The sequence below is a fragment of the Escherichia sp. TW09308 genome (assembly GCF_000208565.1).
GTDB lineage: Bacteria > Pseudomonadota > Gammaproteobacteria > Enterobacterales > Enterobacteriaceae > Escherichia > Escherichia marmotae.
In genome coordinates, this window is the sequence record NZ_AEME01000001.1 from 4,367,690 (window position 1) to 4,425,360 (window position 57,671).

Here is a 57,671-nt window from a genome sequence, read left to right on the forward strand (position 1 = left end):
GGGTATCGGTGAATTCATGCATAGCCTGTGAAATAGGCTCATAGGGCTGAAGGCCGAGCTGGCGGACAAGAATTTTATCCTGATACAAAACGGCATCTCCGTGGAGAATGAGTAAAAGAGGAGAAAAAGTATATCACAGCGGGGGGAGGGGAGTTACCCGACCAGGGCCGGGTAACGGAGAAACGAATTACAGTACCATGCGGACAATATCGATTTTGCCCAGCTCTTCATACAGAGTTTCAACCTGCTCGATATGAGTGGCGTTGATAGTGATAGATACCGAGTGGTAGTTGCCTTTGCTGCTTGGTTTTACCGTTGGGGTGTAGTCACCTGGCGCATGGCGCTGTACCACTTCAACCACCTGATCAACCAGCTCAGGTAACGCCTGCCCCATTACTTTGTAGGTAAACGGAGTAGGGAATTCAAGCAGTTCGTTAAGTTTGGTTTTCATGTCAGCTCCGGCGTAACGTAATTAAATAGCAACTCCCGCCAGAAGGCGGGAGTTTTTACTGATGTTTAGTATATGGGGGCGGAAATTACACTTTCAAGTGTTCAATTTTTAGCCAAACCAGTGATGGAACATTAATTTAATGTAATCAATGATTTTACCGAAGAAGTTACCTTCCGGAATTTCCTGTAACACTACCAGCGGACGCTGTTCAATGGTTTTGCCGTCAAGCTGGAAGTTAATTGTGCCGACCACCTGATTCTTCTGCAGCGGCGCATGCAGTTCGCTGTTGTTCAGCACGTAACTGGCTTTCAGATCTTTCATGCGGCCACGCGGAATAGTCAGGTAAACATCTTTATCGACACCTAACGAAGCGCGGTCAGTATTACCAAACCATACCGGTTCAGAGGCAAATTCTTTGCCGACTTTCAGCGGGTTAACGGTTTCGAAGAAACGGAATCCCCAGGTCAGCAGTTTTTTACTTTCGGCTTCACGGCCTTTGAAAGTGCGCCCGCCCATGACTGCGGAGATCAGACGCATCTGACCTTCTGTCGCGGAAGCGACAAGATTGTAACCTGCTTTGTCAGTGTGACCGGTTTTGATACCGTCAACATTCAGGCTGTTATCCCACAGCAGGCCGTTACGGTTGAGCTGACGAATACCGTTAAAGGTGAACTCTTTCTCTTTATAGATAGAGTATTCATTTGGCACATCACGAATCAACGCCTGTCCGATCAGCGCCATATCACGTGCGGAGCTGTACTGACCGTCAGCGTCCAGACCATGTACAGTCTGGAAGTGGGTATTTTTCAGACCCAGCGCGTTAACGTAGCTGTTCATCAGGCCAACAAAAGCATCCTGGCTACCGGCGGCAAAGTCTGCCATCGCCACACAAGCATCGTTACCGGATTGCAGGTTGATACCGCGGATCAGCTGTGAAACCGGCACCTGCATACCAGGTTTGAGGAACATCAGTGAAGAACCTTTGAACACCGGGTTACCGGTAGCCCAGGCGTCGTTACCGATGGTCACTAAATCCGTTTCTTTAAATTTACCTGCTTTCATCGCCTGACCGATAACGTAGCTGGTCATCATTTTTGTCAGGCTGGCAGGGTCGCGGCGGACATCTGCATTTTGCTCAGCGAGCACTTTGCCAGAGTTATAGTCGATCAGGATGTAGGACTCCGCGTCGATCTGCGGTACACCCGGGATCATAGTTTTGATATTCAGGTCATCGGCATGTGCAGCAGAGATAAAGGCTGTGCAAAGAGCCGTGGTGAGCGCCAGGCGCTGCATGAAACGAGCGGAAAAAATGGTATTCATGGTCTGAACTACGACATCCGTGATGGAATTAAAAAAGTGCCCTACTATAGCAAATGCACTACCGCCAGGCATCTGACTTTCCGCGTGACTTTGTTAATGTCATTTACAGAAATTGACATTTCAGATGCCTGCTTTACGCTACTGCGCGGTGGTAATAAATGACTGTAATTGGGCTTCGGTTTGTAAACGTTGCTGCAAAGCACTGGCTTCGGCTTTGCTGGCAAATGGGCCAAGTTGAATACGCCAGACTGCGCCGTTTTGCGTCACACGCCCGGGTACTCCGAACTTCTGTCCTAACTGCTGCTGATACTGTTGCGCGCGCGCCTGATCGCTAACGGCGCCAACTTGCACCATAAAGTTACCGCTGGAGGCTGGCGACGCGGCTTGTGGTGTCACCATTGCTGACGTTGTAGCCGGTGCTGTGACCACGGGCTGTGGTGCAGGCGTCGGTTCACTGCCTTCCAGCACGCCAGGTGCCAGGGTGGTTGGCGCGCCGAGGAAGCCGCTGCTGGTTACCGGGGCTCCGGTTGGATCTTCGCTTTTCAGCGTCGAATTGCTGACGGGAAGAATATCGCCCTGCGGGCCAGATACTGAACTTGTTCCCGCTCCGCCGCTTAAATCAGGTGGTGCGGGCAGGGCGTAAGTTTGCTTGGCGACGGTGGTGCAGGCCATACCGGGACCAGACAGCGAACCATCTTGCGCCACAATAATGGGATCGATGCGAACTTTGGTGTTGTTCGACGTGTTAAGACGGTCGGCTGCTGCGCGAGAAAGCGAAATTACGCGATCATTGCCATAAGGACCACGATCGTTAATGCGCACCACAATCATCCGACCGTTAGCCAGGTTAGTGATTCGCGCATAGCTGGGGATCGGCAACGTCGGGTGCGCCGCTGTTAGCTGCATCGGATCGAATGCTTCACCTGAGGCCGTCAGATTGCTGCCAGGTTCGGCATCATAAATAGCAGCCAGGCCCGCCTGACTAAAGCGAGAAGGATCCTGCACGATTTTGTAGCTTTTGCCATCGCGTTGGTAATCCTGATTCGCCGTCGCGTTCAGTGGTTCGAAACGCGGTTCTGCCCCGCCAATCTCAACTATTGGGCCGTTACATACCGCAGGCTGCGGCACACTTACCGTCTGTTGCTGACCATCATCGCTTGTACATGCCGCGAGCATTCCTGCCGCGATGCAGATCCCGAGCCACTGCTTACGCATTGCACACCTCTTACACGCTTTTCGACAACATTTTCCTGTGGGTGTGGATTGACATAACAATCCCAAACCCAGCCATCAGCACTATGAGCGCCGATCCTCCATAACTGACCAGTGGGAGCGGAACCCCTACAACCGGCAGAATACCGCTTACCATACCAATATTTACGAAGACATAAACGAATAATATCAGCATTAAACCGCCAGCCATGACGCGACCAAAGGTGGTTTGCGCTCTGGCGGCTATCCACAGTCCGCGCATGATCAACAGAATGTAGAGGGCGAGCAGAATCAAAATGCCTACTAACCCCAGTTCTTCCGCCAGTACCGCGAAGATAAAGTCGGTATGGCGTTCGGGCAGAAATTCAAGCTGTGACTGAGTGCCGTGCAGCCAGCCTTTGCCGCGTAATCCACCGGAGCCAATAGCAATTTTAGACTGAATAATGTGATAGCCCGCGCCGAGTGGGTCTGATTCCGGGTCAAGGAGCATCATTACGCGCTGGCGCTGGTAATCATGCATCAGGAAGAACCACAGAATTGGAATGAATGCTGCTACCAGCACCACCGCAACGCCAATCAAGCGCCAGCTAAGGCCAGAGAGGAAAAGCACAAACAACCCGGAAAGCGCAACGAGGATTGATGTCCCCAGGTCTGGCTGCGCTGCCACCAGCAGTGTTGGCATAAAAATCAGCACCAGCGCGATGGCGGTATTTTTTAACGATGGCGGACAAACGTCACGGTTGATAAAACGAGCTACCATCAACGGTACGGCTATTTTGGCGATTTCCGATGGCTGGAAACGGACGATACCGAGATCCAGCCAGCGTTGAGCGCCTTTGGATATGGCACCAAAGGCATCTACTGCCACCAGTAAAATAATACAGATGATATAGAGATAGGGTGCCCAGCCTTCATAGACGCGCGGAGGGATTTGCGCCATGACCACCATAATGACCAGACCCATTGCGATTTGGCCAATTTTACGCTCCATCATGCCGATATCCTGGCCGCTGGCGCTCCAGATTACCAGAGCACTGTAGACCAGCAATGCCAGTAAGATCAGCAGCATTGTGGGATCAAGATGGACTTTATCCCAGAATGTTTTTTTATTCGGATTATCCGTCATGATTAATGGTCCTCCGCTGCGGTAACCGCTGGATTTTCCGCAGGCAGATCGGTGTTGTTATCGCCAAGCATAATGTGGTCGAGGATCTGGCGCATTAGCGTACCGACCGCCGGGCCCGCGCCGCCGTTTTCCAGAATCATAGCGACAGCCACTTGCGGATTGTTATACGGTGCAAATGCGGTCATCAGTTTGTGGTCACGCAGACGTTCGGCAATTTTGTGCGCATTATAAGTTTCGTTCGCTTTCAGACCGAAGACCTGCGCCGTACCAGATTTCGCCGCAATTTTGTACGGTGCGCTGGCAAAGTATTTATGCGCCGTGCCATTAGGGCGGTTGGCAACCCCGAACATGCCATCTTTTGCCAGCTCCCAGTAACCTGAATGAATATCGCCAACTGGTGGTTCATGTGGCGGCACCCACGGCACCTGTTTGCCATCTTCGGCGGTGCTCATCAGCAAATGTGGAACCTTCACGATACCGTCGTTAATCAGGATCATCAGTGCTTTACTCATCTGGATAGGGGTTGCAGTCCAATAACCCTGACCGATACCGACCGGAATGGTGTCACCCTGATACCACGGTTTTTTAAAGCGTTTCTGTTTCCATTCGCGGGTAGGCATGTTACCGGAACGTTCTTCAGCAAGATCGATACCGGTGTAATGACCGTAACCGAATTTACCCATCCATTCGGAAAGGCGATCGATCCCCATATCGTAGGCAACCTGATAGAAGAAGGTATCCGCAGATTCTTCCAGCGATCTCGTGACATTCAGGCGGCCATGCCCCCATTTTTTCCAGTCACGGTAACGTTTTTCCGAACCCGGTAGTTGCCACCAGCCGGGGTCGAACAAGCTGGTATTGCGGGTAATGACGCCCGCGCTAAGCGCAGAAACAGCCACATACGGCTTAACAGTCGAGGCTGGCGGATAAACCCCCTGCGTGGCGCGGTTCACCAGCGGTGTGTTCGGGTCGTTCAGCAACGCGGAATAATCTTTGCTGGAGATGCCGTCAACAAACAGGTTCGGGTCATAGCTTGGCGTGGAAACCAGCGCCAGAACGCCACCTGTACGCGGATCGGTGACCACGACAGCCGCACGACTGCCTGCCAGCAGTGTCTCAATATACTGCTGGAGTTTGAGATCAATCGTCAGGTAAATATCGTGCCCGGCTTGCGGTGGGACTTCTTTTAACTGGCGGATAACGCGACCACGGTTGTTAACTTCAACTTCTTCATAACCCGTCTGACCGTGCAGCACGTCTTCGTAATAACGCTCAATTCCCAACTTACCAATGTCATGCGTCGCGGCATAGTTGGCCAGTTTGCCGTCATTATTCAGGCGTTCGACATCTTTATCGTTGATTTTCGAGACGTAACCGATGACATGCGTCAGTGCTGAGCCGTAGGGATAGTAACGGCGTTTATAGCCTTTCACTTCCACCCCCGGAAAACGGTACTGATTGACGGCAAAGCGTGCAACTTGTACTTCGGTCAGATTAGTTTTCACCGGAATGGAGGTAAAACGGTGTGAACGTGCGCGCTCTTTTCTGAAGGCTGCAATATCGTCATCGGTCAGATCGACCACGTTGCGCAGGGCATCCAGCGTTTGCTGCACGTTATCGACTTTCTCTGGCATCATCTCTATCTGATAGATAGTGCGATTGAGTGCCAGAGGGATGCCGTTACGGTCGTATATAATGCCGCGGCTGGGGGCGATAGGCACCAGCTTGATGCGGTTTTCATTAGAACGGGTCTGATAATCGGTAAAACGAACAATTTGCAGATTATACAGGTTGGCGATAAGCACGCCTGTCAGCAGCAAAATCCCCAAAAAGGCGACCAGCGCCCGGCGCACAAACAGCGCGGACTCTGCCGTATAGTCGCGAAAAGAGTTCTGTAGTTTCATCCGCTGCGTTTTCTACTCAAAGCTTTCTTATCACTCACGATGATAAGGATGGTTGGTGGTGATGCTCCACGCCCGGTACAGACTTTCTGCGACCAGTACGCGAACCAGCGGATGGGGGAGTGTCAGCGCGGAAAGCGACCAGCTTTGTTCTGCTGCTGCTTTACAGGCAGGCGATAACCCTTCCGGCCCGCCAATAAGCAGGCTGACGTCGCGGCCATCGAGTTTCCAGCGTTCCAGTTCAGCGGCTAACTGCGGCGTGTCCCAGGGCTTGCCTGGAATATCGAGGGTGACAATGCGGTTTTTACCTGCGGCTGCCAGCATTTGCTCACCCTCTTTGTCGAGTATGCGCTTGATGTCCGCGTTCTTGCCGCGTTTTCCGGCCGGTATTTCAATCAGCTCAAAAGGCATATCTTTTGGAAAACGACGCAGGTACTCGGTAAAACCGGTTTGTACCCAGTCCGGCATTTTCGTTCCTACGGCGACAAGTTGCAGCTTCACACATTAACTCCAGAGTTTTTCCAGCTCATACAGGCGACGGCTCTCTTCCTGCATAACATGGACAATCACATCGCCCAGATCGACGACGATCCAGTCAGCGCTGTTTTCACCTTCAACGCCGAGCGGCAACAGACCCGCTGCACGGGACTCCTGCACCACATGGTCGGCAATAGACATGACATGACGGCTGGATGTACCCGTACAGATGATCATGCAGTCGGTGATGCTGGATTTGCCCTGAACGTCTAAGGCGATGATGTCCTGACCTTTGAGGTCATCAATTTTGTCGATAACAAAATCCTGGAGTGCTTTACCCTGCAAGTTTTCCCCCTGGGTGAATCAAAAAAGATAAAATGGTCTGTCAGTATACCTGAACCAGAGGCGATTTCGGGACAATTGTCTCCGAATCGGCTTCGAAAGTGGGCTATCATCCCACCCCGCGCCGCAGATTGCATCGCCATTTTTGTAAAACAATTTCTACAAAGTCGTGTTTAGCGGAAAAAGTCTGGCTGCGGAGAATATCAGCCTGCCCGGGGCTGTCAATGGTCGTTGCGGCTTACCCGTAAAAAAACAGAAAAGTCATGCGCTCTCGAACCCGATGGCACGGCTATTGAGGACACGCAAGGTTACAAATGTTTCGTTGATATCAATGGCGCTCCAGCATCCCTGGTCGATGCGAAAATGCCACATTGCCCCGGCGGGCATGCCAATTAAACGGGCAATTAACAGGCTCAACACGCCCTGATGGCTGACGACTAATATATTTTTATATTGCTGATATTCCTTAAGCCCGGCGATAAAGCGCTCTACGCGTTGCGAAAACGCCTGAAACCCTTCACCGTTAGTCGGGATGGTATGCTGCCAGTCATCGCACCACGCGCTGTAATTTTCAGCATCTTCTTGCATCAAATCGCGATGGTGCTGCATCTCCCAGTCACCAAAAAACATTTCGTTGAGTTCAGGGACGGTGTGTAGGGAGAGCTGACGATCGCTGAGAACCAGCCGCGCGGTATGCTGCGCACGTTCCAGTTCACTGCATAAAACTATATCGAAGGGAACATCACGCAGCAGGGTATGCAGGCTTTGCGCTTGCTCGACACCGCGCGCGGTCAGTGGCGTTGGCGCATGACCACTATATAAACCATCGACATTCGCTTGCGTTTCTCCATGACGAATTAACCATAGTCGCATCATTCCCTCCGTGATGACAGGTATCAGCGATACAAGCCTTGTTGGTTAATGTAGGTCAATACTGATTCCGGCAACAAATCCTCACACGATTCACCGTTTTGCAAACGTTCGCGGATAATGGTCGCAGAAATGTTAAACCACGGCGTTTCAGCAAGATAAATTTTACCGGCAGACTGAAGATGCAGATCTTCCGGGTTATGCGTCAAATGATCTTCCAACCACTGTTGATACTGTGGTTGCGCCATTTCAAGCGGATAACCGGGACGCCGACAGACAATCAAGTGTGCATTGTCGAGAATAGTTTCGTATTCGTACCAGGTCGGAAAGGTCAGCAATGAATCCTGACCGATAATAAACGCCAGCGGCACATCTGGTCCTTGCTCTTGCCGCCACTCTTTTAGTGTTTGTGCAGTGTAAGAGGGGGCATTGCGCTTTAACTCGCGTTCATCCAGGGTAAACAGAGGCTTGTCGGCAATCGCCAGTTCAAGCATGTGTTTTCGCTGTGCGCTGTTCGCTTCCGGCTGCGGACGATGCGGAGGAACATTGTTAGGGATGATAGTAACCCGCGTCAGACCAATCAAATTCGCCAGTGTTTCCACGGGTTTAAGATGACCATAGTGCACCGGATCAAAGGTGCCGCCAAACAGAGCCTGTAAAGATTTCATATCAACCATCGATAAATACGTCCGCCAGTGGTTTATGGCTTAACAGAAGAGATAACCCCTCCAGCTCTGCCCACACCGACTGACCGTAATCTTGTTTGAGGGTGAGTTCCGTTCGTGCCAGAAGTTGCACGGCCTGACGTAACTGCGGCTGGCTTAGGCGATTTAACGCCTCACCCATCATGCCCCGGCGGTTCTGCCAAACGCGATGCTTATCAAACAACACGCGTAATGGCGTATGGGCAGACTGGCGTTTCAGGTTAACCAGTAACAACAGTTCACGTTGTAACGTGCGCAACAAAATAACCGGCTCGCTGCCTTCCAGACGCAGTTGCTGAAGAATATGCAACGCGCGCTTGCTTTTGCCCATTAACAAAGCATCAACCCAATGAAAAGGGGTGAAATGCGCGGCATCATTCACCGCTTGCTCAACGCGTGGCAGCGTCAGTTTGCCGTCAGGCCAGAGTAACGACAATCGCTCCAGTGCCTGTGCCAGCGCCAACAGGTTACCTTCATAACAATAGCAGAGTACCTGATTTGCGGCGTCATCCAGTTCCAGGTTGAGCTGTTTGGCTCGCGTGGCAACCCAGCGAGGGAGCTGAGCCTGTTCCGGCGTCTGACAGGTTACCTGCACACTTCGATTGGCAAGTGCGGTAAACCAGGCGGCATTTTCCTGCGCTTTACTTAACTTATTGCCGCGTATGATCAACAGCAGATCGTCATGCAGAAGTCCGGTGAGCGTGAATAGTTGTTCATTGATCGCTGCATTTGGCCCATTTTCTGGTAATAACAGCAACAGCGTTTGTCGACTGGCGAACAGGCTCATGGCCTGGCATAACGAAAAAATCGCATTCCAGTCCGTGTTGGGATCAATGGAGAAAGTGTGGTGTTCTTCGAATCCTTGTGCTGCGGCCACCTGACGAACAGCGTCCTGGCTTTCCTGCAACAACAGGGGATCGTTACCAAGTAAAAGATACGCCGCGCGCAGCCCTTCATTGAGCTGCGCGCGGAGTTGTTCTGGGTACAACCGAATCATCAGTTACCCAGTGTGGTGGAGACGCGTGCAGGCGTTGCTGTAGTATCCGTTGTTGTCGACGTATCTTCGTCGGAACGGATATCCGCAGCGCGAATGCTTGGCAGCTTACGAATAAGCTGTTCGGCGGCACGGTCGTACATCTCTTGAATGATCATGCTCTGCTCATTATCTTTCGCTAACGCCATTTGCGGGTTATCGAAGAACGAACGGAAGACTTTGGCGCTAATCGGGTAGATGTCACGGCCAGGGATCAATACGGTCGCATTCACCGTCATGATCATCTGATACTCTGCTGTTTGACCGTTACGGAATACAGAGGCGGTATCTTTCGCGATGCTCACTTTGCCCAGACGCAGAGATGGGACATCCTTGCGTGTAGTTTCTTTATCAAGTAGCTCAACACCGTTCAGACGCAACTGATTACGCACCGCACGGCTTAACGGCCCGTTCGGGTCGCCAGAGTCCAGGATCATGACTTTCATTGTGGAAGGAATCTGCGTGGTGTTACGCAGATGCCAGCCACACCCGGCGGTGATTAACACCGCCAGAGATAACAACAATGTTGCCAGATATCGCACGCTTCCTCCCGCGCTTAGCCAACGACCAGATTGAGGAGTTTACCCGGTACGTAAATCACTTTACGTACGGTAACGCCATCAAGATATTTTGCCACCAGATGTTCCTGGCCAGCACGTTCGCGAACCTGCTCTTCCGTTGCATCCACCGGAACGGTGATTTTGGCACGGACTTTACCGTTAACCTGCACAACCACCAGCGTGGAATCTTCCACCATCGCTTTTTCGTCAGCAACCGGCCACGGCGCGTTGTCGATATCGCCTTCGCCTTTCAGCTCCTGCCACAAGGTGAAGCAGATGTGCGGCGTGAACGGGTTAAGCATACGCACAACGGCCAGCAGTGCTTCCTGCATCAGCGCGCGATCCTGCTCGCTATCGGTCGGCGCTTTCGCCAGCTTGTTCATCAGCTCCATAATCGCCGCAATTGCGGTGTTGAAGGTCTGACGACGGCCGATATCATCGGTTACTTTAGCGATAGTTTTATGAACATCGCGACGCAGAGCTTTCTGATCTTCAGTCAGTGCATCGACGTTCAGTGCCGCAACATCACCTTTTGCAGTGTGCTCGTAAACCAGTTTCCAGACACGTTTCAGGAAGCGGTTAGCCCCTTCAACGCCGGACTCCTGCCATTCGAGCGTCATATCTGCCGGAGATGCGAACATCATAAACAGACGAACGGTGTCCGCACCATAACGTTCAACCATTACCTGCGGGTCGATACCGTTATTCTTCGATTTGGACATTTTGCTCATGCCGGTATACACCAGCTCATGACCTGCCGCGTCTTTCGCTTTCACGATACGGCCTTTCTCGTCACGCTCAACGATGGCATCAACCGGAGAAACCCAGTTACGCTCGCCGTTTTCGCCAACGTAGTAGAAAGCATCTGCCAGCACCATGCCCTGACACAACAACTGTTTCGCTGGTTCGTCAGAGTTCACCATACCTGCATCACGCATTAGTTTATGGAAGAAGCGGAAGTAGAGCAGGTGCATGATGGCGTGTTCGATACCACCAATGTAGATATCTACCGGCAGCCAGTAGTTAGCTGCTTTGGAATCCAGCATACCTTCTTTGTACTCCGGGCAAGTGTAGCGCGCATAGTACCAGGAGGACTCCATAAAGGTGTCGAAGGTGTCGGTTTCACGCAGTGCTGGCATACCGTTAACAGTGGTTTTCGCCCACTCAGGATCTGCTTTGATTGGGCTGGTAATGCCGTCCATCACCACATCTTCCGGTAGGATCACCGGCAGTTGGTCATCCGGAGTTGGCATTACAGTACCGTCTTCCAGCGTAACCATTGGGATTGGCGCACCCCAGTAACGTTGACGGGAAACACCCCAGTCACGCAGGCGATAGTTAACTTTACGCTCGCCAACGCCCATTGCCGTCAGTTTGTCGGCAATGGCGTTAAAGGCCGCTTCATGGTCAAGACCGTTGAACTCGCCAGAGTTGAACAGCACGCCTTTTTCCGTCAGCGCCTGCTGGGAGAGATCCGGTTCAGAACCGTCAGCCGCCAGGATAACCGGCTTGATGTTCAGACCATATTTAGAGGCAAATTCGTAATCGCGCTGGTCGTGACCCGGAACGGCCATGACTGCGCCAGTGCCGTACTCCATCAATACGAAGTTTGCCGCCCAAACCGGAATTTCTTCGCCAGTTAATGGATGAACAGCTTTAAAGCCGGTATCGACGCCTTTTTTCTCCATTGTCGCCATTTCAGCTTCGGCAACTTTGGTGTTACGGCATTCATCAATAAAGGCCGCCAGTTCAGGATTATTTTCCGCTGCCTTCTGTGCCAGCGGGTGACCTGCCGCTACCGCCAGGTAGGTACAACCCATAAAGGTGTCAGGGCGGGTAGTGTAAACGGTCAGTGTGTTGTCATAGTCGTTAACGTTGAAGGTGATTTCCACGCCTTCGGAACGACCGATCCAGTTACGCTGCATGGTTTTAACAGTGTCTGGCCAGTGATCCAGTTTATCCAGATCGTTAAGCAGCTCGTCAGCGTAAGCGGTGATTTTGATAAACCACTGCGGGATCTCTTTACGTTCAACTTTGGTATCACAACGCCAGCAGCAGCCGTCGATAACCTGCTCGTTCGCCAGTACGGTCTGGTCGTTCGGGCACCAGTTGACCGCAGAAGTCTTCTTATACACCAGGCCTTTTTTATACAGCTCGGTGAAGAATTTCTGTTCCCAACGGTAGTATTCTGGCGTACAGGTCGCCAGCTCGCGGCTCCAGTCATAACCAAAGCCCAGCATTTTGAGCTGGTTTTTCATGTACGCGATGTTGTCATACGTCCACGGTGCTGGCGCGGTGTTGTTTTTCACCGCTGCGCCTTCCGCAGGCAGACCAAACGCATCCCAGCCGATCGGCTGAAGAACGTTTTTGCCCAGCATACGCTGGTAGCGGGCGATCACGTCACCAATGGTGTAGTTACGAACGTGGCCCATGTGTAGTCGACCAGAAGGATAGGGAAGCATAGACAGGCAGTAATACTTCTCTTTGCTCTCGTCTTCGGTTACTTCAAATGTGCGCTTCTCATCCCAGTGAAGCTGTACTTTGGATTCTATCTCTTCCGGGCGGTATTGCTCTTGCATGGCAGCCAGTGGTCCTGTTTTCAATACGGCTACAAATGTAGCGTTGAGGTGGTTTTTCAGATCCGCATAGCATAGCCCAAACGTCCGCGTCAAAACAGCCTTTCGCGCACTCGACGTTGAAATGATGCCCGGATTATTCATACATTAATTTACAGAGTTTGTGGGCGTATTAGCAAAGTAAGGAACAAAGAACGTCTATTATTATAGTCAGTTAACGACCCGGGAGATGAAACGATGAACAAGGTTGCTCAATATTACCGTGAACTGGTCGCGTCACTGAGCGAACGCCTGCGCAATGGCGAGCGTGATATCGACGCGCTGGTAGAACAGGCGCGCGAGCGCGTAATAAAAACAGGGGAGTTAACGCGAACCGAGGTCGATGAACTGACACGCGCCGTCAGACGTGACCTGGAAGAGTTCGCTATGAGCTATGAAGAGAGTCTGAAAGAAGAATCTGACAGTGTTTTTATGCGGGTGATTAAAGAAAGCTTGTGGCAGGAGCTGGCGGATATCACCGATAAAACGCAGCTTGAGTGGCGCGAAGTTTTCCAGGATCTCAACCATCACGGGGTTTACCACAGCGGAGAAGTGGTAGGGCTGGGGAATCTGGTCTGCGAGAAATGTCATTTTCATCTCCCAATCTACACGCCGGAAGTGCTGACGCTATGCCCGAAATGCGGCCACGACCAGTTCCAGAGACGCCCGTTCGAGCCGTAATAGTCTGATTTCGCACAGTAATAAAGATAATTTGGGTCGAATGAAAATCGTCCGACCCTTATCTGTTTTTATCTCTACAGTAAATTTTCAATCTCACGGATTTCTTTACTGACATCTCTTGTAGCGGATGACTGAACTTTACGGTACAAGTTGAGGGCCTGTCGGAGATCGACAGCCTTTACCAGTCAACCGCTTCTTCATATTTAGGGGGCTGTATCGTCGAGAATGCGCCCCGGCAAATTGGCTGCTAATGCATGTTCTTAATACACTGAAATTGCAGAACATGAAATTTTGCTGGCATTTCGCGCATTATTATCCTCGGATGAGGAACGATTTAAGCAGTCCACCTGGCAGCGATTCATTCATCAATTAAATTATTGCTCAATGGAAGAGATTGATAAGTTACGCTGGTTGCTGTGCAGGATAACCATGAATGCTGCCTATTTATCTTTCGAGTATGTCGTGTTATTAGCAGAAAGAGTGCGGTGGTTGCAGGAGGAAAATGCCGGGATAATAGACGAAAAAGAACTGGAATCCTTTTTATATGCCATTGCCAGGGGGAATGTTTTTAACTTCCAGACCATCCTGTATTTACCCGTTGCATTCTCCATTTAGTTGGCTGATAAAAATCTTAATGTGCGGGAAGCTCTGCAAGTAATTCTTCCGCATTTTTATAATGTTGTTCCGCTGCCAGTTTCAACCATTTGCGGGCTTCATAATTATTGACGTTTATGCCTGTGCCGTTTCTGTAGATCAAACCCAATGTGTATTGTGCATGAACATACCCTTGTTTAGCGGCTTCTTTATACCAGAGAATTGCTTTACGGGTATCGGGTTTGACTCCCAGCCCTTTCAGGTAGATCCACCCTAGTTTGCTCTGCGCGCGCGGATTTTCCTGTTCCGCCGATTGCTCATACCAGTACCTCGCCATTGCATAATCCAGCGGTTTACCATTACTACCATGAAGATAAAATTCGCCAAGGCGATATTGCGATGTTGAGTGACCATGAATGGCGGAAAGTTCCGTTGCTGCCGTGGTAAACGGAAGGCTGCCCGGTGCGCTTAAATAATCAAAGACATAATTCGCCATAGCTTTATCGCGCAAGGTCGTTTTCTTAGGTTGGCTAATACAAGTGATTGCCGCAACTATAAATATTGCGAATATAAAATATATTTTTTTGTTCATTTATCAATGCTTCGATTTTCTTTTTATTTTGAAAGCGTCAAGTTTATACTCATCATCAATAAAAAAGTAGTCAGTTAATGTACTTAAAGGATTGTTAATAAATGGATAAGGATGAACAACACCTTCTATTTGCGCTTTCTACGCCAATGGAAATTCTTAATCAGGGATGCAAGCCTGCACACGACTCGCCAAAAATGTATACCGGAATAAAAGAATTTGATCTCTCATCATCCTGGGGAATAAATAATCGTGATGATTTAATTCAGACTATTTACCAAATGACTGATGATGGCCACGCGAATAATTTAGCTGGTTTATATCTGGCATGGCATCGCTCTTCCCCTGATGAGTGGAAAGCATTAATTGCTGGTGGCCCCGAACGCGGGTTGATTTATACCCAATTCGTTGCCCAAACCGCTATGTGCTGTGGGGAAGGGGGAATCAAAGCCTGGGATTATGTTCGGATGGGGTTTTTGTCGCGCGTCGGTGTACTCAATAATTGGCTGACAGAAGACGAAAGTTTATGGCTGCAATCGCGCGTTTATGTTCGGGCACACTATTACTATCACAGTTGGATGCACTATTTTTCCGCCTATTCGTTAGGGCGTCTCTACTGGCAATCCTCCCAGTGTGAAGACAACGCTTCGCTACACGAGGCGCTAACCCTGTACAAATACGATAGTGCCGGAAGCCGAATGTTTGAAGAACTGGTGGCAGGAAGCGATCGTTTCTATGCCACGCTTCCCTGGCGGCCATTAACTGTTCAGCCTGAATGCCCGGCAACGCTTAAGGATGTGAGCGACCTATGAAAACATGTTGGCAAATTCTCGAAATCGAAAGCACAACGCAAATTGATATTATCCGTCAGGCTTATCTTGCTCGCTTACCGTTGTGTCATCCCGAAACCGATCCGCAAGGGTTTAAAGCATTACGTCAGGCCTATGAAGAGGCGCTGCGACTGGCGGTAAATCCTGTAGAAGAATCAGTTGATGAAAAGAGCAACACCGCAGTTGAACATGAAGCACTGAGCGCATTCAGGGCATTACTGAATTCAGAAAGTGAACGTTTTCAGCCCTCCGCCTGGCAGAAATTTATTAAACAATTAAATAACTACAATATGGAAGAGGTGGATCAATTACGCTGGTCGCTGTGCGCAATCGCCATAGAAGCGCGATACCTTTCATTAAATTGCGCTTCTTTGCTGGCCGGGCGTTTGAACTGGCATTCATTTAGTGACAGCGAAGGAATGGATGAAGAAGAGCGGGAGGCTTTTCTTGAGGCTATTCAGGCTGGGGATTGTTTCGATTTTCTTAGCCTTCTGGAATACCCCGTCGCGTTACAAAACCAGACTATTGAGTATTACTTCGCGCTGGAACGCTGCTGTCGTTACCATCCTGACTATGTTACTGCGTTTTTAGCGATGGAAGGTCCGTGGTTCATTCCTGATGATGCGAAGTTACATCGCAAACTGTTGCGCTGGTACAGCTCGGTGCAAACAGGTATGGCGGAACTCATTCCTGTAGCCCAACAGTGGCAAGCGGAAGAACCAGAAAGCGAAGATGCCCGTTATTACCAGTGTGCACAACGGTTGTACTGCGGCGAGGGGGAAAGCCTGCTTGCCGATCTCTGTGCATACTGGGAGAGTCATTCATCGACGCAAGCGGATAATTTGTTGTTGCAGTGGAGTGCGCAACATTGCCCGGATTATTTCGCGCTGTTAGTGATGGTTATCGAAGCGCAGAGCATGGTTGATGCACAAGGTAAGCCGCTGAAATATGTTCCAGGCGAGAGCGCCCGAACACGGCTTTTGTGGGCGCAAATATTACATAGCGGTAAATTATCCTCTTTAGGGCAATCATTTATTGAATCGCTGTTTTATAAGCGCAAAGCATGGGCGTGGTGGAAATCAAAAGTCGGTAGCGAGACAGAGCAAGATTCACCGTTACTGAATCTGTATCAGGTAGCGGAACAGGTTGTGCTGGAAGCGTTTCCGAAACAAGAGAAGCTGGCCCGCCTGAAGGCGCGGCTGGAATGCGGAGAAGCACATCCGTTAGAAGCGATTATCACTCGTATGCTGTTGACAAAAGTGAAGCTGGAGCCGGTGGATGAAGATGTCGATGAGCCAATACCTGAAAAACATGAAGAGAAGAATGATGAGATTGAAAAACCACAGAGCATTATCAGCATTATCAAAATCAGCTTAACGGTGCTGGTGATAGGTTATGCACTCGGCAAAATTGCGATGTTGTTCAGTTAGATGTGAGGCTAACGCATCCTATCCTTCAATGTCGGATGCGATGCTAACGCATCTTATTCGACCTACGGGTAGGCCGGATAAGGCGTTTACGCCGCATCCGGCAGCCGTGCTTAAGGGATCTCAATGGCCAGATAATCGCTCGCCCGCCGACGAACTTCATCGACGCGCGCTATGTCGTTTGACTGCAATGCCGCATCAAAATCGGCAATCACCCGGCCAATCTCTTCTCTTTCATCGCCCAGCGCTCGTGCCCATAACTCTTCCAGTTTGGCTTTAAAAGTTCGGTTAATAAGCATATCGCGCGGATAAATTTTTAATGCCGATAACCGCGCCCGACTCTCTTCTATTTGCTGCGCATTTAACGTCACCGGGCTGTGATTAATCACTCTGGACTTAACGTTACCATCTTCCAGAAGCACGTCAACTTCAAGCAATCCGTTGATATCATAGCTAAAACGAATATCGATAGACTGGTAAGCGCCGGTTTTTTTCAGCGGCACATCGAAGGACTCCACCAGAATATTGTTCTTAACTTTGTGGTTTTCCCCCTGGTAGACATTAACCGTAATTGAATCCTGCTCCGGGTGCATGGTCGAGTAAGTTTCTACACGCGATACAGGTACAGTCGTGTTTCGTTCAATAATCGGTGAGAAAATGCCGGAAACCCCCTGACGGTTTACTTCTACGCCCAAAGAGTAAGGGCAGATATCGGTGAGGATCACTTCTTCAATATCTTCACTGCGTAAGCGGCAGGCGGCCTGGATTGCTGCGCCCAATGCGACAATGGTGCTCGGATCGTAGCTTTGATACGGCAACTTGCCAAACAGACGTACCGCAATTCGCTGTACTAATGGCATTTGCGAAGCGCCACCAACCAGCACCAGACTGTCGATTTGACTCGGTTTCAAACGTGCATCGCGCAATGCCTGTTCGATAGGCACACGCAAGCGGTTGAGTAGCGGTAACCACAAATCTTCCAGTTCGTTCTCGTAAAATTCGCACTCCCGCGTTTCTTCCTGGTACTGCCAGTGAATGTGCAGCGGTAATTGATTGCCACATTTTGCCGCTTCTACACAGACATACAGCGCCGCCAGTTCACTTTCGTTGAGCGTGTTTTTAGCCACTGCGGCGCGTTTTAACACTTCATCCACCAGCATATGAGTAAAATCTTCGCCACCAAGGAAGTTGTCGCCAGCGGAGGCGTGAACTTCAATCACCGGCGTGGCGTATTCGAGCACCGTGACGTCAAACGTGCCGCCTCCGAGATCAAAAACCAGCGAGCGGGTGTTTTGTTGCGTATGCAGGCCATACGCCATCGCGGCTGCTGTGGGTTCATTAATTAAGCGTACTGCATTTAACCCGGCTAACTCCGCTGCTAAACGGGTATGCTTGCGTTGTTCATCGCTGAAATAAGCCGGAACGGAGATCACCACATCTTTAATCGGACGTTGCAGAAATTCTTCGGCATCTTCTTTTAATGAGCGTAATACCAAAGAGGATAGTTCTGGCGCGTTAAATGTGTCGCTGCCTAACCGCCAGTTGGTATTACTGCCCATTGCGCGTTTAAATAACGCTGCGGTTTTATCCGGATGCGAAGTGCGCCGTGATACAGCCGGTTTTCCGACCAGAATATGATTATTTTCATCCATGCTAATTATGGATGGTGTTAAATATTCACCGAATTTATTTGGAATTAATTGTGCGGTACCGCCTTTCCAGACGGCAATTAAACTATTGGTAGTACCGAGATCGATACCAATGGCGAGTTCTGCATTATCCATTGCATTTATATCTTGAAGGAAAAAGAGAGAGTCAGAGTAAGATCACCCCATTTTCACGTGGTGATCTTAATCAATGACGTGTATTAAGCGTAAAATTTCAGACGATCGGCCAGTAAATCAACAAAGCCCTGACGATCCACATCGACCATTATGGTGGTATTTGGTTTATTACCAGTGAGATAGTAATAATCAACAACCGTCATACCCTGAGTATATTTCCCTTGTGTTTCGACACCAACCCAGCGTTCAACGGTGGTAAACAGTTCAGGTTTTAGCAGCCAGGCGATGGTGCATGGATCATGCAACGGTGCGCCGACAAAGCCCCATTTTTCGTCTTTGTGATATTCGAGGAAGAAATCCAGCAGTTCGGCAACGATGGTTGAAACAGGGTTACCAATAGCGCGGAAACGCTCGGTATCCTCAACGTGAATTTGCGCTTTGTGGGTGACATCCAGACCAGACATCACCACCGGAATCCCTGACTGGAAGACAATTTCCGCCGCTTCCGGGTCAACGTAAATATTAAATTCTGCCGCTGGCGTCCAGTTACCGAGTCCCATCGCGCCGCCCATAATCACAATTTGAGCGATTTTGTTATGCAGCTCCGGGTGGCTGTTGAGCAACAACGCAACGTTAGTTTGTGGTCCGGTGGAAACTATCGTGACGGGTTCAGCACTTTCGCGCAGCGTTTTCGCCATCAGCTCCACCGCCGTGCAATTTTGCGGCGCAAACGCCGGTTCCGGCAATGCCGGGCCGTCCAGGCCGCTTTCGCCGTGCACATTGTCCGCGATAATCAAGTCACGCATTAACGGTTTTACTGCGCCACCAGCCACCGGAATATCGGTGCGATTAAGTAGGGTCAGCATACGCAGAACATTACGTAATGTTTTATCGGGCGTCTGGTTTCCGGCGGAGGATGTGATGGCTTTGACATCAAGCTCTGGTGAGGCGAGGGCGAGAACTATTGCGATAGCGTCATCATGACCTGGGTCGCAATCTAACAGAATTGGCAGTGCCATTGTTGCTCCTTGTTGTGTGCTTCTTTGCGACAAGGGTAACGCCGGGATGTAACAGATACGAGAGGCGAAACGATAAAGCGTGAGATGGCGCGCACTTGAGTATGCGCGCCTGACTTATTAGTGCAGTATTTTCGCGAGGAAGTCTTTTGCGCGGTCTGATTTCGGATCATCAAAGAACGCGTCTTTTGGCGAGTCTTCGACAATTTTACCTTCATCCATAAAGATCACCCGATTTGCTACTTTACGGGCAAAGCCCATTTCGTGGGTGACCACCATCATAGTCATTCCTTCATTCGCCAGCTCCACCATCACATCCAGCACTTCGTTGATCATCTCCGGATCCAGTGCCGATGTCGGTTCGTCGAACAGCATCGCAATAGGATCCATACATAATGCGCGGGCAATCGCTACACGCTGCTGCTGACCACCGGAAAGCTGCGCCGGAAACTTATTGGCATGCGCAGAAAGTCCCACGCGTTCCAGCAGTTTCAGGGCCTTTTCGCGGGCGGGCGCTTTATCGCGTTTAAGCACTTTTACCTGCGCCAGGGTCAGGTTTTCGATAATCGACAGATGGGGAAACAACTCAAAATGCTGGAACACCATTCCGACGCGGGAACGCAGTTTTGCCAGATCGGTTTTCTTATCGTTAACCACGATGCCATCAACGGTGATTTCACCTTGCTGCACCGGTTCGAGGCCGTTGACGGTTTTAATCAGTGTCGATTTACCGGAGCCGGACGGGCCGCAAACCACCACCACTTCGCCTTTTTTTACTTCGGTTGAGCAGTCGGTCAGCACCTGAAAGTGACCATACCATTTTGAAACATTTTTCAGGGTAATCATTATGCTGTCCTTCTTTTCAAGTAGCTGACCAACAACGATGCGCTAAGGCTAATGATGAAATAAACAAATCCGGCAAACAGGATCATCTCCACCTGCGTACCATCACGTTCACCAATGGTTGAGGCGGTACGGAAGAAATCGGCCAGAGATAACACATACACCAGCGAGGTATCCTGAAACAGGACGATGCCCTGAGTGAGCAGCAGCGGCACCATCGCACGGAACGCCTGCGGCAGAATAATCAGTTTCATCGACTGCCAGTGGGTCATTCCTAACGCCAGCGCAGCGCTCGACTGACCACGAGAAATACTTTGAATACCGGCGCGGATAATCTCGGAATAGTAGGCCGCTTCAAACATCGAAAATGCCACCATTGCAGAAATTAAGCGGATATCGGTTTTGGGTGATAATCCCAGCACGTTTTGCAGAAAACCCGGCACGATCAGGTAAAACCACAACAGAACCATCACTAACGGTATTGAACGGAACACGTTGACGTAGGCTTTGGCAAACCACGCCACGGGTGCAAAGCTGGACAGGCGCATTACCGCCAGCATCGTGCCCCACAAAATACCAATCACGACTGCCGTGATGGTGATTTTCAGGGTGATCACCAGCCCATCCAGCAGATACGGCAGGGAAGGAACGATTGAACTCCAGTCAAACTCGTACATTATTTGCCTCCCATGTTGCCGGGCAGGCGAACTTTACGTTCGACCAGCGTCATCACCAGCATAATAACGGCGTTAATCAGCACATACGCCAGCGTGATGGCGGTAAACGATTCCCAGGCGTGGGCGGAGTAATCGAGCAATTTTCCGGCCTGTGCTGCCATATCTACCAGACCAATGGTTGAGGCGATGGCGGAGTTTTTCACCAGGTTCATCATCTCAGAGGTCATCGGTGGGACGATAACACGATAGGCGTTAGGTAACAGAACATAGCGGTAGGCTTGCGGCAGCGTCAGCCCCATCGCCAGTGCGGCATTCTTCTGCCCTCGTGGCAGCGACTGGATCGCGGCGCGTACCTGTTCGCAAACACGAGCGGCAGTAAACAGCCCCAGGCAGAGCATGGAAGAAAGGAAAAACTGAATATTGGGATCCAGCTCCGCCTTAAACCACATGCCGATTTTTTCCGGCAGTAGTTCTGGGATCACCAGATACCAGGTAAAGAATTGCACAATCAGTGGCACGTTGCGGAACAGTTCGACATACAACGTGCCCAGACCGGAGAGAAAACGGTTTGGAACGGTACGTAAAATGCCGAATAACGAGCCGACGAGGAAAGCGATAATCCAGGCGCAGATCGACAGAGCGATAGTGACCTGAAAGCCGCTCCAGATCCAGCCGAGATAGGTGGTGTTGCCGAACGGGGCTTGTTGTAAAAAAATACCCCAGTTCCAGTCTATAGACATAAATCTACTCCAGAAAAAAAAGGGTAGCAGCGTTAACTGCTACCCTCGAAGATTGTTACCCAGCGTATTGCGGTTTTCAGGCCCGATGGGGAACGACCATCAGGCGTATAGTCTGTCCGTGCTACGTAACAATCGAGAGGGCTGAACTTTCCGCCCCTGGTTCTTGTAATTAGTTCAGTGCTTTGTCATTAGGTTCTTTGAACAGTGCTTTCATTTCGTCCGACAACTCGAAATTCATGTTCAGGTTTTTCGGTGGAATGGGGTTTTTGAACCACTTATCAAACCATTTTTCCGCTTCACCGGAGGTCTGCACCTGGGCGATGGTGTCATCCATCAGCTTTTTGAATTGCGGATCATCTTTGCGCAGCATGCAGCCGTAAGCTTCCTGAGACTGCGGTTTGCCGACGATTTCCCAGTTATCAGGCTTCTTCGCTTTCGCACGTTCACCGGCCAGCAGGGCGTCATCCATCATAAAGGCAACGGCACGACCGCTTTCCAGCGTGCGGAAAGAGTCACCATGGTCTTTGGCGCTGATGATGCGCATATTCATCTTCTGATCTTCATTCAGTTTGTTGAGCAGAACTTCAGAAGTGGTGCCGGAAGTGACTACTACGGCTTTGTCTTTCAGATCAGCAAAATCTTTAACATCGCCGTCTTTTTTGGTCAGCAGGCGCGTACCGACCACGAAAATGGTGTCGGAGAAAGCCGCCTGTTTCTGGCGTTCGAGGTTGTTGGTGGTAGAACCACATTCAAAATCGAAAGTGCCGTTTTGCAGCAGCGGAATACGGTTTTGTGAGGTGATCGGGATCAGTTTCACCTGCAGATCCGGTTTGTTGAGTTTCTTTTTCACTGCCTCGACAATGGCGTTGGAATAATCCTGAGAGTAACCCACCACTTTTTGCTGGTTGTCGTAATAAGAGAAAGGCACCGAAGATTCGCGGTGACCGACGACAATCACGCCGTTTTTGGCGATTTTGTCCAGCGTACTGCCTGCAGTCGGGGCAGTGTCTTCTGCCTGTGCCAGACCTGCGGAAAGCGCCAGGGCCAGGATTGCTGTGGCAGATTTACGTAATTGCATATCCAACTCCTTTATCTTCTGCGTTAAGAACGCATGGATACCCGTTGTGAGTGTTTGTGTTGTTATCATCTGCAACTTTATTGTGCAGTGTTGTGCTTGTTAGGTAACATTTAGTTTGTATAAATGTAAAGATATTGATGTTTTATTGTTTGTTTTTGCGAGATGCACCGCACCATTCCGAAGCAAAATTCTCAAAATGCACTCTTTTGGTGCTATCGGTGGATTGCTATGGTGCAACCAGGTTGTACCGACACCGGTTCAAGGTTTGCCTTGTATAACAAAGCAATAGATGTGCCAAAGTTGGATAGGGGAATTTTGTCATCCGGATAACGCATTGACGCCGCATCCGGTGAGCGTGCCGAAATACGTGATGTATTCCGGCACAATTAGAAGGGATTATTTACGTCGCTGACGGAGACTCATCAACACAGAGGCAAAACCAAACAGTGCCGTCAGCACCCACAGCGGCCAGTTGCCGGTACGTGCGTACGGTGTGAGTCCGGTAGTCGGCGTCACGTTAGTGGTTAATACTTCGCGGGTGAATTGCGGGATCATCGCCTGAACCTCACCCTGTGGGCCAATCACCGCCGTAATGCCGTTGTTGGTGCTACGCAGCAGCGGGCGCGCCAGTTCCAGCGCACGCATTCGCGCCATCTGGAAGTGCTGCCACGGGCCAATAGACTTACCAAACCATGCATCGTTGGAGATAGTCAGCAGATAGTCGGTATCCGGACGGAAGTTATCGCGCACCTGCTCGCCAAGAATGATCTCGTAGCAAATGGCTGCGGTAAGCTGAATACCATTCACGGACAGCGGCGGCTGGATATAAGGCCCGCGGCTGAATGACGACATCGGCAGATCAAAGAACGGCGCTAACGGACGCAGAATCGACTCCAGCGGGACAAACTCGCCAAACGGCACCAGATGGTTTTTGTTATAGCGATTGGTCGATTCATAGCTGTAAGGTGCACCTTTACCCAGCGTGATGATGGTGTTGTAGGTATCGTAGCGGTTCAGCTTATTGAGGCGCGCGTCGACAATCCCGGTGATCAGCGAGCTACCTTTTTCACGCAGCACGCCATCCAGCTCTTTGAGGAATGGTTGCTGATTCATTTCCAGATCGGTAATTGCTGACTCTGGCCAGATAATCAATGACGATTTACCCATCAGCGGTGCTGTCGCGTTGTAGTAAATCTTCAGCGTATTAAGAAGCTGGCTTTCATCCCACTTCAGTGATTGTGGAATATCACCCTGAACCATTGAAACCTGAATGGTTTTCTCCGGTTGCGGGGTAAACCACTGGATGTAACGCAGAGGGAAGGGGAGTGCAAACAGCACAACGGCCACCACCAGCGGACGCCAGTTGCGTTTGACCAGCGCCAGCGCCAGCAGGCCACTAACCATCATCAGCAGGAAGTTAATGGCTTCCACGCCCATTATCGGTGCCAGCCCTTTTAACGGCCCGTCAATCTGGCTATAGCCGAACTGCAACCACGGAAAGCCAGTTAGCACCCAACCGCGCAGAAACTCGGTAACTTGCCAGAGGGCAGGGGCGGCAATCGTCACGCGCGGCCAGGTGGTTTTCGGCCACAGCCGCGCCAGAACACCAGCAAACAGCCCGGTATACAGCGAAAGATACGCCGCCAGCAGCACCACCAGGAAGATGTTTACCGGGCCTGGCATCCCGCCAAAGGTCGCGATGCTGACATATACCCAGTTAATACCGGTGCCAAACAGGCCAAATCCCCAGCAGAAGCCGATAGCGGCAGACTGAAGTGGGCGGCGGTTAAAGGTCAGAGCCTGAAGCCCCATCAGCGAAACAATCGCCGCAGGCCAGACGTCATAAGGGGAGAAGGCCAGCGTTCCGCAGGCACCGAATAATAACGCCAGCAGTAGGCGAATGCGCTGGCGTTCAAGTAATGAGGCAAAAGCCATGTAGTTATCTATCCAGTTTCGGTTTTATTCATCCAGCTTCGGCTGGGGTGAGTCATCCGGGATTTTGACATGAACCTGAATAATACGCCGACTGTCGGCCATCGCCACTTTGAACTGGTAACCGTCGATGTCGATGGTTTCGCCACGCGCCGGAAGATGCCCAAACGCCTGCATCACCAGACCACCGATGGTATCGACCTCTTCATCGCTAAAGTGGGTGCCGAACGCTTCGTTGAAATCTTCGATGGAAGCCAGCGCACGCACGGTCCAGGTGTGACGGCTAAGTTGACGGAAGTCGATATCATCTTCTTCGTCATACTCGTCTTCAATCTCACCAACAATCAGTTCCAGGATGTCTTCAATGGTCACCAGACCGGAAACACCGCCGAATTCGTCAATGACGATCGCCATGTGGTATCGCTGAGAGCGAAACTCTTTCAGCATCCGGTCTACGCGCTTACTTTCAGGAACGACAACCGCCTGACGTAACACTTTGTCCATGCTGAAGGCTTCAGCATCGCTGCGCATAAACGGCAGCAAGTCTTTCGCCATCAGAATCCCTTCAATGTGATCTTTATCCTCGCTGATCACCGGGAAACGCGAGTGGGCAGACTCGATGATGACATCAAGGCATTCATCCAGCGTCTGGTTGCGTTTCAGAGTAATCATCTGGGAGCGCGGGATCATGATGTCGCGAACGCGTTGGTCTGCGATGTCCATTACCCCTTCGAGCATATCGCGCGTATCTTCGTCGATAAGGTCGTTCTGCCCGGAATCACGGATCAGCGCCAGCAGTTCGTCACGGTTTTTCGGTTCACCGTGGAAAAGTTGGCTGAGTAACAGGGAGAAAAATCCCTTCTTGTTGCTTATCGTGTCACTACTGTGTGAATTGTCGTCGCTCATGGCGTCGTATGGGTTCTCATGTTAGTTAATCAAAACACCGTCGTTACTTACCAACGGCGGGGACGTCTGCCAGTCAAATGCCCGGCAAATTATTCTTTCTCGGCAATGTACGGATCCTCATAGTCCAGAGCAAGCATAATCTCTGTTTCGAGGGCTTCCATCTCTTCTGCTTCGTCATCTTCGATGTGATCGTAACCTAACAAATGCAGACTGCCGTGCACCACCATATGCGCCCAGTGCGCCTCCAGTGGTTTACCTTGTTCCTGCGCTTCTTTCTCAACCACCTGACGGCAGATAACCAGATCGCCCAGCAGCGACATCTCCATGCCAGGCGGCACTTCAAATGGGAAGGAAAGCACGTTGGTCGGCTTATCTTTACCGCGATAGGTCAGATTCAGACTGTGGCTTTCGGCGGTATCGACCAGGCGAATAGTCACTTCTGATTCTTCCTGAAAATGCGGGATCACCGCATTCAGCCATGTCTGAAACTGGCTCTCTTCCGGTAGCCCGGAATTATCTTCACAGGCCAGTTGTAAATCGAGGATCACCTGACTCATTTTTGTTCCTGTTCTTCACGCTTGCGCTCTGCCGCCAGCGCCGCTTTACGTTTTTGTTCGGCTTCTTCCCAGGCTTCATAGGCGTTAACGATACGCGCCACTACCGGGTGACGAACAACGTCTTCGCTGTGGAAGAAGTTAAAGCTGATCTCTTCGACATCGGCCAGCACTTCGATGGCGTGGCGCAGACCCGATTTGGTATTACGCGGCAGGTCGATCTGCGTGACGTCGCCGGTGATAACCGCTTTTGAGTTAAAACCGATACGGGTCAGGAACATCTTCATCTGTTCGATGGTGGTGTTCTGGCTCTCATCAAGAATGATAAATGCGTCGTTCAGTGTTCGACCACGCATATAGGCCAGCGGCGCGACTTCAATAACGTTGCGCTCAATCAGTTTCTCGACTTTTTCAAAGCCAAGCATTTCGAACAGCGCGTCGTATAGCGGGCGCAGATACGGGTCTACTTTCTGGCTTAAATCGCCGGGCAGAAAACCTAATTTTTCACCAGCTTCTACTGCCGGACGGGTCAGCAGAATACGACGGATTTCCTGACGTTCCAGCGCATCAACCGCCGCAGCCACAGCCAGGTAGGTTTTACCCGTACCCGCCGGACCCACGCCGAAGGTGATGTCATGGTCAAGAATATGGGCGATGTACTGCGCCTGGTTCGGTGTGCGTGGTTTAATGACCCCGCGTTTGGTCTTGATATTGACCGCTTTGCCGTACTCTGGCACGCTCTCCGCACTTTGTTCCAGCACTCGCGCTTCTTTAATCGCAAGGTGGATCTGCTCCGGTTCGATATCCTGGATCTGACCGCGCATTGGGGCAGTATCGACATACAGGCTGCGCAGAATGTCTGCCGCGGCAGTGACGCAAATCGGACGACCGGTCAGTTTAAAGTGGTTATCGCGGCGATTGATTTCGATGCCGAGACGGCGTTCGAGTTGCTTGATGTTGTCATCAAACGGGCCGCACAGGCTCAACAGACGCGCGTTGTCTGCTGGCTCCAGGGTGATTTCGCGAGTGTCTATGTTCAAACCGTTCCTCTTATTTGTATGCCGCCGGAAGCTGAACATTCACCGGCCTATAAGGAAATTATTCACGCCACAGGAAAAAGGCGCAAGCATTGCGATAAAAATGGGGATAAAGAGAGAAAAAACAAGGCCCACCGGAACGGCGGGCCTGAGAATTACGGCTGATAATAACCCACGCCAAGGTCGTTTTCTTTGCGGGTACGGGCAATCACCGATTCCGGAGCCTCTGCCACGCGCAGACCCATTTCCTCTTCGGTACGTACCACTCTACCGCGCAGGGAGTTCGGGTAAACGTCGGTAATTTCCACATCGACGAATTTACCGATCATATCCGGCGTGCCTTCGAAATTGACCACGCGGTTATTTTCGGTACGCCCGGAAAGTTCCATGATGTTCTTACGCGAAGTACCTTCCACCAGAATACGCTGGGTGGTGCCGAGCATCCGGCGGCTCCATGCCATCGCTTGCTGATTGATACGTTCTTGCAGAATATACAGACGCTGCTTCTTCTCTTCTTCCGGAACATCATCAACCATATCGGCGGCTGGCGTACCCGGACGTGCGGAGAAGATGAAGCTATAGCTCATGTCGAAATTGACGTCGGCAATCAGCTTCATGGTTTTCTCAAAGTCTTCGGTGGTTTCGCCAGGGAAGCCAACGATGAAGTCAGAACTGATCTGAATATCCGGACGCGCCGCACGCAATTTACGGATGATCGCCTTGTATTCCAGCGCCGTGTGGGTACGGCCCATCAGGTTGAGGATGCGATCGGAACCGCTCTGTACCGGCAGGTGCAGGAAGCTCACCAGTTCTGGCGTATCGCGATAAACCTCGATGATATCGTCGGTAAATTCGATCGGATGGCTGGTGGTAAAGCGAATACGATCGATCCCGTCGATAGCGGCAACCAGACGCAGCAGATCGGCAAACGAGCCGGTGGTGCCGTCGTAGTTCTCACCGCGCCAGGCGTTCACGTTCTGACCGAGCAGATTGACTTCACGCACGCCCTGAGCGGCAAGCTGGGCAATCTCAAACAGAATATCGTCGGATGGACGGCTTACCTCTTCACCACGGGTGTAAGGCACCACGCAGTAGGTGCAATATTTATTGCAACCTTCCATGATGGAGACAAACGCGGTTGGTCCTTCGGCGCGCGGTTCTGGCAGACGGTCAAACTTCTCGATTTCCGGGAAGCTGATATCTACGACCGGGCTGCGGTTTCCGCGCACGGAGTTGATCATCTCCGGCAGACGGTGCAGCGTTTGCGGCCCAAAAATAATATCGACGTAGTGGGCGCGTTGACGAATGTGGTCGCCTTCCTGCGAAGCCACGCAGCCGCCAACACCGATAATCAGGTCCGGATTCTTCTCTTTTAACAGTTTCCAGCGACCCAACTGATGGAAGACTTTTTCCTGAGCCTTCTCGCGGATTGAGCAGGTGTTCAGCAGCAGCACATCCGCTTCTTCCGCCACGTCGGTCAGTTGATAGCCGTGGGTGGCATCCAGCAGATCGGCCATCTTCGATGAATCGTACTCGTTCATCTGACAGCCCCAGGTTTTAATATGGAGTTTTTTGGTCATCGACTTGCTCTTGCGAAATAGTAGCCAGGAATGCAGGGCGCATAGTGTAATGCTTTGCTGCCGTTGTGACCAGTATGAGCGTTATCAGCCCTTGGGGGTAAAAATCCTGTAAACTTAAAGCATATTGCTAACAGGATGATTGACCATGACAAATCAACCAACGGAAATTGCCATTGTCGGCGGAGGAATGGTCGGCGGCGCACTGGCGCTGGGACTGGCGCAGCACGGATTTTCGGTAACGGTTATTGAACACGCTGAACCTGCGCCGTTTGTAGAGGACAGCCAGCCTGACGTGCGTATTTCAGCGATTAGCGCTGCGTCGGTATCATTGCTTAAAGGTTCAGGTGTCTGGGATGCGGTACAGGCTATGCGTTGCCATCCTTATCGCAGACTGGAAACGTGGGAGTGGGAAACGGCGCATGTGGTGTTTGACGCCGCTGAACTTAAGCTACCGTTGCTTGGCTATATGGTGGAAAACACCGTTCTGCAACAGGCGTTGTGGCAGGCACTGGAGACGCATCCGAACGTGACGCTACGTGTACCGGCCTCGCTGATTGCGTTGCATCGCGATAATGATCTTCAGGAGCTGGAGCTGAAGGGCGGAGAAGTGATCCGCGCGAAGCTGGTGATTGGTGCCGATGGGGCAAATTCACAGGTGCGGCAGATGGCGGGAATTGGCGTTCATGCCTGGCAGTATGCGCAGTCGTGTATGTTGATTAGCGTGCGGTGCGAGAATGATCCTGGCGACAGCACCTGGCAGCAGTTTACACCTGACGGGCCGCGTGCTTTCCTGCCGTTGTTTGATCACTGGGCGTCGCTGGTGTGGTATGACTCTCCGGCGCGCATTCGCCAGTTACAGAATATGAATATGGCGCAGTTACAGGCGGAAATCGCGAAACATTTCCCGTCGCGTCTCGGTTATGTGACGCCGCTTGCTGCGGGGGCGTTTCCACTGACGCGTCGTCATGCATTGCAATATGTTCAGCCAGGTCTGGCACTGGTGGGCGATGCGGCGCACACCATTCATCCGCTGGCGGGGCAGGGCGTGAATCTTGGTTATCGCGATGTTGATGCTCTGATTGACGTTCTGGTGAGTGCGCGCAGTCATGGCGAAGCGTGGGCCAGTTATCCAATCCTCAAGCGTTACCAGATGCGTCGCATGGCGGATAACTTCATTATGCAAAGCGGTATGGATCTGTTTTATGCCGGATTCAGCAATAATCTGCCGCCACTGCGTTTTGTACGTAATCTTGGTTTGATGGCGGCGGAACGTGCTGGCGTCTTGAAACGTCAGGCGCTGAAATATGCGTTAGGGTTGTAGCCTCACAACATTGCCGGATGCATGCCAACCGTAGGTCGGATAAGACGCGGCAGCGTCGCATCCGACTTCGTAGGGTAAGGCGTGCCAACATCGCATTCGATATTGAATAAACGCAGAAAAGCAAAAAGCCCGCCGAAGCGAGCTTTTTTAATGTGGCTGGGGTACGAGGATTCGAACCTCGGAATGCCGGAATCAGAATCCGGTGCCTTACCGCTTGGCGATACCCCAACAGGGTGCACTTACGATGTAAGCGTCTTGAATAAATTGGCTGGGGTACGAGGATTCGAACCTCGGAATGCCGGAATCAGAATCCGGTGCCTTACCGCTTGGCGATACCCCAACAAATTTTTTTGAACTTGCCGAACCTGTTCGACACATTCAGAATTTGGTGGCTACGACGGGATTCGAACCTGTGACCCCATCATTATGAGTGATGTGCTCTAACCAACTGAGCTACGTAGCCAGATTATTTCTTCGATGGCTGGGGTACCTGGATTCGAACCAGGGAATGCCGGTATCAAAAACCGGTGCCTTACCGCTTGGCGATACCCCAATAACCGGGCGGTGAACCGCTTACTCGAAGAAGATGGCTGGGGTACCTGGATTCGAACCAGGGAATGCCGGTATCAAAAACCGGTGCCTTACCGCTTGGCGATACCCCATCCGTACAACGCTTTCTGGTGAATGGTGCGGGAGGCGAGACTTGAACTCGCACACCTTGCGGCGCCAGAACCTAAATCTGGTGCGTCTACCAATTTCGCCACTCCCGCAAAAAAGATGGTGGCTACGACGGGATTCGAACCTGTGACCCCATCATTATGAGTGATGTGCTCTAACCAACTGAGCTACGTAGCCATCTTTTTTTCGCGATACCTTATCGGCGTTGCGGGGCGCATTATGCGTATAGAGCCATGCAGCGTCAACCTCTTTTTCAAGGAAAATTGCTTGAAATTGACTGTTTGGTTAGGTTGCGAACAGCGTGGCGCTATATTCGTCAATTATTGTTTACTTTGTGTTTTTTCTACAGCCTGCAGCCATTCTTTTGTCATACGGGGTGAAATTCAGAATTCAACAATAGCGGCGGGAAATTAATCTATGAAATACTGACCCGTTGCAACAGGACAGAACAGGGATCGCTACGCCTGCATCTCTGCTACCACTTCAGGCGATTTATTGAGGGAATAATATGTTGCGTTTTATGACGGTGCTGGTCAGTGCTTTATTACTTATGCAATCGGCGTTTGCCGATACAGCCCGACCGGAAATTGGTAAGTATGTCTTTGGTTATCGTGGTCAGGAAGGAGCAGTGGTCTGGATGATGCGAATTGGGCCGAAAGCGGAAAATGAAGCCCTTGTTCAGGTATCTCATGTTGATAATGACATCGATGGTCAGATTTTTCGCTGCAAAGTAAAAGCATTACAGGAAGGTGAGAAATCGTATACCGCTGTAATCAAGGGCGAATCTTTTGAGTTATTACGCCTGAAAGAGGGAAATGGAAGCCTGCATATCCCGGATGAATCGGCAGCCTGGTCAGTCGCCTACAGTAATGAGTTATCTGACAGCGATGTAGCAAATCCGGAACATTTCCTCACAGCCTATCAGAATCAACAAGTTCCCCAGTAACTGAAATTGCCCCGGATTTCTCCGGGGCATTATTACACGTCTTATTTATACGCCGACTGGTGAACACCGACTGCACGACCCGATGGATCGTCCATTTTCTTGAACGCTTCATCCCACTCAATCGCTTTGGCAGAAGAACAGGCAACGGACGGCCCCCCTGGTACGCACTCTGCGGCACTTGGGAGCGGGAACAGTTCTTCAAAGATTTCGCGATACAGATACGCTTCTTTTGAGGTCGGCGTATTGTATGGGAAGCGGAAGCGGGCCGTTTCCAACTGTTGATCAGAAACCTGCTGCGCCGCCACTTCTTTCAGAGTGTCGATCCAGCTATAACCGACACCATCTGAGAACTGCTCTTTCTGCCGCCAGGCCACACTTGCGGGCAGATACGCTTCAAAACATTCACGCAGGATGTGTTTTTCCATCTTGCCGTTGCCGCACATTTTGTCCTGCGGATTAATGCGCATCGCTACATCAAGGAATTTCTTGTCAAGGAACGGCACGCGTGCTTCCACGCCCCAGGCCGACATCGCTTTGTTGGCGCGTGCGCAGTCATACATATGCAGGGCCAGCAGCTTACGCACCGTCTCTTCATGCAACTCTTTGGCGTTCGGCGCTTTGTGGAAATAGAGATAACCGCCAAACACTTCGTCAGAACCTTCACCGGACAGTACCATCTTAATGCCCATCGCCTTGATCTTACGCGACATTAAATACATCGGCGTTGAAGCGCGAATCGTGGTCACATCATACGTTTCAATGTGATAAATCACGTCGCGGATGGCATCGAGACCTTCCTGTACGGTGAAGTGAATTTCGTGATGCACAGTGCCCAGATGATTTGCCACTTCCTGGGCCGCTTTCAGATCCGGTGAACCAGGCAGACCCACGGCAAAAGAGTGCAATTGCGGCCACCAGGCTTCTGAACGTTCCTGATCTTCCACGCGGCGGGCGGCGTATTTTTTGGTGATAGCCGAAATAATTGAGGAATCCAGACCACCGGAGAGCAGCACGCCGTAAGGCACGTCAGACATCAGGTGGCTTTTAACGGAATCTTCCAGTGCCTGACGCAGCTCGTTTTTGTCGGTCACGTTATCTTTCACCGCATCGTAGTCGAACCAGTCGCGGTGATAATAAGAACGGATTTCGCCGTCCTGACTCCACAGATAGCTCCCTGCCGGGAACTCTTTAATGGTGCGGCAAACCGGCACCAGGGCTTTCATTTCTGAGGCCACATATAGCTGGCCGTGTTCGTCATAACCCATATACAGAGGGATGATCCCCAGATGGTCGCGACCAATCAGATATGCATCTTTTTCGCTGTCGTACAGGGCAAAGGCAAACATGCCCTGCAAATCGTCGAGAAATTCCGCCCCTTTTTCCTGATACAACGCGAGGATCACTTCGCAGTCAGATCCAGTCTGGAACTGGTAACGATCGCCATACTCAGCACGCAGCGCCTGGTGGTTGTAGATTTCCCCGTTCACTGCCAGTACGTGGGTTTTTGATTGATTGTAGAGAGGCTGCGCACCCGCGTTAACATCAACAATTGACAGACGTTCGTGGGCGAGAATTGCATTATCGCTGGCATAAATACCGGACCAGTCCGGGCCACGATGACGCATCAGGCGTGACAGCTCGAGTGCTTTCTTCCGCAGCTCAACTGCGTCTGTTTTGATATCGAATACGCCAAAAATTGAACACATAACCTTCTCCGTTAACCTGGTGTTTGCTGCTTGTTGTGTTTGCTTGTTTAAAAAAATGCCGCAAAGCAGCAATGTGCGCAAGAGATTTGGCGGTGAAAAAATAAAAAACGTAATGGTGATTGATGAATGGTGAAAAAGAGTGGGGTGTAGTGACCTGTTTATTGATGAATCGATAATTTTTAGCGGGTTTTATTGAATGGATATATTTTGCAGGGGGATCAGAAACCAAATCGCTTACAAAGTGAGATTTGTTCATGCCGGATGTGGCGTGAACGCCTTATCCGGCCTACAAAATTATGAAAATTCAATATATTGCAGGAGCTGCGTAGGCCTGATAAGCGTAGCGCATCAGGCAGTTTGGCGTTTGTCATCAATATCAACCACGTCCTGAGACGTGGTTGATTTTCAGATAACGTCGATTTCAGCGACTGATGGGTAAATCCAGCTAGGGCGGAACGGCATACTGTCGATATCGTCGAGCGACGAAACACCAGAGAGTACCAGAATCGTCTCCAGACCCGCCTGGAAGCCAGCCAGAATGTCGGTACGCAGGTTATCGCCAACAATCACCGTTTCTTCCGAGTGCGCCTGCATTTTGTTTAATGCTGCACGGATGATCCACGGGCTGGGTTTACCAACATAGAACGGTTTACGTCCGGAGATTTTCTCGATCCCCGCGCACAATGCGCCACAGGCCGGATAGAAACCACGTCCGTGAGTATCCGGGTTGGTGGCGATAAAACGTGCGCCGTTGGCGACGAAATATGCCGCTTTATGCATCATGTCCCAGTTGTATGAGCGCGTTTCGCCAACAATCACAAAGTCAGGATTAACATCGGTAATGGTAAAACCGGCTTTGTACAGTTCATGGATCAGCGCGCCTTCGCCCACTACATACGCTTTTTTGCCTTCCTGTCGACGCAGGAAATCGGCAGTTGCCATCGCGGAGGTATAAAACACACTGTCTGGCACATCGACACCCGCAGTGGCAAAGCGGTTTGCCAGGTCTTGCCCGGTCTGCGAAGGATAGTTGGTCAGCAACACCAGCGGCAGGCCTTTATCCATAATCCCGTGCAAAAACTCCGCTGCACCCGGTACGGCGACGTTATCGTGCATCAGCACGCCGTCGATATCGCAAATTACATTTTTAATGGTCATGGACTACCCAGAATATTCACAACAATAAGCGCCACTATAAAAGCACATTAATTTTCCAGCAAATGCTGGAGCAAAATACCGTTGAGCATGGCGCGTTTTACCAGTGCAAAAGCACCGATTGCTGAGCGGTGATCCAGTTCGGAACGCACTACCGGCAGATTAGTGCGAAACGCCTTCAACGCCTGGGTATTAATGCAGCTTTCAATGGCGGGCAGCAGCACTTTATCGGCTTCGGTGATCTCACCGGCAATAACAATTTTTTGCGGGTTAAATAAGTTGATGGCAATGGCGATGGTTTTACCCAGATGGCGACCGACATACTCAATCACTTCCGACGCCAGACTGTCGCCTTTGTTTGCGGCTTTACAGATAGTTTTGATGGTGCAGTCATCCAGCGGCACGCGGCTCTGATAGCCCTGCTTTAACAGATTCAACACTCGTTGTTCAATGGCGGCGTTGGCAGCGATAGTTTCCAGACAACCGAAATTTCCGCAGTGGCAGCGTTCACCCAGCGGTTCAACCTGAATATGGCCAATTTCACCAACGTTGCCGTTGCGGCCGATAAAAATGCGCCCGTTAGAGATGATTCCGGCACCCGTTCCGCGGTGCACGCGCACCAGAATGGAGTCTTCGCAATCCTGACTTGCACCGAAGTAGTGCTCTGCCAGCGCCAGACTGCGGATATCGTGACCGACAAAACAGGTCACTTTAAAACGTTCTTCCAGAGCCTCTACCAGCCCCCAGTTTTCCACCTGGATATGCGGCATGTAATGAATTTTGCCGCTGTCCGGGTCGACAAGCCCTGGCAGAATAACCGAAATGGCGATTAACTCTCGCAGTTTGCGCTGGTAGCCATCAATAAACTGGGCGATGGCGTTTAAGAGCGCATGTTCCAGCGTTTGCTGGGTACGCTCTGGCAGCGGGTAATGTTCTTCTGCCAGCACTTTGCTGCTGAGATCAAACAGGGTGATGGTAGCGTCGTGACGACCAAGTCGTACGCCGATAGCCTGGAAATTGCGGGTTTCGGTGACAATAGAGATTGCGCGGCGGCCTCCGGTGGAGGCCTGCTGATCAACTTCTTTGATCAACCCGCGTTCGATAAGCTGACGCGTAATTTTAGTTACGCTGGCGGGGGCAAGCTGGCTTTGTTCGGCAATCTGAATTCGCGAGATTGGCCCATGCTGGTCAATCAGGCGATAAACCGCCGCGCTGTTAAGCTGTTTTACGAGATCAACATTACCTATCTGAGCTTGTCCGCCTGGTGTCATACTTTCTCTTATTGAGTTACGACCTCGTTACCGTTAACGATGGTCCTGGTGATTTTAAAATCAGGTGTGAATGCGGTCAGGTTGGCCACTTTACCTGCGGCGAGAGTGCCGAGACGTTTCTCAACGCCAATTGCACGCGCCGGATAGAGCGTCGCCATACGCAGCACTTCATCCAGTGCGATACCACAATGTTCGACCAGATTACGCACGCCTTCAATCATGGTTAAGGATGAACCACTTAATGTACCGTTCTCATCCACACAAAGTCCGTTGCGGTAGTATATTGTTTTACCCGCAAAAATGAACTGTTCAATATTGGCACCTGCTGGCGCAGTCGCATCGGTAACCAGACACAGTTTGTCGCCTTTCAGACGTTTGGCGTTGCGAATGTTAGCGTAATCAACGTGCAGGCCATCGGCAATAATACCGCAATAAATGTCAGCTTCGTCGAGGATCGCGCCCGCCAGACCCGGCTCACGCCCCGTAATATACGGCATCGCATTGTACAGATGGGTGGCAAAGGTAATCCCCGCGCGGAAACCGGCTTTCGCTTCTTTCAATGTGGCGTTGGAGTGACCGGCTGAAACCACAATACCAGCATTTGCCAGTTTACTGATCACTTCCGTTGGCACCATTTCCGGCGCTAGTGTGACTTTGGTAATAACATCGGCATTTTCACAAAGGAAATCGACCAGCGCGGCATCGGGCTTACGCACGAAATTCGGATTATGAGTGCCTTTTTTTACCAGATTCAGCCACGGACCTTCCAGATGCAGACCTAATGCCTGATTCGGATGTTTTGCCAGGTATTCGCGCATTACGCGCACACCCTGTTTCATCAGCTCATCGCTGGTGGTGATAAGCGTCGGCAGGTAGTTAGTACAGCCTGATTTCTCATTGGCTTTCTGCATGATTTCCAGCGTTTCCACGCTGACCGCTTCAGCAGTATCGTTGAACTGTACGCCACCGCAGCCGTTTAACTGCACATCGATAAAACCGGGGGAGAGAATGGCCCCGTTCAGTGAACGTTGTTCAATCTCTGGCGGCAGTTCCGCTACTGGACAGACGCTTTTAATCAGGCCATCAGCGATAACAACCGCATGGTCATCAAGAAATTCGTGGCCGGTAAAGATCCGGCCCTGGGTTAATGCATACATTCCGACCCCCGATATCAAAAATAATACAGCCCTGAACGAAACGTCAGGGCAGGGATAACAATTACAGACCTTTGATGTTTTCTGCTTCTAATTCATTGAAATATCTTAAAGTCTTAACTTTCAGCTCCATGGTCGAAGGTTCATCACACACCATGATCGCTTTCGGATGCAGTTGCAGACAGCTAATAGTCCACATGTGGTTAACGCAACCTTCAACGGCCGCCTGCAGTGCCAGTGCTTTCTGGCTACCCAGCACCAGAATCATCACTTCTTCGGCATCCAGCAGTGTACCCACACCGACGGTCAGCGCATATTTTGGCACCTGATTAACATCATTATCAAAGAAACGAGAGTTTGCGACGCGAGTGTCATGTGTCAGGGTTTTGATACGGGTGCGAGAGGCGAGAGAAGAGGCTGGTTCGTTAAATGCAATATGACCGTCGTTACCTACACCGCCCATAAACAGATGAATTTTACCGTAAGAGCGGATTTTTTCTTCATACTGGCGGCATTCGGCGTCGATATCCGGGGCGTTGCCATTGAGAAGGTTGATATTTTCTGCTGGAATATCAACGTGATCGAAGAAATTACGGTGCATAAAGCTGTAGTAGCTTTCCGGATGCTCTTTCGGCAGACCGACATACTCGTCCATGTTGAAGGTGACAACGTGCTTAAAGCTGACCTGGCCTGCTTTATGCATTTCGACTAACGCTTTATAGGTGGTCATCGGTGTGCCACCGGTCGGCAAGCCAAGCACGAACGGGCGATCGGCAGTCGGTTTGAACGCATTGATGCGATTGACGATATGGCGCGCAGCCCATTTGCCGACCTGTTCAGCAGTAGTCAGGGGGATCAGTCTCATTATTCACCTCGATAAGAAAAATTAAGCCGTTGGCGGATTTGGCATCTTTAAGCGTAACCTGGATTTGCGCAGACAGGCGTCAATCCGACCTGATTTTTTGAATGATAAAATAAGTTTTCTGGTTTAGCCAGTAAAAGGGAGTGATGATAACGATATTTGGTGACAAAACTCACAAAAGACACGCGTTTAATTTGCGGTACGAATTAATTTTTTACACACTCTGTAGCAGATGATCTAACAACCTGATTACAGAACATCGGCAGTACAGTTTGCAGCAAAATAAAAATACGGCTTTAAACAAGCCAAATAGGGTTCTCGTAGGGGGAATAAGATGAATATTTTAGGGTTTTTCCAGCGACTCGGTAGGGCGTTACAGCTCCCTATCGCGGTGCTGCCGGTGGCGGCACTGTTGCTGCGATTCGGCCAGCCAGATTTACTTAACGTTGCGTTTATTGCCCAGGCGGGCGGTGCGATTTTTGACAACCTTGCGCTTATCTTCGCGATCGGTGTGGCATCCAGTTGGTCAAAAGACAGCGCGGGCGCGGCGGCGCTGGCGGGGGCGGTCGGGTATTTTGTACTGACCAAAGCGATGGTAACCATCAACCCGGAAATTAACATGGGTGTTCTGGCGGGTATCATTACCGGTCTGGTCGGTGGTGCAGCCTATAACCGTTGGTCCGCGATTAAACTGCCTGACTTCCTGAGCTTCTTCGGCGGTAAACGCTTTGTGCCGATTGCCACTGGCTTCTTCTGTCTGGTGCTGGCAGCCATTTTTGGTTATGTCTGGCCGCCGGTGCAGCACGCTATTCATGCAGGTGGCGAATGGATCGTTTCTGCAGGCGCGCTGGGTTCCGGTATCTTTGGTTTCATCAACCGTCTGCTGATCCCAACGGGTCTGCATCAGGTGCTGAACACTATCGCCTGGTTCCAGATTGGTGAATTCACCAACGCGGCGGGTGCTGTATTCCACGGCGATATCAACCGCTTCTATGCGGGTGACGGCACGGCGGGGATGTTCATGTCCGGCTTCTTCCCGATCATGATGTTCGGTTTGCCGGGTGCAGCGCTGGCGATGTATTTTGCCGCGCCGAAAGAGCGTCGTCCGATGGTGGGTGGGATGCTGCTTTCCGTGGCTATCACCGCGTTCCTGACCGGTGTGACTGAGCCGCTGGAATTCCTGTTCATGTTCCTCGCTCCGCTGCTGTACCTCCTGCACGCACTGCTGACCGGCATCAGCCTGTTTGTCGCAACGTTGCTGGGTATCCACGCGGGCTTCTCCTTCTCTGCGGGCGCCATCGACTATGCGTTGATGTATAACCTGCCGGCCGCCAGCCAGAACGTCTGGATGCTGTTGGTGATGGGCGTTGTTTTCTTCGCTATCTACTTCGTGGTGTTCAGTGTGGTTATCCGCCTGTTCAACCTGAAAACGCCAGGTCGTGAAGATAAAGAAGACGAAATTGTTACTGAAGAAGCCAACAGCAACACTGAAGAAGGTCTGACTCAACTGGCGACCAACTATATTGCTGCGGTTGGCGGTAGTGACAACCTGAAAGCGATTGACGCCTGTATTACCCGTCTGCGCCTGACGGTGGCTGACTCAGCTCTCGTCAACGATGCGATGTGTAAACGTCTGGGTGCTTCTGGTGTGGTGAAACTGAACAAGCAGACTATTCAGGTGATTGTCGGTGCGAAAGCCGAATCTATCGGTGATGCAATGAAGAAAGTCGTTGCCCGTGGGCCGGTAGCAGCAGCGTCTGCTGAAGCCGCTCCAGCAACCGCTGCTCCGGCAGCAAAACCACAGGCTGTACCAAACGCAGTGTCTATCGTTGAACTGGTATCACCGATTACTGGTGATGTTGTGGCGCTGGATCAGGTGCCAGACGAAGCATTCGCCAGCAAAGCGGTGGGTGACGGTGTGGCGGTGAAACCGACGGATAAAATCGTTGTATCACCAGCCGCAGGGACTATCGTGAAAATCTTCAACACCAACCACGCGTTCTGCCTGGAAACCGAAAAAGGCGCGGAAATCGTAGTCCACATGGGTATCGATACTGTGGCGCTGGAAGGTAAAGGTTTTAAACGTCTGGTGGAAGAGGGCGCGCAGGTAAGCGCAGGGCAACCGATTCTGGAAATGGATCTGGATTACCTGAACGCTAACGCTCGCTCGATGATCAGTCCGGTTGTTTGCAGCAATATCGACGATTTCAGCGGCCTGGTTATTAAAGCCCAGGGGCACGTCGTAGCGGGTCAAACACCGCTGTTTGAAATCAAAAAGTAATCTGCTTTATGCCTGATGCGACGCTTGACGCGTCTTATCAGGCCCGTAGGTTGGATAAGACGCGTCAAGCGTCGCATCCAACAATGACAAGCGGTGGGGATCTTCTCTACCGCTTTTTTTTTCATCAATCATCCCCATAATCTTTGTTAGATTTTTCGATTTTCTCTAACTAACAGTTGTCAGCCTGTCTCGCTTATAAGATCATACGCCGTTATACGTTGTTTACGCTTTGAGGAATCCACGATGAGTGAGGCTGAAGCCCGCCCGACTAACTTTATTCGTCAGATCATCGATGAAGATCTGGCCAGTGGTAAGCACACCACAGTACACACCCGTTTCCCGCCGGAGCCGAATGGCTATCTGCATATTGGCCATGCGAAATCTATCTGCCTGAACTTCGGGATCGCCCAGGACTATAAAGGCCAGTGCAACCTGCGTTTCGACGACACCAACCCGGTAAAAGAAGATATCGAGTACGTCGAGTCGATCAAAAACGACGTTGAGTGGTTAGGTTTTCACTGGTCAGGTAACGTCCGTTACTCCTCCGATTATTTTGATCAACTCCACGCCTATGCTGTTGAACTGATCAATAAAGGCCTGGCATATGTTGATGAACTGACGCCAGAGCAAATCCGCGAATATCGTGGCACTCTGACGCAGCCGGGTAAAAACAGCCCATACCGCGACCGCAGCGTTGAAGAGAACCTGGCGCTGTTCGAGAAGATGCGTACCGGCGGTTTTGAAGAAGGTAAAGCCTGCCTGCGTGCGAAAATCGACATGGCATCGCCGTTTATCGTGATGCGCGATCCGGTGCTGTATCGCATTAAGTTTGCTGAACATCATCAGACCGGCAACAAGTGGTGCATCTACCCGATGTACGACTTCACCCACTGCATCAGCGATGCCTTGGAAGGTATTACCCACTCTCTGTGTACGCTGGAGTTCCAGGACAACCGTCGTCTGTACGACTGGGTTCTGGACAACATCACTATTCCTGTTCATCCGCGCCAGTACGAATTCTCGCGTCTGAATCTGGAATACACCGTGATGTCCAAGCGTAAACTGAACCAGTTGGTGACCGACAAGCACGTAGAAGGCTGGGACGATCCGCGTATGCCGACCATTTCCGGTCTGCGTCGTCGTGGTTATACCGCGGCTTCTATTCGTGAGTTCTGCAAACGCATTGGCGTGACCAAGCAGGACAACACTATTGAGATGGCGTCGCTGGAATCCTGCATCCGTGAAGATCTTAACGAAAACGCCCCTCGCGCAATGGCAGTTATCGATCCAGTAAAACTGGTTATCGAAAACTATCAGGGCGAAGGCGAAATGGTTACCATGCCGAACCATCCGAACAAACCGGAAATGGGTAGCCGCCAGGTGCCGTTTAGTGCTGAGATTTGGATCGATCGTGCCGATTTCCGCGAAGAAGCCAACAAACAGTACAAACGTCTGGTGCTGGGTAAAGAAGTGCGTCTGCGTAATGCTTACGTGATTAAAGCGGAACGCGTGGAGAAAGATGCCGAAGGCAATATCACCACTATCTTCTGTACTTACGATGCTGACACCCTGAGCAAAGATCCGGCTGATGGTCGTAAGGTCAAAGGCGTTATCCACTGGGTAAGTGCGGCACATGCGCTACCGGTTGAAATCCGTCTGTATGACCGTCTGTTCAGCGTGCCGAATCCAGGCGCTGCGGATGATTTCCTGTCGGTGATTAACCCGGAATCGCTGGTGATCAAACAGGGCTTTGCTGAACCGTCGCTGAAAGATGCGGTAGCAGGTAAAGCGTTCCAGTTTGAGCGTGAAGGCTATTTCTGTCTCGACAGTCGCCATTCCACTGCGGAAAAACCAGTATTTAACCGCACCGTTGGGCTGCGTGATACCTGGGCGAAGGTTGGCGAGTAACGTTAAGTTCCACTTTGCCGGATAAGGCGTCCACGCCGCATCCGGCATGAACAAAGTGCACTTCGTCAACAATCCCAAACGCCGCACTCAGCGGCGTTTTTTCTGCTTTTCTTCGCGAATTAATTCCGCTTTGTAATTTATCCATAAAACAAATTTAAAATCACCAGCCATAATTTAATCGAATGCGACTGCCTTCATCCCACTGGAAAGCCGCATATTTTTCTTCTACGCGCTCTCCTGGTACAAATTTAAACCTTGTAACAAAAATCATCAAAATATGTGCGGTTGCTCATGTTCTTACATTCTCGTTACAGAAAGAGATTGATAATTCGCGGCGCGAAAAATAGTCTGTTCCTGTAGTCAGCGAGACTTTTCTCAACGCTACTTTTTTAATTTTTTATTTTTTCGCTGTTCACCCTTGGTGCAGCAATTTATACGTCAAAGAGGATTAACCCATGCGTACGTTTAGTGGTAAACGTAGTACGCTGGCGCTGGCTATCGCCGGTGTTACAGCAATGTCGGGCTTTATGGCAATGCCGGAGGCTCACGCCGAAGGATTTATCGACGATTCAACCTTAACCGGCGGTATCTATTACTGGCAGCGTGAACGTGACCGTAAAGATGTTACCGACGGCGACAAATACAAAACCAACCTTTCTCACTCCACCTGGAACGCCAACCTCGATTTTCAGTCTGGTTATGCCGCGGATATGTTCGGCCTTGATATTGCTGCGTTTACGGCGATTGAAATGGCGGAAAATGGCGACAGTTCACACCCGAACGAAATCGCTTTTTCGAAAAGTAATAAAGCCTATGACGAAGACTGGTCAGGCGATAAAAGCGGTATAAGCCTGTATAAAGCAGCGGCCAAATTTAAATACGGTCCGGCGTGGGCGAGAGCAGGTTATATTCAGCCAACCGGTCAGACGCTGTTAGCGCCGCACTGGAGCTTTATGCCGGGTACTTATCAGGGCGCGGAAGCCGGGGCTAATTTTGATTACGGTGATGCTGGTGCGTTGAGCTTCTCCTACATGTGGACCAACGAATATAAAGCGCCGTGGCATCTGGAAATGGATGAGTTTTATCAGAACGATAAAACCACCAAAGTTGATTACCTGCACTCCCTCGGGGCGAAGTACGATTTCAAAAATAACCTCGTGCTGGAAGCGGCATTTGGTCAGGCTGAAGGGTATATCGATCAGTATTTTGCTAAAGCCAGCTACAAATTTGATATCGCCGGTAGCCCGCTAACTACCAGCTACCAGTTCTACGGTACGCGCGATAAAGTTGACGATCGCAGCGTCAACGATCTTTACGACGGCACCGCCTGGCTACAGGCGTTGACCTTTGGCTACCGGGCGGCTGACGTAGTGGATTTGCGCCTGGAAGGCACCTGGGTGAAAGCTGACGGTCAGCAGGGGTACTTCTTACAGCGTATGACCCCAACCTACGCTTCCTCTAACGGCCGCCTGGATATCTGGTGGGATAACCGTTCTGATTTTAACGCCAACGGCGAAAAAGCGGTCTTCTTCGGCGCGATGTATGATCTGAAAAACTGGAATCTTCCAGGTTTCGCCATCGGCGCTTCTTACGTTTACGCCTGGGATGCCAAACCCGCTACCTGGCAGAGCAACCCGGATGCGTACTACGACAAGAACCGGACTATTGAAGAGTCTGCATACAGCCTGGATGCGGTCTACACCCTTCAGGATGGTCGCGCCAAAGGTACGATGTTCAAGCTGCACTTCACCGAATACGATAACCACTCCGATATCCCGAGCTGGGGCGGCGGTTACGGCAACATCTTCCAGGATGAGCGTGACGTGAAGTTTATGGTTATCGCGCCATTCACTATCTTCTGATGTCCGACGCGGCAGGTTTTTCGCCTGCCGCACGTTTGAGGAATTTGCTATGAAGAAACTGATTCTCATCGCCATGATGGCATCGGGGTTGGTGGCCTGTGCGCAATCAACCGCGCCACAGGAAGATAGTCGTCTGAAAGAGGCGTACAGCGCCTGTATTAATACCGCACAAGGCTCGCCGGAAAAAATTGAAGCCTGCCAGAGCGTGTTAAACGTGCTGAAGAAAGAGACACAACATCAGCAGTTTGCCGAGCAGGAAAGTGTGCGCGTGCTGGATTATCAGCAGTGTATTCAGGCAACGCAAACCGGTAATGATCAGGCGGTGAAAGCCGATTGTGATAAGGTCTGGCAGGAAATTCGCAGTAATAACGCTACGCAGTAAAAAACAAAAAGCGAGAGCTGTAACTCTCGCTTTTCTTATTTCTCTTTATAAAAAAGCCAACCCGCAGGTTGGCTTTTTCTCGTTCAGGCTGACTTAATTGCCTTCGTGCGCGTGCTCATCTTCGCGGCAATCGCCTTCGGCGCAGTGACCGTAAAGATAGAGACTATGGTTAGTCAGGCGAATGCCGTGTTTTGCGGCAATTTCACGCTGACGCGCTTCGATAGATTCATCACTAAATTCGATAACCTTGCCGCAATCGAGGCAGATCAGGTGATCGTGGTGATGTTGCTGGGTCAGTTCAAATACGGATTTACCGCCTTCAAAATTGTGGCGGGTGACGATACCGGCGTCGTCAAACTGGTTCAGTACGCGATATACGGTAGCCAGACCAATTTCTTCACCCATATCGATCAGACGTTTGTACAAATCTTCCGCACTGACGTGATGGTTGTCCGGCTCCTGAAGAACTTCCAGGATTTTTAAGCGTGGAAGCGTTACTTTCAGGCCAGCTTTCTTTAGGGCGGTATTGTTATCAGTCATGCGGAATCTGTCCTGTTACTAAGCGATTCACTTCATTAAAAGAAGTGACAGAATTTGCTCTTGAGATAATGCGTATCATTATAGAATTGCCATGCCTAAATGAAAACTACAAGTCCCTGGCAAATATTGTTAATAAAAACGTGGCTTAGCTTACATTTGCATCGGTAAGGCCACTTCAACACTGGAACATTGTACAGGTACAACGGCAAAAGTTACAAATTTGTAGCAATTATTTTGATTGGCATTATCTATTAATACGGCGTAGACATGAGTCTACGCCGCATCACATCAGGCGTTGATAATTTCGTCGAGATGCAGCTCTTCAGAAATTTGTTTCACCCATTTTTCCACGCGTTCGGCGGTCAGTTCCGGCTGACGGTCTTCGTCGATAGCCAGACCGACAAAGTGGTTGTCATCCGCCAGACCTTTTGAGGCTTCGAAATGGTAGCCCGCAGTTGGCCAGTGACCAACGATGGTAGCACCACGTGGTTCGATGATGTCACGGATAGTGCCTAACGCGTCGCAGAAATATTCTGCGTAATCTTCCTGGTCGCCACAGCCAAACAGTGCAACCAGTTTACCATTGAAATCAATCTCTTCGAGAGTCGGGAAGAAGTCGTCCCAGTCACACTGCGCTTCGCCGTAGTACCAGGTTGGGATGCCCAGCAGCAGAATGTCATAAGCTTCCAGATCTTCTTTGCTGCTTTTTGCAATGTCATGGACATCGGCAACGTCTTTACCAAGCTGTTTTTGAATCATTTTTGCGATATTTTCGGTATTACCGGTGTCGCTGCCGAAAAAGATGCCAGTGATAGCCATGAGTGAAATAACCTCTTGAAACTTATTGAAATGGGGGTGGCAAATTGCCCACGGATAAAGGCAATCATAGCAGAACAGGCAGTCTTGCGGAATCAGCAAACTCGCAGGACTGCACACTGTGCTACACGATTTTTTTGTCCAACTTCAAGTTACATGGGCTGTAACCCGAATTATTTGAGTAAAGGATGGGATCAGACGATGCCCTGACTACGCAGCGCCGCGAGTTGTTGCATCAACATCTCTTCGATCAGTTCGCTACGGCTCATATTACGCGACTCTGCCAGCTCGTTCAGCGCCTCGACAGCTTCTGCATTCAGCTTCAGTTCGACACGCTTAAGACCACGTACTTTGTCGCGTTTTAGCTGGTTGCGTTTATTAATACGCAGCTGTTCATCGCGCGAAAGCGGATTGGTTTTCGGTCGTCCCGGTCGACGCTCGTGCGCGAACAGATCTAATGTCGTACGGTCCGTTTGTTCTTTGGCCATGATCTTGGTGACTTCGGGGGAAACAATCAGCCAGGCGTCTGCCCGGATGGATAGCGCGCCATAATACATCAGCGCGATGAGTCACGCCAACGCCCACGCGCGGAAAGCGACGCAGACGCTGGGTTTTTAATCAGTTGCATTAATCATTGAGATAGCGGCGGATGGCGCGCAGCACTGCATCAGGTTTTTCTGCGTGTACCCAGTGACCCGCACCTGCAATCACATGCGCCCGTGCCTGCGGAAATTGCGCCAGTAAATCATCACGATATTGTTCAGTAACATACGGCGAATTACCACCGGGGATAAATAGGGCGGGGTGATCCCACGCCGGGATTTTCTCCCAACCCACAATATGCGGATACTGATCCCACAACACCGGCACGTTAAAACGCCATTCGCCGTCAACGTAGGATTTCAACAGAAACTGAATCACCCCTTCTTCATTCAGATGCTGACGCATCACCGTCGCCGCCTGTTGACGTGTTTGTGCGTCAGATTCGCTGACCGCGTTGATGGCCGCGAAAATCTCATCATGACGGCGCACGTGATAATCGACGGGCGCAATATCGATTGCCACCAGTTTATCGATGCGATCGGGGGCCAGCGCGGTGAGCGCCATTACTGCTTTGCCGCCCATTGAGTGGCCAATAAATGTCGCCTTATCGATCTGCTGCGCATCCAGCGTATCCAGCAGATCCTGCGCCATCGCCGGATAATTCATCACAGGATCGTGCGGTGAAAGTCCGTGGTTACGCATATCCACCTGGATGATATCGTGGTCGCTCACCAGGTCACGTGCCAGCACGCCGAGGTTGTCGAGACTACCAAACAGACCATGAACAAGGACGATGGGAGAATTATTGTGCTGATTTTGTGTAGATTGCGCGCGGATATTCAATTTCATGGCAAAGTTCTTTTTTTCGCGAAGTCGGGTTAGGGTATTATGTTGACCATTGTGCCACAGGGCTGCAACAAATAAGGTTTAATCCGAGTTTTTCTGCAAGCCAGGCTTGACGCTATCCGCTGCCGGGATTTATTCATATACTCCTGGCGACTTGTATTCAGCTAAGACACCGCACTGGATTAAGATGAAAACGATTGAAGTTGATGATGAACTCTACAGCTATATTGCCAGCCACACTAAGCATATCGGCGAGAGCGCATCCGACATTTTACGGCGTATGTTGAAGTTTTCCGCCGCATCACAGCCTGCTGCTCCGGTGACGAAAGAGGTTCGCATTGCGTCGCCTGCTATCGTCGAAGCGAAGCCGATCAAAACGATTAAAGACAAAGTACGCGCAATGCGTGAACTTCTGCTTTCCGATGAATACGCAGAGCAGAAGCGTGCGGTCAACCGCTTTATGCTGCTGTTGTCTACACTATATTCTCTTGACGCCCAGGCGTTTGCCGAAGCAACGGAATCGTTGCACGGTCGCACGCGCGTTTACTTTGCGGCAGATGAACAGACGCTGCTGAAAAATGGTAATCAGACCAAGCCGAAACACGTGCCAGGCACGCCGTATTGGGTGATCACCAACACTAACACTGGCCGTAAATGCAGCATGATTGAACACATCATGCAGTCGATGCAATTCCCGGCGGAATTGATTGAGAAGGTTTGCGGGACAATTTAAAACAACGTTGCAGATAAAGGACAAAGCAATGGCAATCCACAATCGTGCAGGCCAGCCTGCACAACAGAGTGATTTGATTAATGTCGCCCAACTGACGGCGCAATATTATGTACTGAAACCAGAAGCAGGGAATGCGGAGCACGCGGTGAAATTCGGTACTTCCGGTCACCGTGGCAGTGCAGCGCGCCACAGCTTTAACGAGCCGCACATTCTGGCGATCGCTCAAGCGATTGCCGAAGAACGTGCGAAAAACGGCATCACTGGCCCTTGCTATGTGGGTAAAGATACTCACGCCTTGTCCGAACCTGCATTCATTTCCGTGCTGGAAGTGCTGGCAGCAAACGGGGTTGATGTCATTGTGCAGGAAAATAATGGCTTCACTCCGACACCTGCCGTTTCCAATGCCATTCTGGTTCACAACAAAAAAGGTGGCCCGCTGGCAGATGGTATCGTGATTACGCCGTCCCATAACCCGCCGGAAGATGGTGGTATCAAATACAATCCGCCAAATGGTGGCCCGGCTGATACCAACGTCACCAAAGTGGTGGAAGACAGGGCCAACGCACTGCTGGCCGATGGCCTGAAAGATGTGAAGCGTATCTCCCTTGACGAAGCGATGGCATCCGGTCATGTGAAAGAACAAGATCTGGTGCAACCGTTCGTGGAAGGCCTGGCCGATATCGTCGATATGGCGGCGATTCAGAAGGCTGGCCTGACGCTGGGTGTCGATCCGTTGGGTGGTTCCGGTATCGAATACTGGAAGCGCATTGGCGAGTATTACAATCTCAACCTGACCATCGTTAACGATCAGGTCGATCAGACTTTCCGCTTTATGCACCTCGACAAAGACGGCGCGATCCGTATGGACTGCTCCTCTGAGTGTGCGATGGCGGGTCTGCTGGCACTGCGTGATAAGTTCGATCTGGCGTTTGCTAACGATCCGGATTATGACCGTCACGGCATCGTTACTCCGGCAGGTTTGATGAATCCGAACCACTACCTGGCAGTAGCGATCAATTACTTGTTCCAGCATCGTCCGCAGTGGGGCAAAGATGTTGCCGTCGGTAAAACGCTGGTTTCTTCTGCGATGATCGACCGTGTGGTCAATGACCTGGGGCGCAAGCTGGTAGAAGTACCGGTAGGTTTCAAATGGTTTGTGGATGGTCTGTTTGACGGCAGCTTCGGCTTTGGCGGCGAAGAGAGCGCGGGCGCTTCGTTCCTGCGTTTCGACGGTACGCCGTGGTCAACTGATAAAGACGGCATCATTATGTGTCTGCTGGCGGCGGAAATTACTGCCGTCACCGGCAAAAACCCGCAGGAACACTACAACGAGCTGGCAAAACGCTTTGGTGCGCCGAGCTACAACCGTTTGCAGGCAGCAGCAACTTCCGCACAGAAAGCGGCGCTGTCTAAGCTGTCTCCGGAAATGGTGAGCGCCAGCACTCTGGCAGGCGACCCAATCACCGCGCGTCTGACCGCTGCGCCGGGCAACGGTGCTTCTATCGGTGGTTTGAAAGTGATGACCGACAACGGCTGGTTCGCCGCGCGTCCGTCAGGCACGGAAGACGCATACAAGATCTACTGCGAAAGCTTCCTTGGCGAAGCACATCGTAAGCAGATCGAGAAAGAGGCGGTTGAGATTGTTAGCGAAGTTCTGAAAAACGCGTAATCATATAAAGTAAGAAAAAAGGGCGGTCGGAAGATCGCCCTTTTTTACTTATGACCGCCTGATACGCTACGCTTATCAGGCCTACGAGAATGGTGCAATATATTGAATTTTCACTATTTTGTAGGCCGGATAAGGCGTTTTCGCCGCATCAGACAAATAACACCCTAAAGCATAAACCGATACCCAATACCGGTTTCAGTAATAAAATGGCGAGGTCGGGCCGGGTCTTGTTCCAGTTTTTGTCGCAGATGCCCCATATAAATCCGCAAATAGTGACTGTGTTCGACCGCATTTGGCCCCCATACCTGGTTGAGTAACTGGCGCTGGGTAAGCACTTTCCCGGCGTTGTTGAGCAACACAGCCAGCAGGCGGAACTCTATCGGCGTCAAATGCACTTCTTCCTCGCCGCGATGGATCACGCGGGCGGCCAAATCAACGGTCACATCGGAAAATGTCACCACCGGATCGGGCGCGGCGGTGGCGGAGTGGCGGCGTAACGCGACGCGTAGACGAGCCTGCAATTCACCAATGCCAAACGGTTTACTCAGGTAATCATCAGCTCCGGCATCCAGCGCGGCGATTTTGTCGCTCTCTTCGCTACGTGCGGAAAGCACAATTACCGGCACCGCGCTCCACTGGCGCAGGTCGCGGATAAACTCAATTCCATCGCCATCGGGCAGGCCGAGATCGAGAATAATCAAATCCGGCTTACGGGTTGCCGCCTCCAGCAGCCCACGTTGCAGTGTTTCGGCCTCAAAGACGCGCATACCGTCGCCCTCCAGCGCTGTGCGCAGAAAGCGACGAATAGCCTGTTCATCTTCAACAATCAGAACGTTTGTCACATATCCTCATGAAATTCTTCAAGTTCAGGAGCGGTTTGCTGAGGAAGTGTAACACGAAAACAAGCGCCACCTTCCGGTCGGTTGAATGCGATGATCGTACCACCGTGTATTTCTACAATCGCCCGACAAATTGCCAACCCAAGCCCGACGCCCGGCACTGCTGACTCTTTATTCCCGCGGGCAAATTTATCAAAAATCGTCCGTTCCTGACCTTGTGGAATACCGGAGCCGTTATCCCAGACATCCAGTTGTAGTTGCTCTCCCTCGACATGGGCATCAATACCAATTTCAGCCTGCGTTCCCGCGTACTTCACCGCATTCTCCAGCAGATTAATCAGCACCCGCTCAAACAGTGGCCCGTCGACGTGGATCAAGGTCAGCGGTTCAGGCAGAGAGAGGTTGATGGGTGACGATAAACCTGGCTCCAGCATTTGCAGCGCACTGCCGACGACTTCTTCCAGCGTTAACCACTCTTTCTTCAAATTAAAGCCGCCGGACTGAATTCGCGCCATATCCAGCAAGTTATTTACCAGTCGGGTCGTGTTCAGCACATGCTGGCGAATTTCGCTGGCCTGGCGAGCGTGCGGAGAACCTTCGCTTGCCAGATCAAGCGTTAAGATTTCTGCCTGACCAAACAGCACCGTAAGCGGGGTGCGTAAATCGTGAGACAGCGCCGCCAGCAGCGCGTTGCGGATCTGTTCACGCTCGCTGGCCATCCGCGCCTGTTCTTCGCTGGCGGTCAGCATCAGGCGCTCAAGAGCATTGGCCACTAACAGCGTAAACGTTTCCAGCAGGCGCTGTTGTTCCGGGATCATCAACTGGCGCAAATTTCCCGGTTCCACCACCACCAGTCCGTAGGTTTTCTCGCCGCTTTTTAACGGCAAAATCTGGTACGGCACGCCGGGTAAAGTGTCGGTGCCCGCACCCGCAGGCAGACCTTTATCAAAGCTCCAGCGGGCGATAGCATCGTCCCACGGCGTCATCCCCTGCGGATGTGTTAGCGGCAGTAATATACCGTTGTCATCAGGTAACAACACCTGACTGCGGGCATGAAAAGTAGAAGCAATAAACTGCTCGCTGGTGGCGGCGATGTCCTGGGGACTGCGGCCTACCGCCAGCGTTTTTGACATTTCATATAAGTGTCGCGTGCGTTGCTCGCGGTAACGGGCTACCCGCGCCTGGTAACGCACGCCAGCGGTAAGGTTCCCGATCACCAGCCCGACGGTTAACATCACCGTGAAGGTCAGCAGATACTGCACATCAGAGACGGCGAGCGTGCCGCGTGGGGCGATAAAAAAGAGATCGAAACTCACCACGTTAATGACGGTGGCAACCACCGAAGGCCAGCGACCATAAAAAAGTGCCACCACCACCACGCCCAACAGATACAGCATCACCAGGTTAGCGGCATCGAAGGCCATCAGCCACTGCATGGCAATTAAAGTGATAACGGCGCATAACGCGGCGGCAACCACGCAGCCCTGAATTTGCACCCGCCATTTGTCTTTAAAAGAGCGGCTATCCGGCGCGTTATTAATTGTGCGCGCAGGTGGTTCATCAAGCGCGACCAGTACCTGATCGAGGTCGGGGGCGATGCGCGCCAGTCGGTTGGCAAAGGTTTCCCGACGCCACCAGCGGCGCGAGGCCGGGCGACCGAGAATTATCTTGCCGAGATTATGCTCCCGGGCATAACGCACTACGGCTTTTTCTTCTGCCGGATCAGAAAGTGTTGCTGTCTCTGCGCCTAACTCCTGCGCCAGACGCAAGGCGCTGAGAATGGCTCGACGTTTTTTCTCCGGTAAGCGGTGCAGGGCAGGGGTTTCAACATATACAGCGTGCCAGACGCTCCCCAGCCTTGACGCCAGCCGCGCCGCCGCCCGAACCAGTTTTTCGCTGCCCGTATTATGCCCAATACATAAAAGGATCGCGTCGCGCGTGTGCCAGACTTTCTCTTCGCCAGGACTCCCCCGCCAGGCGCGCATTTGCTCATCTACGCGATCGGCAGTACGGCGCAGCGCCAGTTCGCGCAGGGCAATCAAATTGCCTTTGCGGAAAAAATGTTCAATGGCGCGCTCAGCCTGCCCGGCAATATAGACTTTGCCTTCTTTCAGTCGCTGGCGCAGATCGTCCGGAGGCAGGTCCACCAGCACCACGTCGTCGGCGGCATCGAAAAAAGGATCGGGCACGGTTTCCCGTACCTGAATTCCGGTGACGCCACTGACCACATCGTTCAGACTTTCCAGATGCTGAACGTTGACGGTAGTGAAAACATCAATGCCTGCTTCCAGTAGCTCTTCGATATCCTGCCAGCGTTTAGGATGACGGGAACCTGGCGCATTACTGTGCGCCAGTTCATCCATTAATATCAGCGCCGGACGGCGGGCGAGGGCGGCATCGAGATCAAACTCGCTGATATGCCGCCCACGGTACGCCTGGCGTTTCAGTGGCAGAACAGCCAGACCTTCCAGCATTGCGGCGGTATCTTTCCGCCCGTGGGTTTCTACCACGCCAACCACAATATCCAGCCCTTGCGCCCGCAGTCGCTGGGCTTCCGCCAGCATCGCCCAGGTTTTCCCGACGCCCGCACAGGCACCGAAGAAAACTTTTAGCTTTCCGCGATGCGGCGCGGCAGTTTGTTCCAGCAGACGGTCGGGGTCGGGACGTAAGGGTTCGTTATTCATCAAGCTTATCCAGCGCCAGATTGAGTTCGACAATGTTGACGACCGGCTGGGCGATATATTTCACCAGCGGTTGTTGGCTGTATTTTGCGACCAGTTGTGTGAGCTGTTCAACGCTGAGATTACGCGCTTTCGCCACCCGTGGGATCTGCCAGGTCGCCGCTTGCGGGGTAATGTTATTGTCCAGCCCGCTTGCCGAAGCCGTGACCAGTTCAACCGGAACGCTCGCGCTGGCATCCGGGTTAGCGGCTCGTAAAGCAGCAACGCGTGCAGCTATTTGTTTATTCAGCGCCGGATTACTGACCGCCAGATTGCTCCCGCCAGAAGCCTGTGGATTATAGGGCATTTCTGCCGTTGCCGACGGACGGCCATGAAAATAGCCGTTATCGGTAAAATTCTGCCCGATTAATGCCGAACCGCGCACTGTATCACCTTCACGGATCAACGAACCGTTGGCCTGCCAGGGAAACCACCATTGCCCAAGCAGGGTGGTTAGCAGCGGGTAAACGCCGCCAGTAATCAATAACAGAAAGAGAAAAGTCGAGAATGCCGGACGTAATCCACGCATGGTAAACCTCACACCAGACCGCAAACGGTCAGCAGTAAATCAATGACTTTGATACCGATAAACGGCACCAGCAGCCCACCCATACCGTAAATCCATAAGTTACGGCGCAACATGGCAGAAGCGGTAAGCGGTTTATAACTCACGCCTTTTAATGCCAGGGGAATCAAAAAGACGATAATCAAGGCATTGAAAATAACTGCACTGAGAATGGCGGAGTCGGGCGAATGCAGGCGCATGATGTTCAGCGCATTCAACTGCGGATACGTTGCCGCGAACGCCGCCGGAATAATGGCGAAGTATTTCGCCACATCGTTGGCAATGCTGAAGGTCGTAAGCGAACCACGGGTCATCAGCATCTGTTTGCCAATATGCACCACCTCGATCAACTTGGTCGGATTGGAGTCGAGATCCACCATATTGCCCGCTTCTTTCGCCGCCTGAGTGCCGGAGTTCATCGCCACCGCGACGTCGGCTTGCGCCAGCGCTGGGGCATCGTTGGTGCCGTCGCCAGTCATTGCCACCAAACGGCCTTCCGCCTGGTACTGACGAATCAACGCCAGCTTGGCCTCTGGTGTCGCTTCGGCAAGGAAATCGTCGACGCCCGCTTCCGCTGCAATGGCGGCGGCGGTCAGACGGTTATCGCCGGTAATCATCACCGTTTTAATGCCCATTTGGCGCAGTTGGGCGAAACGCTCTTTAATGCCACCTTTGATGATATCTTTCAGCGCAATAACGCCCAGCACGCGAGAACCTTCTACCACTACCAGCGGCGTGGCACCCTGACGCGCAACCTGATCGACTTTTTGGTCGACATCGGCAGGGAAGTGGCTACCGTTAGCCTCGACATGACGGCGAATGGCATCGACAGAACCTTTACGGATCATGCGGTTATCAATGTTGATCCCACTCATCCGGCTTTGCGCAGTAAAGGGGACAAAGGTGGCATGGAGCGACTGCACATCGCGCTCGCGCAGGTTAAAACGCTGCTTGGCGAGGATCACAATACTGCGGCCTTCCGGCGTTTCATCGGCCAGCGAAGCCAGTTGTGCGGCGTCGGCCAGCGTTTTTTCCTCCACGCCCTGCGCGGGGATAAACTCTGATGCCTGGCGGTTACCGAGGGTGATGGTGCCGGTTTTATCCAGCAGCAGGACGTCCACGTCGCCCGCAGCTTCAACTGCACGTCCGCTGGTGGCGATCACATTCGCGCCCAGCATCCGGCTCATCCCGGCGACGCCGATAGCTGACAGCAAGCCGCCGATAGTTGTTGGGATCAGACAGACCAGCAGCGCTACCAGTACCGTCACGCTGACTGCGTTACCGCCCCAGGCGGTAAATGGCCATAGCGTTGCGGTTGCCAGTAAAAAGACGATGGTCAGGGCAATCAGGAGAATGGTCAGGGCAATCTCGTTCGGCGTTTTGCGTCGTTGTGCGCCTTCCACCATCGCGATCATCCGATCCAGAAACGTCTCGCCGGGGTTAACGCTGCACTCAATTACCAGCCAGTCAGAAAGAATACGCGTGCCGCCAGTGACGGAGGCAAAATCGCCGCCGGACTCACGGATCACCGGTGCCGATTCCCCGGTGATGGCGCTCTCATCGACCGATGCGCCACCTTCAATAACTTCACCATCGCAAGGGATAATATCGCCCGCTTCTACCAGCACGATGTCGCCTTTACGCAGTTGATCGGCCGGAACTTTGTCTGCCACAGCACCATATTTCGGCTCGCGCAGCTTGCGAGCAAAGGCGGTTTTTTTCACCCCTTTCAGACTGTTGGCCTGCGCTTTACTGCGGCCTTCCGCCAGCGCCTCTGCGAAATTGGCGAACAGCACGGTGACCCAAAGCCAGCCACTAATTGCCGCGCTAAATAGCGCATTGCCGGGCATCGCACCGCTCACCATCGCGATACTAATAAAGGTGGTCAGCAGACTGCCGATCCAGACGATAAACATCACCGGATTGCGCCATTGCGCCTGCGGACTTAATTTTTTCACCGCTTCTTTCAGCGCCTGGGCGACAAGTGTTGGTTCGAATAGCGCCAGTTGTTTACGACTCATATTCAGTGCTCACTCAATATCATCAGGAGAGATATTCCGCCACCGGACCAAGCGCCAGGGCAGGGATAAAGGTCAGTGCGCCAACCAGCAACACGGTGCCGATTAACAGCCCAATAAACAGCGGGCCGTGCGTTGGCAGTGTACCGGAGCTGGCGGGTTGGCTCTTTTTACTCACCAGCGAACCGGCAATCGCCATCACCGGGATAATCACCCCGAAGCGCCCGACAAACATGCAGAACGCCAGTAAGCAGTTCCAGAACGGTGAGTTGGCGCTTAATCCGGCAAAGGCACTGCCGTTGTTGTTGGCGGCGGACGACACGGCGTACAGCACTTCGCTAAAACCATGCGGGCCAGGGTTGAGCATGGCGCTACGTCCGGCATCGGTCATCATCGCCAGCGCCGCGCCCATCAGCACCAGCGTTGGGGTAACCAGAATCGCCAGCGCGGTCAGTTTCATCTCGCGCACGTCGATTTTTTTACCCAGATATTCCGGCGTGCGACCAATCATCAGCCCGGCAATAAACACCGCCAGCAGGACGAACAGCATCATGCCGTAAAGGCCAGAACCCACGCCGCCGAATACCACTTCACCAATTTGCATCAACCACATCGGCACCATGCCGCCGAGAGCGGTAAACGAATCATGCATCGCAATCACTGCGCCGCAGGAAGCCGCCGTAGTCACGACCGCAAACAGGCTACTGACCAGTACGCCAAAACGGCTCTCTTTACCTTCCATATTGATGCTGCTGTCTGCGCCCAGCGCCAACAGATGAGGATTACCCTGAATTTCTGCCCACATCACCACGGCCACGCAGATGACAAAAATCACCGACATTGCCCACAGCAACATGCGCCCCTGACGACGATCGCCCGCCACTTCGCCAAAGGCAAAGCAAAGCGCCGTTGGGATCAAGAAGATCGCCAGCATTTGCACGAAGTTGGTCAGTGCGGTCGGGTTTTCAAACGGATGCGACGAGTTGGCATTAAAGAAACCACCGCCATTAGTACCGAGCATCTTGATCGCTTCCTGAGAAGCCACCGGCCCCATCGGTAACAATTGCTGTGCCCCTTCAACGGTTGTCACAGCCTGATAAGGCAGAAAGTTTTGTAGCGCACCTTGTTGAATAAAAAACAGGGCGATCAACAACGCCACTGGGGCTAATACCCATAACGTGATGCGTAACAGATCGACCCAGGCATTGCCCAGTGTGCTCATGCTCTGGCGGGTAAACGCGCGGATGAGGGCGAAAATCACCGTAATCCCGCTGGCGGCAGAAAGAAAGTTTTGTACCGTTAAGCCCGTCATCTGACTGAAATAGCTCAACGTTGTTTCGCCGCTGTAAGACTGCCAGTTGGTGTTGGTGACAAAGCTGACAGCAGTATTCAGCGCCAGATCCCACGACAAACCCGGCAGTTGCTGCGGATTAAGCGGCAGATAGTGCTGACCGACCAGCATGAAAAACAGCACCGCCAGTCCCAGCAGGTTCAGGCAGAGAATGGCAGACAGATACTGCTTCCAGTTCATCTCACGGTCAGAGACGCCAAGTGCGCGAAAGAGTACGCGTTCAACGCCTGCCGTACCGGGAAGAGGAATATCATTAATCAGCCGTGCCAGCCCGCTGCCTAAAGGGCGCGCCAGCACCATCAGCACCAGTAAAAACGTGGCGATCAGTAAGAACCCTTGCGCAGCCATCAGAACGCCTCCGCATTGATCAGGGCATAAACCAGATAACCCAGTAATAAAAACACCAGCAACACGCCGGTTATCACGCCTGCACTCACAGTGCACCTCCAGTGGCCTAAAAGTGATACCGGAAGGGTAGAATTGTGGCTGCAAAGATTTCGCAAAAATCTGCGGGCGGGGTGTAAAAAAAGTATAAAAATGGCAAAAGCCATGATTTAACTAATGGTTAGTATCATTTTAACTTTTATGTAACTTAATTACACGGTGAATGTAAATAAACCATCAAT

General features: G+C 51.6%; 52 protein-coding genes, 7 tRNA genes and 2 pseudogenes (1 of these 61 cut by a window edge). 12 read left to right on the forward strand and 49 right to left on the reverse strand.

Going from position 1 to position 57,671, the window contains the following annotated elements; genetic code table 11:
• From lipB to leuS, 13 genes are all read right to left on the reverse strand, one after another.
• Window positions 1-88 carry the 5' end (the start) of a lipoyl(octanoyl) transferase LipB gene (lipB, locus tag ESM_RS0121135; RefSeq protein WP_000284037.1) on the reverse strand. The gene continues 554 nt to the left of window position 1, outside the view, so only the first 88 of its 642 coding nucleotides appear in the window; it begins with the start codon at window positions 86-88; its stop codon lies beyond the left edge, outside the window.
• A 99-nt stretch (window positions 89-187) separates the two neighbouring features.
• A complete protein-coding gene (gene ybeD / locus ESM_RS0121140) occupies window positions 188-451 on the reverse strand; it encodes a DUF493 family protein YbeD (RefSeq protein ID WP_000850550.1) in 264 nt (87 codons plus the stop codon).
• A 108-nt stretch (window positions 452-559) separates the two neighbouring features.
• Complete coding sequence (dacA, locus tag ESM_RS0121145; RefSeq protein WP_010380725.1) at window positions 560-1,771, reverse strand: D-alanyl-D-alanine carboxypeptidase DacA; 1,212 nt, start codon at window positions 1,769-1,771, stop codon at window positions 560-562.
• A gap of 138 nt (window positions 1,772-1,909) precedes the next feature.
• Window positions 1,910-2,986, reverse strand: a complete 1,077-nt coding sequence (gene rlpA / locus ESM_RS0121150; protein WP_001231396.1) for an endolytic peptidoglycan transglycosylase RlpA — start codon at window positions 2,984-2,986, stop codon at window positions 1,910-1,912.
• Window positions 2,987-2,996: 10 nt separating this feature from the next.
• A complete protein-coding gene (gene mrdB / locus ESM_RS0121155; protein ID WP_000131717.1) occupies window positions 2,997-4,109 on the reverse strand; it encodes a peptidoglycan glycosyltransferase MrdB in 1,113 nt (370 codons plus the stop codon).
• 2 nt (window positions 4,110-4,111) lie between these two features.
• Entirely contained in the window at window positions 4,112-6,013 is a 1,902-nt protein-coding gene (gene mrdA / locus ESM_RS0121160) for a peptidoglycan DD-transpeptidase MrdA (protein WP_000776176.1), read from the reverse strand.
• Between the two features lie 30 nt (window positions 6,014-6,043).
• Window positions 6,044-6,511, reverse strand: a complete 468-nt coding sequence (gene rlmH / locus ESM_RS0121165; protein WP_000776104.1) for a 23S rRNA (pseudouridine(1915)-N(3))-methyltransferase RlmH — start codon at window positions 6,509-6,511, stop codon at window positions 6,044-6,046.
• Window positions 6,512-6,514: 3 nt separating this feature from the next.
• Window positions 6,515-6,832, reverse strand: coding sequence for a ribosome silencing factor (gene rsfS / locus ESM_RS0121170; protein ID WP_001161664.1), 318 nt, complete (start codon window positions 6,830-6,832; stop codon window positions 6,515-6,517).
• 258 nt (window positions 6,833-7,090) lie between these two features.
• Complete coding sequence (locus ESM_RS0121175) at window positions 7,091-7,702, reverse strand: adenosylcobalamin/alpha-ribazole phosphatase (protein ID WP_001241903.1); 612 nt, start codon at window positions 7,700-7,702, stop codon at window positions 7,091-7,093.
• 23 nt (window positions 7,703-7,725) lie between these two features.
• Complete coding sequence (nadD, locus tag ESM_RS0121180) at window positions 7,726-8,367, reverse strand: nicotinate-nucleotide adenylyltransferase (protein ID WP_010380730.1); 642 nt, start codon at window positions 8,365-8,367, stop codon at window positions 7,726-7,728.
• A 1-nt stretch (window position 8,368) separates the two neighbouring features.
• The gene (gene holA / locus ESM_RS0121185; protein WP_000620521.1) at window positions 8,369-9,400 is read right to left on the reverse strand and encodes a DNA polymerase III subunit delta; all 1,032 of its coding nucleotides are present in this window, start codon (window positions 9,398-9,400) and stop codon (window positions 8,369-8,371) included.
• The gene (gene lptE, locus ESM_RS0121190) at window positions 9,400-9,978 is read right to left on the reverse strand and encodes an LPS assembly lipoprotein LptE (RefSeq protein ID WP_001269683.1); all 579 of its coding nucleotides are present in this window, start codon (window positions 9,976-9,978) and stop codon (window positions 9,400-9,402) included. Before lptE ends, holA begins: the two co-directional genes overlap by 1 nt.
• 14 nt (window positions 9,979-9,992) lie before the next feature.
• A complete protein-coding gene (gene leuS / locus ESM_RS0121195; RefSeq protein ID WP_001366479.1) occupies window positions 9,993-12,575 on the reverse strand; it encodes a leucine--tRNA ligase in 2,583 nt (860 codons plus the stop codon).
• Between the two features lie 234 nt (window positions 12,576-12,809).
• Between leuS and ESM_RS0121200 the strand changes: the two genes are divergently transcribed.
• Entirely contained in the window at window positions 12,810-13,292 is a 483-nt protein-coding gene (locus ESM_RS0121200) for a zinc ribbon-containing protein (protein ID WP_001044880.1), read from the forward strand.
• 74 nt (window positions 13,293-13,366) lie between these two features.
• Here ESM_RS0121200 and ESM_RS1000000129240 read toward each other — a convergent pair.
• A pseudogene (locus ESM_RS1000000129240) lies at window positions 13,367-13,471 on the reverse strand (hypothetical protein); the annotation flags it as partial.
• Window positions 13,472-13,562: 91 nt separating this feature from the next.
• Here ESM_RS1000000129240 and ESM_RS1000000127970 point away from each other — a divergent pair.
• Window positions 13,563-13,895, forward strand: a pseudogene (locus ESM_RS1000000127970) (J domain-containing protein); the annotation flags it as partial.
• A 28-nt stretch (window positions 13,896-13,923) separates the two neighbouring features.
• On the opposite strand, the gene ESM_RS0121210 reads toward ESM_RS1000000127970, so the two are convergent.
• Window positions 13,924-14,478, reverse strand: a complete 555-nt coding sequence (locus ESM_RS0121210) for a tetratricopeptide repeat protein (protein WP_001035173.1) — start codon at window positions 14,476-14,478, stop codon at window positions 13,924-13,926.
• A gap of 101 nt (window positions 14,479-14,579) precedes the next feature.
• Between ESM_RS0121210 and ESM_RS0121215 the strand changes: the two genes are divergently transcribed.
• Both ESM_RS0121215 and ESM_RS0121220 read left to right on the forward strand, forming a co-directional pair.
• A complete protein-coding gene (locus tag ESM_RS0121215; RefSeq protein WP_000356526.1) occupies window positions 14,580-15,287 on the forward strand; it encodes a DUF1266 domain-containing protein in 708 nt (235 codons plus the stop codon).
• Entirely contained in the window at window positions 15,284-16,735 is a 1,452-nt protein-coding gene (locus ESM_RS0121220; RefSeq protein WP_010380735.1) for a hypothetical protein, read from the forward strand. The genes ESM_RS0121215 and ESM_RS0121220 overlap by 4 nt, the downstream gene beginning before the upstream one ends.
• A 110-nt stretch (window positions 16,736-16,845) precedes the next feature.
• Here ESM_RS0121220 and hscC read toward each other — a convergent pair whose 3' ends face one another.
• The 11 genes from hscC to miaB all read right to left on the reverse strand — a co-directional run bounded on the left by hscC (window position 16,846) and on the right by miaB (window position 28,879).
• Window positions 16,846-18,516, reverse strand: a complete 1,671-nt coding sequence (hscC, locus tag ESM_RS0121225; protein WP_000367917.1) for a molecular chaperone HscC — start codon at window positions 18,514-18,516, stop codon at window positions 16,846-16,848.
• Between the two features lie 83 nt (window positions 18,517-18,599).
• Window positions 18,600-19,535: a pyrimidine-specific ribonucleoside hydrolase RihA gene (rihA, locus tag ESM_RS0121230; protein WP_001207490.1), complete on the reverse strand. Its 936-nt coding sequence runs from the start codon at window positions 19,533-19,535 to the stop codon at window positions 18,600-18,602.
• Window positions 19,536-19,652: 117 nt separating this feature from the next.
• Window positions 19,653-20,378 carry a glutamate/aspartate ABC transporter ATP-binding protein GltL gene (gltL, locus tag ESM_RS0121235; RefSeq protein WP_000631384.1) on the reverse strand — a complete coding sequence of 242 codons (726 nt, stop codon included), beginning with the start codon at window positions 20,376-20,378 and terminating at the stop codon, window positions 19,653-19,655.
• A complete protein-coding gene (gene gltK / locus ESM_RS0121240) occupies window positions 20,378-21,052 on the reverse strand; it encodes a glutamate/aspartate ABC transporter permease GltK (protein WP_000272808.1) in 675 nt (224 codons plus the stop codon). Before gltK ends, gltL begins: the two co-directional genes overlap by 1 nt.
• Window positions 21,052-21,792, reverse strand: a complete 741-nt coding sequence (gene gltJ, locus ESM_RS0121245; protein WP_000020950.1) for a glutamate/aspartate ABC transporter permease GltJ — start codon at window positions 21,790-21,792, stop codon at window positions 21,052-21,054. The genes gltK and gltJ overlap by 1 nt, the downstream gene beginning before the upstream one ends.
• 169 nt (window positions 21,793-21,961) lie before the next feature.
• Window positions 21,962-22,870 carry a glutamate/aspartate ABC transporter substrate-binding protein GltI gene (gene gltI, locus ESM_RS0121250; protein ID WP_001515970.1) on the reverse strand — a complete coding sequence of 303 codons (909 nt, stop codon included), beginning with the start codon at window positions 22,868-22,870 and terminating at the stop codon, window positions 21,962-21,964.
• A 396-nt stretch (window positions 22,871-23,266) separates the two neighbouring features.
• The gene (gene lnt / locus ESM_RS0121255) at window positions 23,267-24,805 is read right to left on the reverse strand and encodes an apolipoprotein N-acyltransferase (RefSeq protein ID WP_000853095.1); all 1,539 of its coding nucleotides are present in this window, start codon (window positions 24,803-24,805) and stop codon (window positions 23,267-23,269) included.
• A 24-nt stretch (window positions 24,806-24,829) separates the two neighbouring features.
• Complete coding sequence (gene corC, locus ESM_RS0121260) at window positions 24,830-25,708, reverse strand: CNNM family magnesium/cobalt transport protein CorC (protein ID WP_001278605.1); 879 nt, start codon at window positions 25,706-25,708, stop codon at window positions 24,830-24,832.
• Window positions 25,709-25,797: 89 nt separating this feature from the next.
• Window positions 25,798-26,265, reverse strand: coding sequence for an rRNA maturation RNase YbeY (gene ybeY, locus ESM_RS0121265; RefSeq protein WP_000084455.1), 468 nt, complete (start codon window positions 26,263-26,265; stop codon window positions 25,798-25,800).
• Window positions 26,262-27,302, reverse strand: coding sequence for a PhoH family protein (locus ESM_RS0121270; protein ID WP_024191850.1), 1,041 nt, complete (start codon window positions 27,300-27,302; stop codon window positions 26,262-26,264). Before ESM_RS0121270 ends, ybeY begins: the two co-directional genes overlap by 4 nt.
• Before the next feature lie 152 nt (window positions 27,303-27,454).
• Window positions 27,455-28,879: a tRNA (N6-isopentenyl adenosine(37)-C2)-methylthiotransferase MiaB gene (gene miaB, locus ESM_RS0121275; protein WP_000162729.1), complete on the reverse strand. Its 1,425-nt coding sequence runs from the start codon at window positions 28,877-28,879 to the stop codon at window positions 27,455-27,457.
• 145 nt (window positions 28,880-29,024) lie between these two features.
• On the opposite strand from miaB, the gene ubiF reads away from it, so the two are divergent.
• The gene (ubiF, locus tag ESM_RS0121280; RefSeq protein ID WP_000184597.1) at window positions 29,025-30,200 is read left to right on the forward strand and encodes a 3-demethoxyubiquinol 3-hydroxylase; all 1,176 of its coding nucleotides are present in this window, start codon (window positions 29,025-29,027) and stop codon (window positions 30,198-30,200) included.
• Between the two features lie 153 nt (window positions 30,201-30,353).
• Here the strand turns inward: ubiF and ESM_RS0121285 are convergent.
• The 7 genes from ESM_RS0121285 to ESM_RS0121315 form a co-directional block, all read right to left on the reverse strand.
• Window positions 30,354-30,428: transfer RNA gene (locus tag ESM_RS0121285), tRNA-Gln, on the reverse strand.
• Window positions 30,429-30,465: 37 nt separating this feature from the next.
• Window positions 30,466-30,540: transfer RNA gene (locus ESM_RS0121290), tRNA-Gln, on the reverse strand.
• Window positions 30,541-30,586: 46 nt separating this feature from the next.
• A tRNA-Met gene (locus ESM_RS0121295) sits at window positions 30,587-30,663 on the reverse strand.
• Window positions 30,664-30,678: 15 nt separating this feature from the next.
• Window positions 30,679-30,753: transfer RNA gene (locus ESM_RS0121300), tRNA-Gln, on the reverse strand.
• 34 nt (window positions 30,754-30,787) lie between these two features.
• Window positions 30,788-30,862, reverse strand: a tRNA-Gln gene (locus tag ESM_RS0121305).
• A gap of 23 nt (window positions 30,863-30,885) precedes the next feature.
• Window positions 30,886-30,970: transfer RNA gene (locus ESM_RS0121310), tRNA-Leu, on the reverse strand.
• Window positions 30,971-30,978: 8 nt separating this feature from the next.
• Window positions 30,979-31,055: transfer RNA gene (locus ESM_RS0121315), tRNA-Met, on the reverse strand.
• Window positions 31,056-31,386: 331 nt separating this feature from the next.
• Here ESM_RS0121315 and ESM_RS0121320 point away from each other — a divergent pair.
• Window positions 31,387-31,824 (forward strand): hypothetical protein, encoded by a 438-nt coding sequence (locus tag ESM_RS0121320; protein WP_000943492.1) that lies wholly within the window; start codon window positions 31,387-31,389, stop codon window positions 31,822-31,824.
• A 41-nt stretch (window positions 31,825-31,865) separates the two neighbouring features.
• Here the strand turns inward: ESM_RS0121320 and asnB are convergent, their stop codons facing one another.
• From asnB to nagB, 5 genes are all read right to left on the reverse strand, one after another.
• Complete coding sequence (gene asnB, locus ESM_RS0121325) at window positions 31,866-33,530, reverse strand: asparagine synthase B (protein ID WP_000337102.1); 1,665 nt, start codon at window positions 33,528-33,530, stop codon at window positions 31,866-31,868.
• 405 nt (window positions 33,531-33,935) lie between these two features.
• A complete protein-coding gene (gene nagD / locus ESM_RS0121330) occupies window positions 33,936-34,688 on the reverse strand; it encodes a ribonucleotide monophosphatase NagD (RefSeq protein WP_000153129.1) in 753 nt (250 codons plus the stop codon).
• 47 nt (window positions 34,689-34,735) lie between these two features.
• Complete coding sequence (gene nagC / locus ESM_RS0121335; RefSeq protein WP_000187581.1) at window positions 34,736-35,956, reverse strand: DNA-binding transcriptional regulator NagC; 1,221 nt, start codon at window positions 35,954-35,956, stop codon at window positions 34,736-34,738.
• A gap of 8 nt (window positions 35,957-35,964) precedes the next feature.
• Entirely contained in the window at window positions 35,965-37,113 is a 1,149-nt protein-coding gene (gene nagA, locus ESM_RS0121340) for an N-acetylglucosamine-6-phosphate deacetylase (RefSeq protein ID WP_000271161.1), read from the reverse strand.
• A gap of 61 nt (window positions 37,114-37,174) precedes the next feature.
• Window positions 37,175-37,975, reverse strand: coding sequence for a glucosamine-6-phosphate deaminase (gene nagB / locus ESM_RS0121345; RefSeq protein WP_001237072.1), 801 nt, complete (start codon window positions 37,973-37,975; stop codon window positions 37,175-37,177).
• 331 nt (window positions 37,976-38,306) lie between these two features.
• On the opposite strand from nagB, the gene nagE reads away from it, so the two are divergent.
• From nagE to chiQ, 4 genes are all read left to right on the forward strand, one after another.
• The gene (nagE, locus tag ESM_RS0121350) at window positions 38,307-40,253 is read left to right on the forward strand and encodes a PTS N-acetyl glucosamine transporter subunit IIABC (protein WP_001023084.1); all 1,947 of its coding nucleotides are present in this window, start codon (window positions 38,307-38,309) and stop codon (window positions 40,251-40,253) included.
• 243 nt (window positions 40,254-40,496) lie between these two features.
• A complete protein-coding gene (glnS, locus tag ESM_RS0121355) occupies window positions 40,497-42,161 on the forward strand; it encodes a glutamine--tRNA ligase (RefSeq protein ID WP_001287173.1) in 1,665 nt (554 codons plus the stop codon).
• A 455-nt stretch (window positions 42,162-42,616) separates the two neighbouring features.
• On the forward strand, window positions 42,617-44,023 hold the full coding sequence (gene chiP, locus ESM_RS0121365) for a chitoporin ChiP (protein ID WP_001258812.1): 1,407 nt from the start codon (window positions 42,617-42,619) through the stop codon (window positions 44,021-44,023).
• A 49-nt stretch (window positions 44,024-44,072) separates the two neighbouring features.
• A complete protein-coding gene (gene chiQ, locus ESM_RS0121370) occupies window positions 44,073-44,405 on the forward strand; it encodes a ChiQ/YbfN family lipoprotein (RefSeq protein WP_000733598.1) in 333 nt (110 codons plus the stop codon).
• A 93-nt stretch (window positions 44,406-44,498) separates the two neighbouring features.
• Here chiQ and fur read toward each other — a convergent pair whose 3' ends face one another.
• From fur to ybfF, 5 genes are all read right to left on the reverse strand, one after another.
• On the reverse strand, window positions 44,499-44,945 hold the full coding sequence (fur, locus tag ESM_RS0121375) for a ferric iron uptake transcriptional regulator (protein WP_000131707.1): 447 nt from the start codon (window positions 44,943-44,945) through the stop codon (window positions 44,499-44,501).
• Window positions 44,938-45,024 carry a fur leader peptide gene (gene uof, locus ESM_RS01000000125495; protein WP_010380762.1) on the reverse strand — a complete coding sequence of 29 codons (87 nt, stop codon included), beginning with the start codon at window positions 45,022-45,024 and terminating at the stop codon, window positions 44,938-44,940. The genes fur and uof overlap by 8 nt, the downstream gene beginning before the upstream one ends.
• A 209-nt stretch (window positions 45,025-45,233) precedes the next feature.
• Complete coding sequence (fldA, locus tag ESM_RS0121380; protein ID WP_001515976.1) at window positions 45,234-45,764, reverse strand: flavodoxin FldA; 531 nt, start codon at window positions 45,762-45,764, stop codon at window positions 45,234-45,236.
• A 191-nt stretch (window positions 45,765-45,955) separates the two neighbouring features.
• Window positions 45,956-46,249, reverse strand: a complete 294-nt coding sequence (ybfE, locus tag ESM_RS0121385; RefSeq protein WP_001300829.1) for a LexA regulated protein — start codon at window positions 46,247-46,249, stop codon at window positions 45,956-45,958.
• A 139-nt stretch (window positions 46,250-46,388) separates the two neighbouring features.
• Window positions 46,389-47,153: an esterase gene (gene ybfF / locus ESM_RS0121390; RefSeq protein WP_000773262.1), complete on the reverse strand. Its 765-nt coding sequence runs from the start codon at window positions 47,151-47,153 to the stop codon at window positions 46,389-46,391.
• Window positions 47,154-47,337: 184 nt separating this feature from the next.
• Here ybfF and seqA point away from each other — a divergent pair, with 184 nt between their 5' ends.
• Together seqA and pgm are read left to right on the forward strand one after the other, a co-directional pair.
• Window positions 47,338-47,883 carry a replication initiation negative regulator SeqA gene (gene seqA, locus ESM_RS0121395; protein WP_001515978.1) on the forward strand — a complete coding sequence of 182 codons (546 nt, stop codon included), beginning with the start codon at window positions 47,338-47,340 and terminating at the stop codon, window positions 47,881-47,883.
• 28 nt (window positions 47,884-47,911) lie between these two features.
• A complete protein-coding gene (gene pgm / locus ESM_RS0121400; protein WP_010380767.1) occupies window positions 47,912-49,552 on the forward strand; it encodes a phosphoglucomutase (alpha-D-glucose-1,6-bisphosphate-dependent) in 1,641 nt (546 codons plus the stop codon).
• Window positions 49,553-49,716: 164 nt separating this feature from the next.
• Here the strand turns inward: pgm and kdpE are convergent, their stop codons facing one another.
• The 6 genes from kdpE to kdpF are packed head-to-tail and all read right to left on the reverse strand — an operon-like array spanning window position 49,717 to window position 57,482.
• Window positions 49,717-50,394 (reverse strand): two-component system response regulator KdpE, encoded by a 678-nt coding sequence (kdpE, locus tag ESM_RS0121405; protein ID WP_000186070.1) that lies wholly within the window; start codon window positions 50,392-50,394, stop codon window positions 49,717-49,719.
• A complete protein-coding gene (gene kdpD, locus ESM_RS0121410; RefSeq protein ID WP_010380770.1) occupies window positions 50,391-53,075 on the reverse strand; it encodes a two-component system sensor histidine kinase KdpD in 2,685 nt (894 codons plus the stop codon). The genes kdpE and kdpD overlap by 4 nt, the downstream gene beginning before the upstream one ends.
• A complete protein-coding gene (gene kdpC / locus ESM_RS0121415) occupies window positions 53,068-53,640 on the reverse strand; it encodes a K(+)-transporting ATPase subunit C (RefSeq protein ID WP_010380773.1) in 573 nt (190 codons plus the stop codon). Before kdpC ends, kdpD begins: the two co-directional genes overlap by 8 nt.
• A gap of 8 nt (window positions 53,641-53,648) precedes the next feature.
• The gene (gene kdpB / locus ESM_RS0121420; protein ID WP_000087925.1) at window positions 53,649-55,697 is read right to left on the reverse strand and encodes a potassium-transporting ATPase subunit KdpB; all 2,049 of its coding nucleotides are present in this window, start codon (window positions 55,695-55,697) and stop codon (window positions 53,649-53,651) included.
• A 22-nt stretch (window positions 55,698-55,719) separates the two neighbouring features.
• The gene (gene kdpA, locus ESM_RS0121425; protein ID WP_000741116.1) at window positions 55,720-57,393 is read right to left on the reverse strand and encodes a potassium-transporting ATPase subunit KdpA; all 1,674 of its coding nucleotides are present in this window, start codon (window positions 57,391-57,393) and stop codon (window positions 55,720-55,722) included.
• Window positions 57,393-57,482, reverse strand: coding sequence for a K(+)-transporting ATPase subunit F (gene kdpF, locus ESM_RS01000000125505; protein ID WP_001272653.1), 90 nt, complete (start codon window positions 57,480-57,482; stop codon window positions 57,393-57,395). Before kdpF ends, kdpA begins: the two co-directional genes overlap by 1 nt.
• Between the last annotated feature and the right edge of the window lie 189 nt (window positions 57,483-57,671).

What these genes read in the sequence shown, in the direction of transcription:
- fur (WP_000131707.1), bottom strand. Translation starts at nt 44,945, where the DNA reads ATGACTGATAACAATACCGCCCTAAAGAAAGCTGGCCTGAAAGTAACG.
- ESM_RS0121200 (WP_001044880.1), top strand. Translation starts at nt 12,810, where the DNA reads ATGAACAAGGTTGCTCAATATTACCGTGAACTGGTCGCGTCACTGAGC.
- mrdB (WP_000131717.1), bottom strand. Translation starts at nt 4,109, where the DNA reads ATGACGGATAATCCGAATAAAAAAACATTCTGGGATAAAGTCCATCTT.
- nagA (WP_000271161.1), bottom strand. Translation starts at nt 37,113, where the DNA reads ATGTATGCATTAACCCAGGGCCGGATCTTTACCGGCCACGAATTTCTT.
- miaB (WP_000162729.1), bottom strand. Translation starts at nt 28,879, where the DNA reads ATGACCAAAAAACTCCATATTAAAACCTGGGGCTGTCAGATGAACGAG.
- rihA (WP_001207490.1), bottom strand. Translation starts at nt 19,535, where the DNA reads ATGGCACTGCCAATTCTGTTAGATTGCGACCCAGGTCATGATGACGCT.
- kdpB (WP_000087925.1), bottom strand. Translation starts at nt 55,697, where the DNA reads ATGAGTCGTAAACAACTGGCGCTATTCGAACCAACACTTGTCGCCCAG.
- ubiF (WP_000184597.1), top strand. Translation starts at nt 29,025, where the DNA reads ATGACAAATCAACCAACGGAAATTGCCATTGTCGGCGGAGGAATGGTC.
- seqA (WP_001515978.1), top strand. Translation starts at nt 47,338, where the DNA reads ATGAAAACGATTGAAGTTGATGATGAACTCTACAGCTATATTGCCAGC.
- ybeD (WP_000850550.1), bottom strand. Translation starts at nt 451, where the DNA reads ATGAAAACCAAACTTAACGAACTGCTTGAATTCCCTACTCCGTTTACC.
- ESM_RS0121215 (WP_000356526.1), top strand. Translation starts at nt 14,580, where the DNA reads ATGGATAAGGATGAACAACACCTTCTATTTGCGCTTTCTACGCCAATG.
- ESM_RS0121320 (WP_000943492.1), top strand. Translation starts at nt 31,387, where the DNA reads ATGTTGCGTTTTATGACGGTGCTGGTCAGTGCTTTATTACTTATGCAA.
- nagC (WP_000187581.1), bottom strand. Translation starts at nt 35,956, where the DNA reads ATGACACCAGGCGGACAAGCTCAGATAGGTAATGTTGATCTCGTAAAA.
- ybeY (WP_000084455.1), bottom strand. Translation starts at nt 26,265, where the DNA reads ATGAGTCAGGTGATCCTCGATTTACAACTGGCCTGTGAAGATAATTCC.
- nagD (WP_000153129.1), bottom strand. Translation starts at nt 34,688, where the DNA reads ATGACCATTAAAAATGTAATTTGCGATATCGACGGCGTGCTGATGCAC.
- glnS (WP_001287173.1), top strand. Translation starts at nt 40,497, where the DNA reads ATGAGTGAGGCTGAAGCCCGCCCGACTAACTTTATTCGTCAGATCATC.
- mrdA (WP_000776176.1), bottom strand. Translation starts at nt 6,013, where the DNA reads ATGAAACTACAGAACTCTTTTCGCGACTATACGGCAGAGTCCGCGCTG.
- gltI (WP_001515970.1), bottom strand. Translation starts at nt 22,870, where the DNA reads ATGCAATTACGTAAATCTGCCACAGCAATCCTGGCCCTGGCGCTTTCC.
- dacA (WP_010380725.1), bottom strand. Translation starts at nt 1,771, where the DNA reads ATGAATACCATTTTTTCCGCTCGTTTCATGCAGCGCCTGGCGCTCACC.
- nagB (WP_001237072.1), bottom strand. Translation starts at nt 37,975, where the DNA reads ATGAGACTGATCCCCCTGACTACTGCTGAACAGGTCGGCAAATGGGCT.
- kdpD (WP_010380770.1), bottom strand. Translation starts at nt 53,075, where the DNA reads ATGAATAACGAACCCTTACGTCCCGACCCCGACCGTCTGCTGGAACAA.
- nagE (WP_001023084.1), top strand. Translation starts at nt 38,307, where the DNA reads ATGAATATTTTAGGGTTTTTCCAGCGACTCGGTAGGGCGTTACAGCTC.
- chiQ (WP_000733598.1), top strand. Translation starts at nt 44,073, where the DNA reads ATGAAGAAACTGATTCTCATCGCCATGATGGCATCGGGGTTGGTGGCC.
- holA (WP_000620521.1), bottom strand. Translation starts at nt 9,400, where the DNA reads ATGATTCGGTTGTACCCAGAACAACTCCGCGCGCAGCTCAATGAAGGG.
- fldA (WP_001515976.1), bottom strand. Translation starts at nt 45,764, where the DNA reads ATGGCTATCACTGGCATCTTTTTCGGCAGCGACACCGGTAATACCGAA.
- gltJ (WP_000020950.1), bottom strand. Translation starts at nt 21,792, where the DNA reads ATGTCTATAGACTGGAACTGGGGTATTTTTTTACAACAAGCCCCGTTC.
- chiP (WP_001258812.1), top strand. Translation starts at nt 42,617, where the DNA reads ATGCGTACGTTTAGTGGTAAACGTAGTACGCTGGCGCTGGCTATCGCC.
- kdpA (WP_000741116.1), bottom strand. Translation starts at nt 57,393, where the DNA reads ATGGCTGCGCAAGGGTTCTTACTGATCGCCACGTTTTTACTGGTGCTG.
- ESM_RS0121220 (WP_010380735.1), top strand. Translation starts at nt 15,284, where the DNA reads ATGAAAACATGTTGGCAAATTCTCGAAATCGAAAGCACAACGCAAATT.
- asnB (WP_000337102.1), bottom strand. Translation starts at nt 33,530, where the DNA reads ATGTGTTCAATTTTTGGCGTATTCGATATCAAAACAGACGCAGTTGAG.
- pgm (WP_010380767.1), top strand. Translation starts at nt 47,912, where the DNA reads ATGGCAATCCACAATCGTGCAGGCCAGCCTGCACAACAGAGTGATTTG.
- uof (WP_010380762.1), bottom strand. Translation starts at nt 45,024, where the DNA reads ATGATACGCATTATCTCAAGAGCAAATTCTGTCACTTCTTTTAATGAA.
- hscC (WP_000367917.1), bottom strand. Translation starts at nt 18,516, where the DNA reads ATGGATAATGCAGAACTCGCCATTGGTATCGATCTCGGTACTACCAAT.
- ESM_RS0121210 (WP_001035173.1), bottom strand. Translation starts at nt 14,478, where the DNA reads ATGAACAAAAAAATATATTTTATATTCGCAATATTTATAGTTGCGGCA.
- gltL (WP_000631384.1), bottom strand. Translation starts at nt 20,378, where the DNA reads ATGATTACCCTGAAAAATGTTTCAAAATGGTATGGTCACTTTCAGGTG.
- lnt (WP_000853095.1), bottom strand. Translation starts at nt 24,805, where the DNA reads ATGGCTTTTGCCTCATTACTTGAACGCCAGCGCATTCGCCTACTGCTG.
- ybfF (WP_000773262.1), bottom strand. Translation starts at nt 47,153, where the DNA reads ATGAAATTGAATATCCGCGCGCAATCTACACAAAATCAGCACAATAAT.
- leuS (WP_001366479.1), bottom strand. Translation starts at nt 12,575, where the DNA reads ATGCAAGAGCAATACCGCCCGGAAGAGATAGAATCCAAAGTACAGCTT.
- ESM_RS0121175 (WP_001241903.1), bottom strand. Translation starts at nt 7,702, where the DNA reads ATGCGACTATGGTTAATTCGTCATGGAGAAACGCAAGCGAATGTCGAT.
- rlpA (WP_001231396.1), bottom strand. Translation starts at nt 2,986, where the DNA reads ATGCGTAAGCAGTGGCTCGGGATCTGCATCGCGGCAGGAATGCTCGCG.
- nadD (WP_010380730.1), bottom strand. Translation starts at nt 8,367, where the DNA reads ATGAAATCTTTACAGGCTCTGTTTGGCGGCACCTTTGATCCGGTGCAC.
- kdpC (WP_010380773.1), bottom strand. Translation starts at nt 53,640, where the DNA reads ATGCGTGGATTACGTCCGGCATTCTCGACTTTTCTCTTTCTGTTATTG.
- gltK (WP_000272808.1), bottom strand. Translation starts at nt 21,052, where the DNA reads ATGTACGAGTTTGACTGGAGTTCAATCGTTCCTTCCCTGCCGTATCTG.
- ybfE (WP_001300829.1), bottom strand. Translation starts at nt 46,249, where the DNA reads ATGGCCAAAGAACAAACGGACCGTACGACATTAGATCTGTTCGCGCAC.
- corC (WP_001278605.1), bottom strand. Translation starts at nt 25,708, where the DNA reads ATGAGCGACGACAATTCACACAGTAGTGACACGATAAGCAACAAGAAG.